This window comes from Pseudoalteromonas sp. NZS100_1 (assembly GCF_015864285.1).
GTDB lineage: Bacteria > Pseudomonadota > Gammaproteobacteria > Enterobacterales > Alteromonadaceae > Pseudoalteromonas > Pseudoalteromonas arctica.
In genome coordinates, this window is sequence record NZ_JADYXN010000026.1 from 1 (window position 1) to 57,671 (window position 57,671).

Annotated in this window: 55 protein-coding genes, 2 tRNA genes and 1 riboswitch (1 of these 58 running past the window's edge); of the genes, 18 read left to right on the forward strand and 39 right to left on the reverse strand. The window is 39.2% G+C overall.

Going from position 1 to position 57,671, the window contains the following annotated elements; genetic code table 11:
* Nucleotides 1-2: 2 nt before the first annotated feature.
* The 8 genes from I6F66_RS15650 to xerD all read right to left on the reverse strand — a co-directional run bounded on the left by I6F66_RS15650 (nucleotide 3) and on the right by xerD (nucleotide 7,174).
* A tRNA-Arg gene (locus I6F66_RS15650) sits at nucleotides 3-76 on the reverse strand.
* Nucleotides 77-114: 38 nt separating this feature from the next.
* Nucleotides 115-207: transfer RNA gene (locus I6F66_RS15655), tRNA-Ser, on the reverse strand.
* A gap of 128 nt (nucleotides 208-335) precedes the next feature.
* A complete protein-coding gene (locus I6F66_RS15660) occupies nucleotides 336-518 on the reverse strand; it encodes a hypothetical protein (RefSeq protein ID WP_165727226.1) in 183 nt (60 codons plus the stop codon).
* Nucleotides 519-848: 330 nt separating this feature from the next.
* Nucleotides 849-2,384 (reverse strand): lysine--tRNA ligase, encoded by a 1,536-nt coding sequence (lysS, locus tag I6F66_RS15665; RefSeq protein WP_165727225.1) that lies wholly within the window; start codon nucleotides 2,382-2,384, stop codon nucleotides 849-851.
* 26 nt (nucleotides 2,385-2,410) lie between these two features.
* A protein-coding gene (gene prfB, locus I6F66_RS15670; protein WP_165727224.1) for a peptide chain release factor 2 occupies nucleotides 2,411-3,509 on the reverse strand; the annotation gives its coding sequence in 2 pieces (ribosomal slippage) (nucleotides 2,411-3,433 and nucleotides 3,435-3,509; 1,098 coding nt in all).
* 143 nt (nucleotides 3,510-3,652) lie between these two features.
* Nucleotides 3,653-5,374 (reverse strand): single-stranded-DNA-specific exonuclease RecJ, encoded by a 1,722-nt coding sequence (gene recJ, locus I6F66_RS15675; RefSeq protein WP_007583770.1) that lies wholly within the window; start codon nucleotides 5,372-5,374, stop codon nucleotides 3,653-3,655.
* 81 nt (nucleotides 5,375-5,455) lie between these two features.
* The gene (dsbC, locus tag I6F66_RS15680) at nucleotides 5,456-6,184 is read right to left on the reverse strand and encodes a bifunctional protein-disulfide isomerase/oxidoreductase DsbC (RefSeq protein ID WP_007583768.1); all 729 of its coding nucleotides are present in this window, start codon (nucleotides 6,182-6,184) and stop codon (nucleotides 5,456-5,458) included.
* Nucleotides 6,185-6,247: 63 nt separating this feature from the next.
* The gene (gene xerD, locus I6F66_RS15685; RefSeq protein WP_197209472.1) at nucleotides 6,248-7,174 is read right to left on the reverse strand and encodes a site-specific tyrosine recombinase XerD; all 927 of its coding nucleotides are present in this window, start codon (nucleotides 7,172-7,174) and stop codon (nucleotides 6,248-6,250) included.
* A 94-nt stretch (nucleotides 7,175-7,268) separates the two neighbouring features.
* Between xerD and fldB the strand changes: the two genes are divergently transcribed.
* On the forward strand, nucleotides 7,269-7,790 hold the full coding sequence (gene fldB, locus I6F66_RS15690; RefSeq protein WP_007583764.1) for a flavodoxin FldB: 522 nt from the start codon (nucleotides 7,269-7,271) through the stop codon (nucleotides 7,788-7,790).
* Between the two features lie 350 nt (nucleotides 7,791-8,140).
* Here fldB and I6F66_RS15695 read toward each other — a convergent pair whose 3' ends face one another.
* The 4 genes from I6F66_RS15695 to I6F66_RS15710 all read right to left on the reverse strand — a co-directional run bounded on the left by I6F66_RS15695 (nucleotide 8,141) and on the right by I6F66_RS15710 (nucleotide 11,828).
* On the reverse strand, nucleotides 8,141-8,608 hold the full coding sequence (locus I6F66_RS15695; protein WP_197209473.1) for a YHS domain-containing (seleno)protein: 468 nt from the start codon (nucleotides 8,606-8,608) through the stop codon (nucleotides 8,141-8,143).
* 139 nt (nucleotides 8,609-8,747) lie between these two features.
* Nucleotides 8,748-9,194: a DUF2147 domain-containing protein gene (locus I6F66_RS15700; RefSeq protein ID WP_024596176.1), complete on the reverse strand. Its 447-nt coding sequence runs from the start codon at nucleotides 9,192-9,194 to the stop codon at nucleotides 8,748-8,750.
* Nucleotides 9,195-9,358: 164 nt separating this feature from the next.
* The gene (locus I6F66_RS15705; protein ID WP_197209474.1) at nucleotides 9,359-11,068 is read right to left on the reverse strand and encodes a DUF4153 domain-containing protein; all 1,710 of its coding nucleotides are present in this window, start codon (nucleotides 11,066-11,068) and stop codon (nucleotides 9,359-9,361) included.
* A 61-nt stretch (nucleotides 11,069-11,129) separates the two neighbouring features.
* Nucleotides 11,130-11,828, reverse strand: a complete 699-nt coding sequence (locus I6F66_RS15710; RefSeq protein ID WP_165727218.1) for a tRNA1(Val) (adenine(37)-N6)-methyltransferase — start codon at nucleotides 11,826-11,828, stop codon at nucleotides 11,130-11,132.
* Between the two features lie 75 nt (nucleotides 11,829-11,903).
* On the opposite strand from I6F66_RS15710, the gene srmB reads away from it, so the two are divergent.
* Together srmB and I6F66_RS15720 are read left to right on the forward strand one after the other, a co-directional pair.
* On the forward strand, nucleotides 11,904-13,130 hold the full coding sequence (gene srmB, locus I6F66_RS15715) for an ATP-dependent RNA helicase SrmB (protein WP_166376491.1): 1,227 nt from the start codon (nucleotides 11,904-11,906) through the stop codon (nucleotides 13,128-13,130).
* A 272-nt stretch (nucleotides 13,131-13,402) separates the two neighbouring features.
* Nucleotides 13,403-13,723, forward strand: coding sequence for a BON domain-containing protein (locus tag I6F66_RS15720; protein WP_010553266.1), 321 nt, complete (start codon nucleotides 13,403-13,405; stop codon nucleotides 13,721-13,723).
* 93 nt (nucleotides 13,724-13,816) lie between these two features.
* On the opposite strand, the gene I6F66_RS15725 is transcribed toward I6F66_RS15720, so the two are convergent.
* The 3 genes from I6F66_RS15725 to yaaA all read right to left on the reverse strand — a co-directional run bounded on the left by I6F66_RS15725 (nucleotide 13,817) and on the right by yaaA (nucleotide 16,598).
* Complete coding sequence (locus tag I6F66_RS15725; RefSeq protein WP_166376490.1) at nucleotides 13,817-14,500, reverse strand: hypothetical protein; 684 nt, start codon at nucleotides 14,498-14,500, stop codon at nucleotides 13,817-13,819.
* 240 nt (nucleotides 14,501-14,740) lie between these two features.
* Nucleotides 14,741-15,697 (reverse strand): mechanosensitive ion channel family protein, encoded by a 957-nt coding sequence (locus I6F66_RS15730; protein WP_165725197.1) that lies wholly within the window; start codon nucleotides 15,695-15,697, stop codon nucleotides 14,741-14,743.
* Between the two features lie 121 nt (nucleotides 15,698-15,818).
* A complete protein-coding gene (yaaA, locus tag I6F66_RS15735; protein ID WP_039488339.1) occupies nucleotides 15,819-16,598 on the reverse strand; it encodes a peroxide stress protein YaaA in 780 nt (259 codons plus the stop codon).
* A gap of 225 nt (nucleotides 16,599-16,823) precedes the next feature.
* Here yaaA and tal point away from each other — a divergent pair, with 225 nt between their 5' ends.
* Entirely contained in the window at nucleotides 16,824-17,774 is a 951-nt protein-coding gene (tal, locus tag I6F66_RS15740) for a transaldolase (protein ID WP_007376481.1), read from the forward strand.
* A 223-nt stretch (nucleotides 17,775-17,997) separates the two neighbouring features.
* Nucleotides 17,998-18,186, forward strand: coding sequence for a DUF3545 family protein (locus I6F66_RS15745; RefSeq protein ID WP_007583746.1), 189 nt, complete (start codon nucleotides 17,998-18,000; stop codon nucleotides 18,184-18,186).
* 107 nt (nucleotides 18,187-18,293) lie between these two features.
* On the opposite strand, the gene ung is transcribed toward I6F66_RS15745, so the two are convergent.
* The 8 genes from ung to I6F66_RS15785 all read right to left on the reverse strand — a co-directional run bounded on the left by ung (nucleotide 18,294) and on the right by I6F66_RS15785 (nucleotide 26,038).
* Nucleotides 18,294-18,956 carry a uracil-DNA glycosylase gene (ung, locus tag I6F66_RS15750; RefSeq protein WP_165727213.1) on the reverse strand — a complete coding sequence of 221 codons (663 nt, stop codon included), beginning with the start codon at nucleotides 18,954-18,956 and terminating at the stop codon, nucleotides 18,294-18,296.
* Entirely contained in the window at nucleotides 18,953-19,813 is an 861-nt protein-coding gene (locus I6F66_RS15755) for a cobalamin-binding protein (protein WP_165741362.1), read from the reverse strand. The genes ung and I6F66_RS15755 overlap by 4 nt, the downstream gene beginning before the upstream one ends.
* Complete coding sequence (gene cobO, locus I6F66_RS15760; RefSeq protein WP_165741361.1) at nucleotides 19,813-20,412, reverse strand: cob(I)yrinic acid a,c-diamide adenosyltransferase; 600 nt, start codon at nucleotides 20,410-20,412, stop codon at nucleotides 19,813-19,815. The genes I6F66_RS15755 and cobO overlap by 1 nt, the downstream gene beginning before the upstream one ends.
* Nucleotides 20,405-21,889: a cobyric acid synthase gene (locus I6F66_RS15765; RefSeq protein WP_165741360.1), complete on the reverse strand. Its 1,485-nt coding sequence runs from the start codon at nucleotides 21,887-21,889 to the stop codon at nucleotides 20,405-20,407. The genes cobO and I6F66_RS15765 overlap by 8 nt, the downstream gene beginning before the upstream one ends.
* A gap of 4 nt (nucleotides 21,890-21,893) precedes the next feature.
* Nucleotides 21,894-22,898, reverse strand: a complete 1,005-nt coding sequence (locus tag I6F66_RS15770) for an iron ABC transporter permease (protein WP_165727209.1) — start codon at nucleotides 22,896-22,898, stop codon at nucleotides 21,894-21,896.
* Between the two features lies 1 nt (nucleotide 22,899).
* Complete coding sequence (locus I6F66_RS15775) at nucleotides 22,900-23,712, reverse strand: ABC transporter ATP-binding protein (protein ID WP_165741358.1); 813 nt, start codon at nucleotides 23,710-23,712, stop codon at nucleotides 22,900-22,902.
* 162 nt (nucleotides 23,713-23,874) lie between these two features.
* A riboswitch (cobalamin riboswitch) is annotated at nucleotides 23,875-23,999 on the reverse strand.
* Nucleotides 24,000-24,066: 67 nt separating this feature from the next.
* Nucleotides 24,067-24,999: a porin gene (locus I6F66_RS15780; protein ID WP_197175914.1), complete on the reverse strand. Its 933-nt coding sequence runs from the start codon at nucleotides 24,997-24,999 to the stop codon at nucleotides 24,067-24,069.
* 166 nt (nucleotides 25,000-25,165) lie between these two features.
* Nucleotides 25,166-26,038: a LysR family transcriptional regulator gene (locus tag I6F66_RS15785; protein WP_010553277.1), complete on the reverse strand. Its 873-nt coding sequence runs from the start codon at nucleotides 26,036-26,038 to the stop codon at nucleotides 25,166-25,168.
* Nucleotides 26,039-26,129: 91 nt separating this feature from the next.
* Between I6F66_RS15785 and I6F66_RS15790 the strand changes: the two genes are divergently transcribed.
* Nucleotides 26,130-26,504, forward strand: a complete 375-nt coding sequence (locus I6F66_RS15790; protein WP_007583734.1) for a DUF413 domain-containing protein — start codon at nucleotides 26,130-26,132, stop codon at nucleotides 26,502-26,504.
* Between the two features lie 86 nt (nucleotides 26,505-26,590).
* Nucleotides 26,591-27,826 (forward strand): response regulator, encoded by a 1,236-nt coding sequence (locus tag I6F66_RS15795; RefSeq protein ID WP_024592846.1) that lies wholly within the window; start codon nucleotides 26,591-26,593, stop codon nucleotides 27,824-27,826.
* Between the two features lie 17 nt (nucleotides 27,827-27,843).
* Here the strand turns inward: I6F66_RS15795 and rarD are convergent, their stop codons facing one another.
* Nucleotides 27,844-28,761 carry an EamA family transporter RarD gene (gene rarD, locus I6F66_RS15800; protein ID WP_165740539.1) on the reverse strand — a complete coding sequence of 306 codons (918 nt, stop codon included), beginning with the start codon at nucleotides 28,759-28,761 and terminating at the stop codon, nucleotides 27,844-27,846.
* 51 nt (nucleotides 28,762-28,812) lie between these two features.
* Nucleotides 28,813-29,268, reverse strand: coding sequence for a thioesterase family protein (locus I6F66_RS15805; protein ID WP_197119790.1), 456 nt, complete (start codon nucleotides 29,266-29,268; stop codon nucleotides 28,813-28,815).
* A gap of 385 nt (nucleotides 29,269-29,653) precedes the next feature.
* On the opposite strand from I6F66_RS15805, the gene recQ reads away from it, so the two are divergent.
* From recQ to I6F66_RS15825, 4 genes are all read left to right on the forward strand, one after another.
* The gene (gene recQ, locus I6F66_RS15810; RefSeq protein ID WP_010553279.1) at nucleotides 29,654-31,477 is read left to right on the forward strand and encodes a DNA helicase RecQ; all 1,824 of its coding nucleotides are present in this window, start codon (nucleotides 29,654-29,656) and stop codon (nucleotides 31,475-31,477) included.
* A gap of 7 nt (nucleotides 31,478-31,484) precedes the next feature.
* Nucleotides 31,485-31,769 carry a DUF3630 family protein gene (locus tag I6F66_RS15815; RefSeq protein WP_007583724.1) on the forward strand — a complete coding sequence of 95 codons (285 nt, stop codon included), beginning with the start codon at nucleotides 31,485-31,487 and terminating at the stop codon, nucleotides 31,767-31,769.
* A 171-nt stretch (nucleotides 31,770-31,940) separates the two neighbouring features.
* Nucleotides 31,941-33,650, forward strand: coding sequence for a BamA/TamA family outer membrane protein (locus I6F66_RS15820; RefSeq protein ID WP_197119791.1), 1,710 nt, complete (start codon nucleotides 31,941-31,943; stop codon nucleotides 33,648-33,650).
* A gap of 69 nt (nucleotides 33,651-33,719) precedes the next feature.
* Nucleotides 33,720-34,295 (forward strand): mechanosensitive ion channel domain-containing protein, encoded by a 576-nt coding sequence (locus I6F66_RS15825; RefSeq protein ID WP_010553281.1) that lies wholly within the window; start codon nucleotides 33,720-33,722, stop codon nucleotides 34,293-34,295.
* Between the two features lie 353 nt (nucleotides 34,296-34,648).
* Here I6F66_RS15825 and I6F66_RS15830 read toward each other — a convergent pair whose 3' ends face one another.
* Genes I6F66_RS15830 through I6F66_RS15840 form a run of 3 tightly spaced genes read right to left on the reverse strand, consistent with a single transcriptional unit; the run spans nucleotide 34,649 to nucleotide 37,036 of the window.
* A complete protein-coding gene (locus I6F66_RS15830; protein WP_007585786.1) occupies nucleotides 34,649-35,707 on the reverse strand; it encodes a succinylglutamate desuccinylase/aspartoacylase family protein in 1,059 nt (352 codons plus the stop codon).
* Complete coding sequence (rimK, locus tag I6F66_RS15835; RefSeq protein WP_002961977.1) at nucleotides 35,694-36,599, reverse strand: 30S ribosomal protein S6--L-glutamate ligase; 906 nt, start codon at nucleotides 36,597-36,599, stop codon at nucleotides 35,694-35,696. The genes I6F66_RS15830 and rimK overlap by 14 nt, the downstream gene beginning before the upstream one ends.
* A 2-nt stretch (nucleotides 36,600-36,601) precedes the next feature.
* Nucleotides 36,602-37,036 carry an ATP-dependent zinc protease gene (locus I6F66_RS15840; protein ID WP_007585784.1) on the reverse strand — a complete coding sequence of 145 codons (435 nt, stop codon included), beginning with the start codon at nucleotides 37,034-37,036 and terminating at the stop codon, nucleotides 36,602-36,604.
* Nucleotides 37,037-37,321: 285 nt separating this feature from the next.
* Here I6F66_RS15840 and I6F66_RS15845 point away from each other — a divergent pair, with 285 nt between their 5' ends.
* Complete coding sequence (locus I6F66_RS15845; protein ID WP_165740541.1) at nucleotides 37,322-38,293, forward strand: zinc transporter ZntB; 972 nt, start codon at nucleotides 37,322-37,324, stop codon at nucleotides 38,291-38,293.
* Nucleotides 38,294-38,381: 88 nt separating this feature from the next.
* On the opposite strand, the gene I6F66_RS15850 is transcribed toward I6F66_RS15845, so the two are convergent.
* From I6F66_RS15850 to I6F66_RS15895, 10 genes are all read right to left on the reverse strand, one after another.
* Nucleotides 38,382-39,569: a polysaccharide lyase family 7 protein gene (locus I6F66_RS15850; RefSeq protein WP_165742187.1), complete on the reverse strand. Its 1,188-nt coding sequence runs from the start codon at nucleotides 39,567-39,569 to the stop codon at nucleotides 38,382-38,384.
* 1,115 nt (nucleotides 39,570-40,684) lie between these two features.
* Nucleotides 40,685-41,020: a ribonuclease E inhibitor RraB gene (rraB, locus tag I6F66_RS15855; protein ID WP_007585369.1), complete on the reverse strand. Its 336-nt coding sequence runs from the start codon at nucleotides 41,018-41,020 to the stop codon at nucleotides 40,685-40,687.
* Nucleotides 41,020-41,733, reverse strand: coding sequence for a 1-acylglycerol-3-phosphate O-acyltransferase (locus tag I6F66_RS15860; RefSeq protein WP_024590693.1), 714 nt, complete (start codon nucleotides 41,731-41,733; stop codon nucleotides 41,020-41,022). The genes rraB and I6F66_RS15860 overlap by 1 nt, the downstream gene beginning before the upstream one ends.
* Before the next feature lie 162 nt (nucleotides 41,734-41,895).
* Nucleotides 41,896-44,190 (reverse strand): DNA topoisomerase IV subunit A, encoded by a 2,295-nt coding sequence (gene parC / locus I6F66_RS15865; RefSeq protein ID WP_010553285.1) that lies wholly within the window; start codon nucleotides 44,188-44,190, stop codon nucleotides 41,896-41,898.
* Between the two features lie 10 nt (nucleotides 44,191-44,200).
* Nucleotides 44,201-45,295, reverse strand: coding sequence for a sorbosone dehydrogenase family protein (locus I6F66_RS15870; RefSeq protein WP_165727199.1), 1,095 nt, complete (start codon nucleotides 45,293-45,295; stop codon nucleotides 44,201-44,203).
* 29 nt (nucleotides 45,296-45,324) lie between these two features.
* The gene (gene parE, locus I6F66_RS15875; protein WP_024590690.1) at nucleotides 45,325-47,214 is read right to left on the reverse strand and encodes a DNA topoisomerase IV subunit B; all 1,890 of its coding nucleotides are present in this window, start codon (nucleotides 47,212-47,214) and stop codon (nucleotides 45,325-45,327) included.
* Between the two features lie 108 nt (nucleotides 47,215-47,322).
* On the reverse strand, nucleotides 47,323-47,883 hold the full coding sequence (locus tag I6F66_RS15880) for a YqiA/YcfP family alpha/beta fold hydrolase (protein ID WP_007585377.1): 561 nt from the start codon (nucleotides 47,881-47,883) through the stop codon (nucleotides 47,323-47,325).
* Entirely contained in the window at nucleotides 47,868-48,653 is a 786-nt protein-coding gene (locus tag I6F66_RS15885) for a metallophosphoesterase (RefSeq protein ID WP_197141982.1), read from the reverse strand. The genes I6F66_RS15880 and I6F66_RS15885 overlap by 16 nt, the downstream gene beginning before the upstream one ends.
* The gene (locus I6F66_RS15890) at nucleotides 48,640-49,098 is read right to left on the reverse strand and encodes a DUF1249 domain-containing protein (RefSeq protein ID WP_197141984.1); all 459 of its coding nucleotides are present in this window, start codon (nucleotides 49,096-49,098) and stop codon (nucleotides 48,640-48,642) included. Before I6F66_RS15890 ends, I6F66_RS15885 begins: the two co-directional genes overlap by 14 nt.
* A gap of 38 nt (nucleotides 49,099-49,136) precedes the next feature.
* Complete coding sequence (locus I6F66_RS15895) at nucleotides 49,137-49,763, reverse strand: NUDIX domain-containing protein (protein ID WP_197141986.1); 627 nt, start codon at nucleotides 49,761-49,763, stop codon at nucleotides 49,137-49,139.
* A 151-nt stretch (nucleotides 49,764-49,914) separates the two neighbouring features.
* Between I6F66_RS15895 and tolC the strand changes: the two genes are divergently transcribed.
* The 3 genes from tolC to I6F66_RS15910 all read left to right on the forward strand — a co-directional run bounded on the left by tolC (nucleotide 49,915) and on the right by I6F66_RS15910 (nucleotide 52,924).
* On the forward strand, nucleotides 49,915-51,270 hold the full coding sequence (gene tolC / locus I6F66_RS15900; protein ID WP_165735501.1) for an outer membrane channel protein TolC: 1,356 nt from the start codon (nucleotides 49,915-49,917) through the stop codon (nucleotides 51,268-51,270).
* Nucleotides 51,271-51,380: 110 nt separating this feature from the next.
* Nucleotides 51,381-52,310, forward strand: a complete 930-nt coding sequence (gene lpxL / locus I6F66_RS15905) for an LpxL/LpxP family Kdo(2)-lipid IV(A) lauroyl/palmitoleoyl acyltransferase (RefSeq protein ID WP_165727196.1) — start codon at nucleotides 51,381-51,383, stop codon at nucleotides 52,308-52,310.
* Nucleotides 52,311-52,351: 41 nt separating this feature from the next.
* On the forward strand, nucleotides 52,352-52,924 hold the full coding sequence (locus I6F66_RS15910; RefSeq protein ID WP_101163672.1) for a toxin co-regulated pilus biosynthesis Q family protein: 573 nt from the start codon (nucleotides 52,352-52,354) through the stop codon (nucleotides 52,922-52,924).
* A gap of 97 nt (nucleotides 52,925-53,021) precedes the next feature.
* On the opposite strand, the gene glnE is transcribed toward I6F66_RS15910, so the two are convergent.
* On the reverse strand, nucleotides 53,022-55,817 hold the full coding sequence (gene glnE, locus I6F66_RS15915; RefSeq protein ID WP_197141988.1) for a bifunctional [glutamate--ammonia ligase]-adenylyl-L-tyrosine phosphorylase/[glutamate--ammonia-ligase] adenylyltransferase: 2,796 nt from the start codon (nucleotides 55,815-55,817) through the stop codon (nucleotides 53,022-53,024).
* A 77-nt stretch (nucleotides 55,818-55,894) separates the two neighbouring features.
* On the opposite strand from glnE, the gene I6F66_RS15920 reads away from it, so the two are divergent.
* The 3 genes from I6F66_RS15920 to rsmE all read left to right on the forward strand — a co-directional run.
* Complete coding sequence (locus I6F66_RS15920; protein WP_007585393.1) at nucleotides 55,895-56,788, forward strand: hypothetical protein; 894 nt, start codon at nucleotides 55,895-55,897, stop codon at nucleotides 56,786-56,788.
* A gap of 62 nt (nucleotides 56,789-56,850) precedes the next feature.
* Nucleotides 56,851-57,351 carry a hypothetical protein gene (locus I6F66_RS15925; protein ID WP_165739977.1) on the forward strand — a complete coding sequence of 167 codons (501 nt, stop codon included), beginning with the start codon at nucleotides 56,851-56,853 and terminating at the stop codon, nucleotides 57,349-57,351.
* Between the two features lie 69 nt (nucleotides 57,352-57,420).
* Nucleotides 57,421-57,671 carry the start of a 16S rRNA (uracil(1498)-N(3))-methyltransferase gene (gene rsmE, locus I6F66_RS15930; RefSeq protein WP_197141990.1) on the forward strand. Its footprint extends 484 nt past the window's final position, so 251 of the gene's 735 nt are visible here — the first part of the coding sequence; its start codon is at nucleotides 57,421-57,423; the stop codon falls past the right edge of the window.

Genomic DNA, 57,671 nt, shown 5'->3' on the forward strand with positions numbered 1-57,671 from the left:
GGTGGGCGCAGGAGGATTCGAACCTCCGACCGCTCGGTTCGTAGCCGAGTACTCTATCCAGCTGAGCTATGCACCCATACTTTAAAACTTTACAAAACACGCCATTAAAAGAAATGGTGGAGAGGGAGGGATTCGAACCCTCGATAGAGCTACAAACTCTATACTCCCTTAGCAGGGGAGCTCCTTCGGCCACTCGGACACCTCTCCGTCTTGTGGGGCGTATAATAAAGATTTCAGAAAATATGTCAAACACTTTTCTACCAAAAACGACTATATGGTTACAGATTGCACATATGCTTGGTTTAAAAGTGTAATTAGTTTGAAATTTAAGCGGGTTACGTATTTTTATTTGAAGGATTAACACCTAGCACAGGAACTAAGTCATCCGTTAACTGAGCCAAATACTGTTCTTGGTAACCTAATTGTTGAAATTCGGCAATACAAGCACGGTAGTAAGCATCTCGTTCTTGCTCTGTTGTGCATTCTTCTGATAAATCATCTACTCGTTTATCTTTCATACTATTATTCTAAGTCCTTTAAGAATCTATATTAACTGCTAAATACTAAGCAGTTTAAATTTCGTGCGTATTTTAGCTAAAACCTTTACATTAATACAACATATGTTTAAAAAACAATCATACTAAAAAGTTATAGCACTGTTAGTTTTAATATTAAAACTGCCAATAACAATAAATTGGCGAAGCTGAATTGCACATTAACCAGCACTAATAACTACATTTAATTTTTAGTGTAGTACTTATTAACTAAAATAACAAAAGCCGATTTAAAAAACAAAAAAACGCCGCTATTAAGCGGCGTTTATTAACTTACTTTGTTCTACCAAAAGCTTAGTCAGCTTGCGGACGCATATGCGGGAACAAAATAACGTCTTTAATTGTTGATGAGTCAGTAAACAACATTACTAAACGGTCAATACCAATACCTTCACCTGCAGTTGGCGGTAAGCCGTACTCAAGTGCGCGTATGTAGTCTTCATCGTAATGCATTGCTTCATCATCGCCTGCGTCTTTCTCTTCAACTTGGCGAGTAAAGCGCTCAGCTTGATCTTGTGCATCGTTAAGCTCAGAGAAACCATTTGCAAGCTCACGACCGCCAACAAAAAATTCAAAACGGTCTGTAACAAATGCATTGTCGTCGTTACGGCGTGCAAGTGGCGATACTTCCCACGGGTAGCCAGTAATAAACGTAGGTTGAATAAGCATGTGCTCTGCTGTTTCTTCAAATATTTCACACAAGAACTTACCAGGCCCCCAAACGCAGTTTTCTGGAATTTTAACGTGCACTTGTTTAGCGTACGCTTTTAATTCGTCAAAGTGGTTTTCTGGGTCATTAAATACCGCAGCATCAAACTCAGGGTTATATTTTAAGATAGCGTCCGCCATGCTTAAACGTGTAAACGGTTGGCCAAAGTCGTACTCTACTGAGTCAATCACTTCGCCGTTTTCGTCTTTAGTTGTATTAACTACAACTGCACTACCAAGTACGTTTTCTGCAACTGTACGTAGCATGTCTTCGGTGATGTTCATCAGGTCGATGTAATCAGCGTATGCTTGGTAAAATTCAATCATTGTGAATTCTGGATTGTGACGCGTAGATAACCCTTCGTTACGGAAGTTACGGTTAATTTCGAATACACGGTCAAAACCACCTACCACTAAGCGCTTTAAGTAAAGCTCAGGCGCTATACGTAAGTACATGTCGATATCAAGCGCGTTATGGTGAGTTACAAACGGACGCGCAGATGCACCGCCAGGTATAACCTGTAGCATAGGTGTTTCTACTTCCATAAAGTCACGGTCTGCTAAAAAGCGACGAATGCCTTCAACTACTTGCGAGCGAATACGGAATGTTTCGCGCGTTGCTTCGTTGGTAATTAAATCAACGTAACGTTGGCGGTACTTTGTTTCTTGATCTGATAAGCCATGGAATTTTTCAGGCAACGGACGAAGTGACTTAGTTAATAATTGATACTCAGTCATTTCTACGTATAAATCGCCTTTACCCGATTTATTTAGCGCACCTTTAACACCAATAATATCGCCAGTGTCTAGTTGACCATATTTTTCTTTAAGATCTTTTTGAACATCTTTAGATGCATACGCTTGTACGCGACCTTTCATGTCTTGAATTACAAAAAACGGTCCACGCTTTGCTAAAATACGGCCAGCGATAGACACAACTTCTTGCATCTCTACTAATTCTTCTTTGCTCTTATCACCAAACTGGGCTTGCAAATCAGCCGTGTAATGCTCACGACGGAATTGGTTTGGATGACCGTTGGCTGGGCAATTTTCGCGTATAGCGTCTAACTTGCCGCGACGCTCAGCGATTAACTTGTTTTCGTCTTGGATTTTATCAGTCATTTTTTAGCTCTTTATTAGCTTGGTGGTTATAGGCCAGATTTAAGGCTGGCTTCAATAAATTTATCTAAGTTACCGTCAAGTACCGATTGGGTATTGCGGTTTTCAACGCCTGTACGTAAATCTTTAATGCGTGCGTCATCAAGTACGTATGAACGAATTTGACTACCCCAACCAATATCAGATTTCGCGTCTTCTTGCGTTTGTTTTTCAGCATTTTGCTGTTGTAGCTCAAGCTCAAATAATTTAGCTTTTAACTGCTTCATCGCTTGGGCTTTATTTTTATGCTGCGAACGCTCGTTTTGACACTGCACTACGGTATTTGTTGGTACGTGCGTAATACGAACCGCCGATTCGGTGGTGTTAACGTGCTGACCACCCGCGCCTGATGCACGGTAAACGTCTATACGTAGGTCTGACGGATTCATATCAATTTCAATATTATCGTCAACTTCTGGATATACAAACGCAGAAGCAAATGAGGTATGACGACGACCACTTGAGTCAAATGGGCTTTTACGCACTAAGCGATGCACGCCAGTTTCGGTACGTAACCAACCGTAAGCATATTCGCCAACAAAGCGAACTGTTGCGCCTTTAATACCGGCTACGTCGCCGTCGGTCGCTTCAACTAGCTCAACTTTAAAGCCTTTAGCTTCGCCCCAGCGTAAATACATACGAAGTAAAATATTACACCAGTCTTGAGCTTCAGTACCGCCAGAACCCGATTGTAAATCAAGATAAGCATCGTTTGAGTCGTGAGGACCGCTAAACATACGACGAAACTCTAAACCTTCTAACTGCTCGTTTAAATCAGCAAGTTCAGTTTGTGCTTCAACAAAGGTATCTTCGTCTTCAGCTTCTACTGCTAGCTCAAGTAAGCCTTCAACGTCGTCTGTACCGGCTACAAGGTTGTCGATTGTTTCAACAACCGCTTCCAATGCTGATTTTTCACGGCCAAGCGCTTGTGCGCGTTCAGGCTCATTCCATACGGCTGAATCTTCAAGCTCGGCGTTAACTTCTTCTAAGCGTTCTTGTTTAAGAGCGTAGTCAAAGGTACCCCCGAAGCAATTCAGTACGTTCGCGAATTTCCTTGATTTGATTAATCACAGGATTCACTTCAAACATGTACATCACTCCAAAATGGCTAGGTAATTGCGCCCCTTAAAATGGGATTTTCGCAATAAATTATCGTCAAATGATAAAAACGCCCGATTTTAACAAAAAACCGCGCGCTTTATTAGCATTTTATGCATGATATTACATATTTTTTAGTGCACTTTTTCAAGCTCTCTAACTATTAATTGCAGCGTAAATTTACCTCTAAACTCATTTATATCGAGCTGGTACGCTACTTTTACAAACTTCGCCTCAGTATCTGGCCATTCTTTTACATCAATACCAAAAGCAATGGCATCAACTAAACGACCTGATTGATGTTTTAACACGAGCTTTAAATGCTTTTCGCCTACTATGCGCTGCTGTATTACTTCAAAGGTATGCTCAAACACCGGCTCAGGGAATTGCTGACCCCACGGGCCCGATTGCTTTAATAGCTGGGCAAATTCCATCGTAAAGCAGTCGTTTGGCAGCTCACCGTCGGTAAATACAATACAGCGTTTACTTTCCTCGCTGAGTTGCGCGCTAACAGCAGCATCAAACGCTTTTTTAAAGTCGTTAAAGTGTTGCTCGTTAATACTTAAGCCGGCTGCCATGGCATGGCCACCAAATTTATTAATCAAGTGTGGGTCGGCTGTATTAAGCCCTTCGAGTAAATCGCGCATGTGTAGCCCTTCAATAGAGCGGCACGAGCCTTTAATTTCACCGTTTTCGCCACCAGCAAATATAACTGTTGGGCGGTGGTATTTTTCTTTTAAGCGACCAGCCAAAATTCCAATAACACCTTGATGCCAATCGTCTTGAAACAAACAAATTGCATCAGGGATGTTATCGTCGCTAAATGCGAGCCTATCAAGCACGGCTTGCGCCTCGGCTTGCATGCCTTGTTCTATTTCGCGCCTTGCAAAGTTTAAGCTATCGAGCTCGCCCGCAATACTACGCGCTTGGTTTATATCGGTGCTAAGCAAGCACGCTATACCCAAACTCATGTCGTCTAATCGCCCTGCTGCATTTAAACGCGGTGCAAGTGAAAAGCCAAAGTCGCTTGCACTTAAGCGGGCAGCATTGCGATTAGCCACTTCAATTAGCGCGGTAATGCCTGGGCGTGTTTTACCACTGCGAATACGTGCTAAACCTTGGTGTACTAAGGTACGGTTATTTGCATCAAGTGCCACTACATCAGCAACCGTACCAAGCGCTACAATGTCGAGCAAGTTAGCTAAATTAGGCGGCGGTTGCTGCTCAAAATAACCTAGATCTCGCATTACGCTTCTCAGCGCTATTAATAAGTAAAAAGCAACGCCAACGCCTGCAATAGATTTAGACGGAAAATCACATTCGTGCCTATTTGGATTTACGATTGCATCGGCATTTGGCAGCTGTTCACCTTGTAAGTGATGATCTGTTACCAGCACTTTTATGCCAACCGCTTTTAAAATATCAATACCAGCAATACACGATATGCCGTTATCTACGGTGATCACTAAATCAGGCTTAATTTGCACTATTTGCTCAGCAAGCGCGGGGCTTAAGCCATATCCTAAGCTAAACCTGTCAGGAATTAAGTAATCTAAATGCTTAAAGCCAAACATTTCAAGGCCTTGCATTAATGTTGCAGTGCTTGTTGCGCCATCGGCATCAAAGTCGCCAACTATTAATATTTGGCTTTGCGCTTTTAATGCTTCAATTAATAAGTCGCTGGCTTTGTCGATGTCTTTAAACAATTTGAAGTCGTGAAGCGTAGCTACGCTGTTATTTAGCTCTTCGGCATTGAATACATTGCGGTTAGCATAAATTTGTTTAATTACAGGGTGTAAATTACTCGGCAGATGCGAGTCGTCAACGTTTTCACGCGCAATGATTAGTTTTTTCATGCAGGGTTTTAACTTATTGAGTCGTATTAAAAAGACAAAAAAAGGCCATTAAGGCCTTTTTAATAATAACTAAGCGTTTAATTACGACGCTTTGTTCGCTTCTAATGCTGCTTTTAGTGCTGCTGCTGGCTGGTAACCAGGGATCATTGTACCATCTTCTAAAATAATAGCGGGTGTGCCGCTAATACCAAAGCTTTGACCTAATTGGTAATGCTCTGCAACCGGTGCGCTACAGCCTGCAACTACTTTAGTGCTTGTGCCCGATTTAGCTTCTGTTAGTGCTTCTTGCTGATCGCGTGCACACCATACGTTCATTAAATCTGCGTAACCTGAACCTTGTAAGCCACCACGTGGAAACGCTAAGTACTTAACGGTAATACCCGCATCAAGTAAATCGTCTAACTCGCGGTGTAATTTACGACAGTAACCACAGCTAATGTCGGTAAATACAGTAATGCTGTGTTTTTCGTTTGGCGCTTTGTACACAATCATCGACTCTTCGTATTCTTTAAGACCTTCAACACGCACGCCATTTAATGCTTGCTCTGTTAGGTTATTACGATTATTTAAATCAATTAACGTACCTTGCATTAAATATTGACCGTCTGGACTTGCGTAAAGCACGCCCTTGTTAGTAATCAATTCTTTTAAACCCGTTACTGGACTTGGGTTAATTTGCTTTACAGTTACACCAAGCTCGGCAAATTTAGTAATAATAGGATCATTAGCATCTGGTGTTACAGCAACGCCATTTGCAAATGCACTAATACTTGTGCACAACATGGCACCTGCTAACATTAATTTTTTCATAACTTCTCTCTATCCTAAAAATACTTAATATATTGACCGGCTTAATGATATTTACTTTCAAACTTACGCACGCGGATGATGCTCTGCATGTACCGACTTTAACCGTTCATTGGCAACATGGGTATAAATTTGCGTCGTTGATAAATCGCTATGGCCCAACATCATTTGTACCACACGTAAATCTGCCCCATGATTTAATAAGTGCGTAGCAAAAGCATGGCGCATAGTATGGGGCGATAATGGAGACTCAACTGCTGCCAAAATAGCATAGTGTTTAATTCTATGCCAAAAGGTTTGTCGCGTCATGCCTACTCCGCGTTTAGATGGGAACACAAAATCGGTGGCATGTTTTATCATTTGCGCACGCCCACCCTTTAAAAATTGCTCAAGCCAATACATGGCTTCTTCACCCAGTGGAACTAAGCGCTCTTTATTACCTTTACCTTTTACAAACACCACTGCTTGGCGCAAATTAATTTGCTCCATGCGCAGTCCAACAAGCTCACTTACACGCAAACCCGTTGCATAAAGTAGCTCTAGCATGGCTTTATCGCGCAGTCCCATCGCTTCTTCGGTATTAGGCGCATTTAATAATGCCTCAACTTCGGCCTCTGAGAGTGTTTTAGGTAACGATTGCCCTGCTTTTGGCTGAGAAATATTTAGCATGGGAGTATCACTAATTAGTTTTTCACGCACAAAGTACTGATAAAAACGCTTAAGCGCACTAATGCTGCGCGCAGTACTACGTGGTTTTAAACCTAAGTCAACTCGGTGAGCTAAGTACCCCTCTACATCAAGCCCGGTTACCGTCATTAAATTTTGCCCTTTTAAAAATAGGCAAAACTTATCTAAATCACTGCGATAAGCACTTAATGTGTTTTCGCTTACGCCTTGTTCTAAGTACAGGCTATCTAAAAAGGTTTCTAGGTAGTCGCTATTACTGCTCATACTGCTGTTATTTTCAAAAGAATCGTCAGATAGCGTTGTCACATTATGCTCTCATGCTTTGCTAAGGTATCAATTAAAAATACCTTACGGTAAACTTGAGCCTATCATATCAGGCAATTACACAGTGATAAATACGATGCAAATTGGTTTATTTTTTGGTTCTACTACGTGCTACACCGAAATGGCAGCAGAAAAGATTCGCGACATTATTGGTGCCGATATAGTTACCCTGCACAATATTAAAGACGAGCCACTAAAAAATGCAGAGCAGTATGACTTTATCATCTTTGGTATTTCAACATGGGATTTTGGTGAAATACAAGAAGACTGGGAGTCAAAGTGGGACGACATAGCCGACGTAAACCTAAATGGTAAAACCATTGCTTTATTTGGCATGGGCGATCAACAAGGTTACGGGCAGTGGTTTCAAGATGCGCTAGGCATGCTACACGACGAAATAAATACGCAAACATTTACTCAACTTGGTTTTTGGCCAAACGACAGTAGTTACGAGTTTGAAGCTTCAAAAGCATTAACGCCTGATGGCAAACAGTTTGTAGGACTCGCACTCGACGAAGACAGTCAATACGAGCTAAGCGACGACCGTATTGCAACGTGGGTTGAACAGGTAATGACTGAATACGGCGAAACGCTTTAATTTACTTATCAATACTGACAAATAAAAAGCAAAAAGCCCGCAACTAGTTTAGCTGCGGGCTTTTTAATTAGGGCGTGTTGATCTTTGGTGGGTGAATTTGCAGCAGTATGTTTGGTTTTTAGGCAAGGCAGAGCCTATGTAGTGTGGTTATTCCCCATAAATAGGCGATAACGCAGCATAAATGCCAAACATGCACTGCCCTCTGGGTTCTTTTTAGGGGCGATCAACTCTTTGTTGCTCGGTTTTTACTTAGCCCACTAGGTTACAAACCTCGCGCCGCGATTTAATCGCCCCTAGATTGAACAAATTTCAATCCACAAAGATCAACACGCCCTAGCAATATGAGTAATTTATTGAAACGTCATAACATTGGTTGTTTGTGGGTAGTACCCATCGGCCATAACAATGTACGGCAGTAAATTACTTAGCCATTTTTGCTGTACGCTTTGGCTGTAATTTAAGTAAAGCTTACCTTCGTGAATATAAAATGCTTCTGGGTCTATACCTACAGCGTTACCTTCATCAGCCATTGCATAAGCACACCAACCACCGTATTGCGGTGCATAACGCTTTGGGTTTTCTGCAAATGTCGTTTTGTTTTCTTCACTCGAAAAGTGCCAGTTGGCACCTAAATAACTAAACGTGTATTTGTCGCTGCCTTTAACGGCTTTATTTTGCGTAAAATAAGCAACGCTGTCGTACCCTTTAATAGCCGTGTTATTAAACCAACCCGTATTTACAGCATCATCCTTTGCATTTGCCCCACCGCTTATTAACAGTGCGCTAAGCATTATTAAAGCAACTATGTACTTAATCATCTTTTTTCCTTTATTATTTACTCAAAATTGAATGCCAATTAAATATAGCTGGCTTAGTGAGTAAGAAAGGCAAAGCGCAAAAATGATTTCAGTTAATACTTAATTATTTAACGCCCAGTGATTAAATAAGTAGTAAAACTTACTCTACTTTTAGCCAATATTGGTTTCGGTAAAAAAAGCCAATGTAGCCGCGTACCTCGAGCTTTTTACCTTCATCTTGCGGAGTTAGTTGTAAAGTGTAGGTTTTACCATTTGTTGGATCGAGTATTTCACCGTCTCCCCAAACACCATCATCTTGTGCTTTTACACCCGTGATTATAGTCATTCCTAAAATAGGCTGATCTTTTAACTCATCATCGCATTTACTACATATATCATTTTGTTTTGCCGGGTTAAGAATGGTTTCAACTTTGCCGCTTAATACACCGTTGGTTTGGGTAATACGTACATACGACTTAGCTTGGTTTGTATCCTCGTCAATCGTTTTCCAAAGCCCTACAGGCGTAATAGCAGCAAACACACCTTGGCTTGCAAAAATGGTGGCTGCTAACGTGCTAAGTAATGCTAATTTATTTAACTTTTTCATTGTGTTGCCTTTTAAATTAAGTGGCCAATGGCTAAATCATATCAGGTGATTTATAAACACACTATTAAAGCGCTGTACATAAAATAAAAAACTAAAAGAAAAAACCTAAACTAATAATCATTAGTTTAGGTTTAAGGGGCAGTAGCATAAAAAAAAGTAACGTATTACCTCACTTTAAAAACAACATCCCCTATTTTTAGATTTGAATATTCAGGCTCAACTAAAGATAATTCGTTATTATCAATCATGCTTTTAAGGTATCTAATCTCTTCAGGATTTTCGACATTCATATACCTTGAGCGCCACTTACCCATGTCGAATAACCAAAAATATGCGGTCGTATTTCCATTATTTTCGTCTATCACTATAAAATCTAGCTCATCATCATTGTTTAAATCCATGCCAATGAAATAGTAAGTATGTTCTTTTAAAGAGTTACGATCGTAAAAATGTTGTTCAGAAAATACTGCCTCTATTAAACCTTGAGGTATTAGCGCTTGTGATGGCCAAAATACACTGCGCTCAATAAAATCATCGACTGTGTGTTCAAGCGTTAAAGCAAACTCATTATTTACATACATCCTATCGACAATAGCGTATTGCTCTGGGTGACTCGTTTCAATTTTCTGTTTTAATAACTGCATAGCTAAATAACCTTGGCGACCTAAGCTGTGCTCAAAATAGTAATAGTCAAACTTTTCTATTGTTACTTTATCTGCATCTAAACGCGCTATTTGGCTGTTTGTAGATAAGCTTTGAAAATTTAATAAAGGAGAGTTAACAGCAAACATACTAACGAGCACCACCCACCCCATCACAATATTTATTTTGCTAAGCGGCTCTAGCCAATTGTCTCGCTTTGTTATAATTCCTACAAGATAACTAAACGAAAAACACGCCAATAAAAACCAAATCAAAATGCCCCAACAACGATCTACCGTTAGCCCATGCTGCTCTACCCGTAAGTAAATTCCATAGGCAGAAATAACACTATAAACTGGAAGTAACGCAACGCTTATAAAAACGAGTCGGTGCAAGAGCATGTGATAAGGACGAACTGATGAGTCATCTTTATAAACAGTGTTAACAAAAAACAACGTGAGCACCTGCAGCCACATTACTAATAAACTGCCACTTCCTGTCTCCCATAATTTATTGAGTCCGGTAAAAGGAAGTGTTGCTAAAAAACCAAGAGAAATAACTGATAAAACAGGCAATAAAAACTTAATTAAAGTTTGTAGTAAAAAAGCGATATTATCTTCAATGTTCAAAAGCTTTCTAAATATGACACTCGCAAAGGCAAATGCGAGCGTTAAAGTTGGGATCCAAAACCATTCATCTCTTAGTAGCTCAGAGAAAAATTTTATATCTAAAATATCAAATAAAGCCGCACCTAAATTTAGAATTCCCCAAAAAATAAGTACAAACAGCCAGCATTCTCCAAATATTATAAAATTACGCCAAGAGAGCTTAAACAAACGACTGTAACTAACATTTTCTGAGCTACCAAATTGTTGTATGTACATAAGGCCTTTAAAGCCAGCTATTAAACTAGTAAAAATAAAAACTGACATTAAAGTGTTATTACTTACGTACTCTTGAGGCTCTTGCTGAAAGCCAGCATACGCCCCCAATAAAGATAACAACAAGGAAAAAGGAAGGATTAAAAGCAACGACGTTTTTATATTATTTTTATTAACAGTCATTAGCATTAATAAAGGAAAGCTCATAGAAAATGTAATAAGTGAGACTAGCCATGTAGGGCTTGTTGCTGGCCACACATTGTTTTCTATACTGCTATATAAAAGAGTAAGAGCAATAGCCTGTAATACAGCAAGTGTAATTATAAAGGGTTTAGGTATCTGACTATCCATATCTGTTCTCAGCGATAAGTTTTAGTTAGTTTGCGTTATTCGTTCCTATTTTACAATTGCTTCACATTTTCAAATAAAATGCTTTGCACAGGGCTATATAATCAGCCGTGTAGGTATTATCTAAGTTTCTAATACACAGTGTTGATGATTCTATATCGCTTTTTACGTAGCTAAATGTCATTAAACTGCGGCTAATATCTTTATTTGGCGTGGCTTTCACTTGGCAATGAGTATTTAAATAAAGCCCATTTTGAGTAGCAAGCTCAATAAATAGCACGCCTTCAACTCTCGGGAGTATTAAGCTAAAGCGAGAGCTTCTATGGCTTAAACGTTTAAACGCATTAATTAACTCTTCAAAACTTAGGCCGTCGGTATGGCGTGCGGTATTACGCGCAACATTATCGCCTTTTAAACTGTGATTAAAATACGGTGGATTAGAGATAACCACGTCAAATTTAACTTCACTACTAAAGCTTTGAATAGTTTGGTGCGTAATACTTATAGTTGGCCACGGGCTATTAGCTACATTTTGTAATGCTTGGGTATAGGCGCTTTCGTCAATTTCTACCGCAGTTATATCAAGCTCATTACTGCGCTGCTTACACATTAGTGCTAGTAAGCCGGTGCCGGTGCCTATATCAAGTAATGACTTTGCACCGCTTAAATTAGCCCATGCGCCAAGCAAAATGCCATCGGTAGAAACTTTCATTGCACAGTGGTCGTGTTCAACTTTAAATTGTTTAAATACAAAACCAGACATTTTTTCACCTTTTCATTCACCAAGCGCAGCATAGCGCGTATAATCAGGGTAATTGTCCCTTATTTTAGACACTCTATGCAATTTTCTGAATTTGATCTTGATAACAAGCTACTCGATGCCATTAATAAAATGGGCTACGAGACGCCAACCAGCATTCAACAACAAGCTATTCCTGAAGCACTACAGGGGCGCGATATTTTAGCATCTGCGCCTACTGGTACAGGTAAAACAGCGGCATTTTTAATTCCGGCTATTCAGTACTTACTGGATTTCCCACGTCGTGACCCTGGTTTTGCGCGCGTACTCGTTATGACCCCGACTCGTGAGCTGGCTTATCAAATTCATGAACAATGTGAACTGCTAGCTAAACGCACACACCTAAAAATTGGTGTAGTAACAGGCGGTATTAACTACGGCACGCATAAAGAAATTTTTGAAAAAAATAATGATATTTTAATCGCCACACCAGGTCGATTAATGGAATACCTAGAAACCGAAAACTTTCATGCTGAACACGTAGAAATGCTTATTATTGATGAAGCAGATCGCATGTTAGATATGGGTTTCAAAAAAGAAATGAGCCGTATTTGTGACGAAGCTAAAAATCGTCGCCAATGTTTTTTATTCTCAGCAACACTTGAAGGTGACAGCGTAGAAAGGTTTGCTGAAAAAACATTAAGCGACCCAGCTCTATTAGAAGCCGAATCGTCACGTAAAGAAAAAGCTAAAATTCACCAATGGGTACATTTAGCCGACGATTATCATCACAAACTTGAATTATTAGTTAATACGCTAAAAAACCCTGACGTAACTAAAGCGATTGTGTTTGTTAAAACTCGCGAACGCTTAGAAACATTGATTGGCGAACTTACAACTAATGATGTAAAAGCGGCGTGGTTACGCGGCGAAATGCCACAAGACAAACGTATGAAAGCCATGGAAAACTTCCACAGTGGCAAAACAAGCATATTAGTTGCTACCGACGTAGCTGCACGTGGTATTGATGTATCTGACATCAGCCACGTTATTAACTTTGATATGCCGCGTACTGCCGACGTATATGTACACCGTATTGGTCGTACTGGCCGTGCTGGTAAAAAAGGGATAGCAATATCGCTAGTTGAAGCACACGATATTGGTATTTTATATAAAGTAGAGCGCTACGTTGAACAAAAATTAAAACGCCGTGTAATTAGAGGTGTCGAGCCACAGCATAAAGAAGCTAAGCCACCGGCTAAAAAACGTAAAGATCCAGTAAAAATGAAAGCCAAGAAAAAGGCTAAGGTTAAAAAGAAAAAGTAACCTAAAACATTTTTATACTAAGCCGACTTTTGTCGGCTTTTTAATGCAAGCCTTGCAGGCTCTGCTGTTTGTACCTGTTACATATGTAACCCAAGCATGTAACTCATACTCATTTAAATGTAATTTTTGCCCACCTGAATTCCCACTTAATAAAATCCCCTTATATTTCATAGCGTTAATATTGGCACCGAAATTGTAACTACAAAGATAACCTAGCCGATGGAATTTCCATATTGTGGCTGCACTATTCACCGTAATGTAAGGATTAAGTTATGAACCGCTTCAAGTTAACTATCGCTTTAGTATCATTTTGTTGTTTATTTTTATTAGCTTGCGCTACAAAAGTAAGTGCAGCAACCAACATGGCCGTAGTAAGCAGTGTAGCCACTCAACCTAACTTACAACAAGCTATCACCAACACCCTACGAACTAATCCTAACCTAGCGTTAAGTGATATTCGCGTGCAGGTAAAAAATGGTGAAGTAGATTTATACGGTGAAGCACAAACTGGTTTTCAGCGCGCACTGGCTCAAAAGTTTTTAGAAAATATGGATGGGGTTAAAATCATTCGTAACAAAATTAGCGTTATTTAATACGCACCACATAAACTTATTTGTATAACTAATTCATAAGCGCGGCTTGTTACTCCAACACAAGCTGCGCTTTTTTATGTTTATTTTTTGTAGTTATTTCAATTTATCTAGTTGTTGAATAACATCACTTAATTTAAAACTACTTTTTTGTGAATTAAAACTTTCAACAAAAACTTCTTTAAAACTGCTTACCGTAGAATCTTCATTTAGCTCAAAAGGAAAACCCTTAAGTTCCTTTGTTTTTGGGTTAAACTTATAAACAAAATTGTCACCACTTAAACCCGCTGAAAAAACGTAATGATGATTATCAACCCATCCTGCCGCGCCATGAAATAGAGCAATATTTATTTTATCGTTTTGAGTATGTACGCCGACTTTAACTACATTATTTTTATTGAATGCGGCTTTTGTTATCTCTTTACTGGGGATAAACCAAAACCCTTTTGTATTACCCACAAACACAGCTAAATATTCATTATCAGGTGACCAAGTGATAACGTTACTTTCATAACTTTTTCTAGGGCATAAAACATCATCTGAGCTACAAAACTCTCGTAACTTCTCTTTTTCAATATATGCCGCTTTATTTGGTAAGATTAATGTAGAGGTAAGGTTTTTGTTTTTATCGAGAAAAAGTATTTCAGCGGTATTGTTATCTATATTTAATTTATAACTCACATCATATTTAGCATTATATTCGTTACCTACTGAAATAAAGCTAATAACTAGGCTTGAAAATAAAATTATTTTTGTAAACCATTTAATCCTTAACTTCATTTGTTTGTAACCCTAATATCTAAAAAAAATACACCTTGTATAACCAATAATTGCATAATAAATAGATAAAAGGGAAACTTACCTTATAAAAAATACGTTACAAAATCTGCTGGAGAAAATAATTAATGAATAAAGAAAAGTGACTTGAACTAATTAAAAAGCGCATTTTTTACTCTGTAAAAATGCGCTGTTGGTAAGTAACTATTTCCCAATGCTTTTGCCTAATGAGCTTTAACTAAATTACTCACTTTGGTTAGAGTCAGTACCGTCGCTACTGTCTTTATTTGATGACTGCTGGCTTATTTTGTCGCTTATCATGGCATCGAGTTTTTCGCCGCCTTTAATACCAAAATCTAAAGTACGAATTGGGAATGGAATACTAATGTCAGCCTCATCGAGTGCCTGCTTAACGGCAACAACACCTTTGTGGCGTACCGTCATAAAGTCAGGCTCACCTGGGTATTTAATCCAAAACCACACCAGTAAGTTAATGCTGCTGTCGCCAAAACCTTCGGCGTATACAGCGGTTTCGTCTTTACGTATTACGAAGTCAAATTCATTTATTTTTTCGACGATGACGTCCTTTGCTTTTTCTATGTCGTCGCCGTACGAAATACCTACAGGTACTTCTATGCGCCTAACACCTAGCGTGGTGTAATTTTTTAGTACATTTCTAAATAATACTTTGTTTGGTACCAGTATTAACTGCCCATAAAAGCTCTCTATTAGCGTGTTACGTAGGTTTATAGAATGTATTGAACCAAACACGTCATCGGTTTCTATTACGTCGCCTGTTTTGAATGGTTTGCGTACACCCATAGCAATACCGGCTATTAAGTTTTCGGTCATATCCTGAAAAGCAAAACCAATTGCTAAACCAACAATACCCGCACCAGCAAGCAGTGAGGTAACAGTGCCTTTTAAGCCAACAAAATCGAGCGCTATAAATAAGCCTATACACAACACAATAACTTTAAAAATTGACGCCATTAAGTCGGCAATTTGTTTTGAGTCGAGTGAGCGGCGTAATACGTTTTTCATCAGCTTGCCAGCAAAGCGTGCCAATATTGAAAACACAATTGCGATCAGTATCGCAACTATAAAATTAGGGATATGACTTATTACAACATCAAACCACCCTCCGAGCTTTTCTTCTATTAGTTTTTCGGCTTCGTCAATTGACGGAATGCTGATCATTTTATTTGCACCTATTTAATTAGTGTTCTCATTAATATTAGATGAGATTGCAAATATAACGCCAACATCAAAAAAGCCATGCAATGCATGGCTTTTAAGTTTTTTATTTAAGCTTATAAACCTAATTTTGTTCGTCGCGCATAAATACCGGCTCAAGCTCTTTAACTGTTGCCTCTGGGCTAAAGTAATAACCTGCTACCGTAAACTCTTTAAGTTGGCTTAACTGCGTTACTTTATTTTCGATAATGTAGCGCGCCATCATGCCGCGTGCTTTTTTAGCGTAAAAGCTAATTACTTTGTATTGACCGTTTTTACAGTCTTTAAAGTGTGGGGTAATAATTTGTGCATTTAATGCTTTCTTATCTACCGCTTTAAAGTATTCGTTTGAAGCAAGGTTAACTAAGTATTGCGCGTCTTGTGCTTTTAATACTTCGTTTAATTTATTCGCTATTACGCTGCCCCAAAACTCGTATAAGTTTTTGCCACGCGAGTTTTCAAGCTTGGTGCCCATTTCTAGGCGGTAAGCTTGCATTAAATCAAGTGGTTTTAATAAGCCATATAAGCCAGAAAGGATACGTAAGTGGTTTTGTGCATAATCAAGCTCGCTAGCTTTAAGCGTGCTTGCATCTAAACCGCCGTATACATCGCCATTAAAGGCAAGCACTGCTTGTTTAGCATTACTTTGTGTAAACGGCTGCGCCCACTCGCTAAAGCGTGCTGCGTTAAGCCCAGATAGCTTGTCGCTAATTTTCATTAAACTGCCAATTTGCGCTGGTGTTAGTTCACGGCATACTTTCATGAGCTCTTCGCTGTGCTCTAGTAATTCAGGCTGAGTGAACTTGTCTGTTGCGGGTGGCGTTTCGTAATCAAGATTTTTTGCAGGTGAAATAACAGTGATCATAGTTAGCTATTGACTTGTAATTTATTTAGTGTCAATTTCAACATTAAATGAAACGAAAAGCACGTTTTGTTTAAATAAATCCTCTCTTAATAACCCATGCATTGCCGTTTTTTTATTGATCAGGACATAAGACCTATCAAGCATTGTCACACTGTTGCAGTATGGATTAGATATATTAAGAGTGATTAGATTTTTCTTTTAACTTGCTTGGAATGAGGAAAGCAAATGACTTCAGCTCTACAAAGGCTAAAACAACATTCATCTATCGTAGCCGACACTGGTGATATTGAAGCTATTAAAAAGCATCAACCAGAAGATGCAACTACAAACCCATCGCTTTTATTAAAAGCGAGCGAGATTGAAGCATATAAGCCTTACCTAGATAAAGCTTGGAGCTACGCAAAAGAAACCGAGCAAGAGCCAGCTAAACAACTTGAACTAGCATGTGATTACTTTGCCGTATTACTAGGTAAAGAAATTAGCGCTATTGTACCTGGTTATATTTCTACTGAAGTAGATGCACGCCTTTCGTTTAATACGCAAGCTACGATTGATAAAGCACATACCCTACTTAGCCTTTACGAAAAAGAAGGTGTAAGCAAAGACAAAATTTTAATTAAAGTAGCGTCTACATGGGAAGGTATTAAAGCCGCTGAGCAACTAGAAAAAGAAGGGACTAAATGTAACCTTACTTTATTATTTAGCGATGCCCAAGCTCGTGCGTGTGCCGATGCAAACGTATTTCTAATTTCGCCATTTGTTGGCCGTATTTTAGATTGGCACGTTGCTAACGGCATGGAAAAACCAACCGATCCGCTACAAGATCCAGGTGTTCAGTCTGTACGCAGCATTTTTGAATTTTACAAACGCCATGACTACAAAACAGTTGTGATGGGTGCAAGTTTCCGTAATACAGGCGAAATTATTGCACTTACAGGTTGTGACAAGCTAACTATTAGCCCTAATCTTTTAGAAGATTTAGGTAACCTTGAAGGCGCACAAGAATATTTGCTTGAAAGCGATGTTCCACAAGAGCCAAAACCAGAGCCTTTAACAGAAGCACAGTTCCGTTGGTTACATAACCAAGATGCTATGGCTACTGAAAAACTAGCTGAAGGTATTCGCTCTTTTGCTGATGCACAAGAACAACTAGAGGCGCGCTTTAAAGCAATGTAATTTGCTATAATCGTGTTTTAAAAACGTCGCAATAGCGGCGTTTTTTTATGCCTAAAATACGCTACCCCTCTATATAATCTTCATATCGACTTCATATAATCCTCGTATAAACCTTCATCAATTAATCACACTTATGTAACATAACTGTCACTTTTTTATTCTATTTTAACTAGGCCTGTGGTATAGGTATTCTTGAGGTCAATAAAATCAATAGGAGAAGTTCATGGATAGCCTAAACGATATATTAGAGATATTAGAAGGACCAGATACAACAAGGAAAACCTCTCAGAAAAATAAAAAAAGAAAATGGCGTGAAATAGAAGCAATAAAAGACAAACAGCGCCTACGTAAAGAACTACAAGAACTAGACTACTTTACAGACAGTATTGCAATTGAAGAGCTCGACTTTTAATTCAATACGCCCCAACTAAACAAAAAGGCTTCCGATATATGGAAGCCTTTTTTAATGCGCTGAAAATAGCTGCATGAGATAAATTTATTATTCAGAGCTCAGGTTATTTACACCTGCCAGTTAATCGGTTTTTCACCTTGGGCTTGTAATAGCTCATTCGTTTTTGAAAAATGCTGACAGCCAAAAAAGCCTCTATGCGCCGAAAGCGGTGATGGGTGCGGCCCTTTTAAAACATGATGGCGAGCGCTATCTATGCCTTTACCTTTTTTTTGTGCATGTGCACCCCATAAAATAAATACCACACCTTCGCAGTGTTTATTAATATGCGCTATTACATTATCGGTAAATTGCTCCCACCCTAAATGCTTATGAGAATGCGCTTGCCCTTGCTCAACGGTCAATACTGTATTGAGTAAAAACACGCCCTGATCTGCCCAGCTTTGCAGGTAACCATGCTCAGGAATAATAAACCCGCTGATATCGACAGCTAACTCTTTATATATATTTTTAAGCGACGGTGGCAGTTTTTTAACTTCAGGCAATACCGAAAAACATAAACCATGCGCTTGCCCTTCACCGTGGTAAGGGTCTTGCCCTAAAATTACAACGCGAATGTTATTAAGTGCTGTAGCATCAAAAGCGCTAAACACTTGAGGTTCAGGCGGATAAACAGCAACGCCTTCATTGCGGCGATTAGCCACATACTCTAACGTTTGTTGCATATAAGGTTGCTGTAATTCACTTTCTAAAAATGTAGCCCAATCGCTCATTGTGTACTCTTAATCTGTTTACGTGATGCGTCTATTTTATCACACATATCCGCCAGTCCATCTAGCATACGCGGGGTAAACCGATGTAATAAATCGGCATTTACGCTAATAAATTGATCATTTTTAACTGCTGGCACTTCTGGCCACTTTTGCCAATTAACAACCGGCTGTGGTGTTTTTGATTTTTCATCAGGGATAATAATAACTTGTGGCTTAGTAACAATGACATTTTCGATACTAATTTGCGGATAATCTGTAACGCTATCGGCAAATACATTACTTACATGGCATGTTTCAATCAGTTGGCTTATCCACGTATTTTTACTTACTGTCATCATAGGCTCAGCCCATAACTGATAAAATCCGGTAATATTTTTTTTATCTTGCTGGCTTTTAACAATCGCGTTTAGTTTTTGTGTAAATGCATTTGCCGCTTGCTGGCTTTGCTCAATATTCCCTGTAAATTCACCAAAAGTAAGTAACTCGTCGGCTACACCAGCGATTGTGGTCGGGTTACTTAAATATACTTTTATGCCCAGGCGCTCTATTTGGGCTAAATCTTCGCTTTGATTTCCGCTTTTCCACGCAATTACTAAGTCGGGTTTAAGCGCCAATACTTTTTCAAGCGAGATGCCGTAATAACCCCCTATGCGCTCAATACTTTGGGCCTCAGCAGGATAGTCGGCATAATCAACCGTGCCCACAATATTATCGCCCGCCCCTATGGCAAATAGGTTTTCAACTATATGTGGTGCAAGCGCGATTATTCGCAGTTTTTTAGAATCATTAGTCTGCTCTGCAAGTGCACTGCCCGATAAACTAAAAAGCAGCAGCCCAATAAAAAACGCTTTAAACATTAGTAATCAAACCCTTCAAGCGCTTTTATGCCTGAATCGAATGCATGTTTTACATTACGCACTTCGCTTACTGTGTCGGCAAGTTCGGTTAAAGTGCGGTGCGCTGCACGCCCTGTAATAATAACCGACTGCATTGGCGGGCGGTTATTAAGCGCTGTTACTACTTCATCTAAATCAACGTAACCGTAAGTCACCATGTAAGTAAGTTCATCGAGTAATACTAAATCAATACTGCTATCAGCAAGCATGCGTTTTGACTCTTGCCATGTTGCTTGGGCGGCTGCGGTATCAGCTTCTTTATTTTGCGTATCCCAGGTAAAACCGGTGTTCATTACAACAAACTCAACACCTGCACCTTGTAATAAATTACGCTCGCCACATTCCCAAGTACCTTTGATATACTGGCAAACGGCTGCTTTTTTACCATGACCTACGCAGCGTGCTACAACGCCAAAACCCGAGGTTGATTTACCTTTACCATTGCCGGTAATTACCTGAAAAATACCTTTAACATCTTGTGCGGCAGCAACACGTGCATCCACTTGCTCTTTTACTTTTTGTTGGCGTTGTTGGTGCTTATCGTTATTTTGTTCAGTCATTATTGTGCCCTTCATAAATCGAGATAATTTGCTGTATATTTAAATGCGTTTCGCACATGGTTGCTAAGCGCTCTAACTGCTGCTCGCGGTGATCGGTAATACTAATAGGATTAATGGTAGCGCTTGGTTTTACCCACTTTAAAATTTGCGATGTAGCATCGGCTTCATCAAATAAACCATGTAAATAGGTGCCTGCAATAGCATTATCATCACTAATAAAGCCATCAGTTTTAAAGCCATTTGGGTGGTTTTCGTCAAAGGTTAAAAACGGCTTATTAAGCGCTGCACCTTGGCTAATACCTGCATGTATTTCGTAACCACTACAGGGTGTTGATTGGTTATTTAAAAGTAGTGTAGCGGTTATTTTGGTTAATACTTTTTGTGTTGTCAGCGTGGTTTCAAAATCGCACAGAGCAAGCCCATTTACTTGCTTTAATGACGATTCAATACCATCGGGATCGTTGAGCGTATTGCCCAGCATTTGCATGCCGCCACAAATTCCAAGTACTTTGCCACCATAGCGTAAGTGGCGCTTAATTTGTAAATCCCAGCCTTCATTTTTCAAAAAGGTTAAATCCCCCAGCACGTTTTTACTGCCTGGTAGAATGATCAGATCAACTTCTGGGATCGTTTGCGTGTGGCGCACATAATTTATATTAATGTTTGGGTGCAAACGCAGTGCATCAAAATCGGTATGATTACTAATGTGTGGCACGAGCAGCACTGCAATATTAATTGTGGCATTGGTTACGTTATTATCAATTGCAACGGCGTCCTCAGCGTCAAGCGCTAGGTCGTGCAAATAAGGTAATACACCAAGTACGGGTTTGTTTGTGTATTCTTCAAGCCAATCTAGCCCGCCTTGCAGCAAACCTATATCGCCTCTAAAGCGGTTTATAACAAAGCCTTTTACGCGCGCTTGTTCTGACTCGCTTAACAACGCAAGCGTACCTACCAAATGTGCAAACACACCACCTTTATCAATATCGGCAATTATAATAACAGGGCAATCTACCTCTTCGGCGTAACCCATATTGGCAATATCGTTTTCACGCAGGTTTATTTCAGCAGGGCTCCCCGCTCCTTCAACAAGGAGTAATTCAAAGCGTTTAGCTAAGCGGTTATGTGAGGTAATTACTGCATCCATCGCGACTTTTTTATAGTCGTGATATTTGCCAGCTTCCATATTACTAATGGCTTTTCCGTGAATAATCACTTGTGCGCCCGTGTCGCTATTAGGCTTAAGTAATATAGGGTTAAAATCTATTTCGGGCTCTACTTTAGCTGCTATTGCTTGCAAAGCTTGCGCACGACCAATTTCGCCGCCATCTTTTGTTACTGCGCTATTAAGTGCCATATTTTGTGGTTTAAAAGGCGCAACCTTTACCCCTCGCTTAGCAAATACCCTGCAAAGGGCTGCAACTAAAGTGCTTTTACCTGCGTCGGAAGTAGTGCCTTGCACCATTAAGGTTTTCATGGAATTACACCCTTCGCTTTCTAAAAAACAATAAACTTAAAAAGAACACACTACCAATAGCAGCAGTAATAACGCCTACGGGCAATTCTTGGTTTTTTAGCAAGGAGCGCGAAAGTACATCAACCCACACCATAAATGTACCGCCCACTAAGCTGGTTACCAGTAAGCCAGCGATGGTGCCTTGGGATATAAAAAAGCGCACAATGTGCGGCACCATTAATCCTACAAACCCAATACCACCACACATAGCCACCAGCACAGCGGTAATTAATGAGCTCAAAACCAGCATAAGTATTCTAAAGCGCTGGACCCTAACACCTAATGTAATTGCGCTTTCATCGCCAAGTAACATAGCATTGAGTTGCCTTCTAAAGCTCAGCATTACAAACGTACACAATGTGATTACCAATAAAGGTAACCAAAGCGTAGCCCACTGCGCACGAGCAAAGCTGCCCAGTGTCCAAAATAAAATAGCGGCTACCGCCTGAGGGTCGCTCCAATAAAGCAACAAACTGGTAAATGCACTAAATAAAAATGACAGAGCAACACCAGCTAATAACATTGATTCTACCTGTGCACTTTGCTGCCTACCTGCAATAAGTATTAATAAACTCATAGCGAGTAAGCTGCCCAGCAGTGCTGCTGCCGATAGCATAAAGCCTGCGCTAATGCCTGCTAGCGCCATAAGTAACACCACGCCAAATGAGGCACCCGACGATATACCAAATAAGTAAGGATCGGCTAAAGGGTTGCGCGTTACCGTTTGTAAAATAAGCCCCGCAATTGCTAAGCCAGAGCCTGCTAAAAAGGCGAGTAATGTGCGTGGCATTCTTAGTTCAAAAATAATACGCGAATTAAAAGACGCATCATTTGAGAGTAAAAAGCTATTAAATACATCTTGAAGTGAGGTCTCTGCTGCGCCAAAACTAAGTGCTGCAAATAAGCTAAATAAAGCAGCTACAACACTTATAAATAGCGCAAATGATTGGCGAGTATTAACTGCGCTCATATTATTTGTAGCCATAAAAGTAAGTGATATGAGGGATGCTATTTCCCGACTTCGATATTTGCGGGTGGTTATTTACTTGGGCGCAAACACCAAAAACGTCGCCTAGCATGTTTTCGGTTAATACCTCACTTGGCGTGCCTGTATGTGTAATTTCACCGTTTTTAATAACCACTAGTTCATCGCACATTGCAGAGGCTAAGTTTAAATCGTGAAACGATGCAAATACCGTTACACCCAACGATTTAGCAAGCTCCATAACCTGTATTTGGTATTTAACATCTAAATGGCTGGTTGGTTCGTCCATAATTAATAGTTGAGGTTGCTGCACAATAGCACGAGCAATAAGCGCTCTTTGTTTTTCACCGCCTGAGAGCGATTCAAAACTTTGATCAATATGATCCACTAACCCTACGGTGTTGATAGCTTGGATGATTTTTTGTTTATCAATATTGGTTATTGAGCTAAATAGCGATTTATGAGGCGTTAGCCCAAGTGCAATAACATCAAATACGCTTAAGTTAAATTGCGAAGGGGTTTCTTGTAAAACAACCGCGACTTTTTTTGCGTACTCATCACTTTTTAGCTGCCAAATGTCGGTGTTGTTAAACTCTACAACGCCATCACTTGGTTTATTAAAACGATATAAACAACGCAATAAGCTCGATTTACCTGCGCCATTAGGTCCAATTAAACCAACAAATTTACCTGTGGTTATTTTAAGGTTTATTTTTTTGAGAATCGTTTTATTGCCAATACCCCATGATACGTTTTTAACGTTTAGTAAAGGCGTGTTTAGCGCTGATTTAGTGTGCAACAGTGAGTCCTTGGTAGGCGTGTACTCACTAACAATACAGCTAACAATAACTAGTGCATTAATAAAAATGAGTAAACCCGCTCGTTAAAAAATTATACCAATCTATTTAGATATAGAACCTATTAAGCGATAAATTTAATTCGTTAAATTGTTCAAATATTTATGCTGATTGGTATTGCTCATTTGTATCTGACTTAAAGCGTTGTACTAATTACAGTTACGGGAATAGTTGAGGATTTGCACCTCATTCCAAATGAGGGTCTATTATGGGCGGGTAAATAATTTAAAGCAAAAAAAACCGCGCTCAAAGGAGCGCGGTTAAAAAGGGAGTGTTCTAACTAATTAGACTAGTCGTTAAAACTTGTATTCCATACCTAAGCCTACGTAATCTTGGTCAACATTGTTGTCCATGTCAAAGCTTGAGTAAAAACCAAATACTTTAATGTTTTTATTTAATTTGTGATCAAGACCAACTGAAATTGCTGACTTATCGTCGCTGTCGTCAAAGTCCATATCTTGGTATTGCACTTTAAATGTGTTGCTACCCATGCTGTAAGCAGCATTTAGCAAGTAACCATCCGCTTCTGCGCTGCCATCTACTGCTTCTTGTGTTTGGTACATTGCACCCAATTTAAAGTTTTCGATTTTACCTTGGATTGATGCACGCACTACGTCGTAGCCATTTACTTCACTATCGGCTGCAATAGAGGCGTATACCGCGCTCTTTTTAAGAGCCACGTCACCGTATGTCACCGCCATTGAATAACCGTTATCAGCGTCTACATCGTCTTCAGCTACAAAAGTAGCAAGTACTTTAAAGCCTTCGTATGAGTTTGATGAGTAGCTAACTGTGTTTCCTAAGCGGTTTTCACCTTTAAATACATTTTTAATATCGCCTTCAAGGTCGTTAAATAAATCTAACTTACCTTGAGATTGCTTAAGCGCAGTATCGTTACGACCAATTACAACCTGACCAAACGCACCTTTTAAACCAACGTATTGGTTACGCGCAGAAATATTGTCGTCGTTATCGCCTTTTGAATCAGCATCAGACACATCAACTTGAAACTCAAACTTATATACCGCTTCTAAACTATCATTTATTTTTTCAGAACCTTTAATACCAAGACGAGATGCATTACTTTTTATCTCGGTAAAAGACCCTTCGCCATCATCAGATGATTGCACTGTTACATTCGCTTTACCGTAAATGTCTACGTCGGCAAGTGCATTAAAAGATAAACCACTTAATAGTGCTAAGCATAAGCTCGATTTTACAAATTTCATGTTATTTCCTTGGATAATCACAAAAGACTAATTTTCAAAACTGCTGCATTTTGTCATTCCTAAATGACAGTAATATTACAATAGAAATATTACTGTCTTTTTTTGTTAATAAAAATGCATTAAATATGAAATCAAAATAACATGAAAGCCTAGTAGATGGTCGTACTTACTTACCTTGCTTTAATGACAAGCTTGGCGTCATTTGCGAAAGTAAATTAACTAAGGTTTCTATTAGCTCTTTTTGCTCGTTGTCTCTGTGATACGCAATAAATACGTCTCTTGAGGTGTTTTCTACCCCTTTAACATGAAACAACTCACCTTTTTCTAAATGCCCTTCAACCAATACTTGAGGTATAAATGCACTACCACCACATTGCAGTATTAAATCAAGTGCAATACGTCCCGTGCTGGTTCTAAAGTAAGGTGGCGTTTTTCCTGTAAACTGACGCGCATGCCAAAGAGAAAAAGTAGTTCCCCAATCCACATACACATATTGATTATCAAAAAAGTTTTCGTTCGTTGCGGTGTCGTATCCGCTTACTGGAATGATTGGCAACTCACAAATACGCTCTACTACGAGTTCATCTACTTTTGGTGGATCAAATAATATTGCCAAATCGAGAGTACGCTCTAATAAAAGTCGAGTGCTCTCTTGTTGTGCTTTAACTTCTGCAACTAACGACACGCCCGGCATCGCCGATACAATATTTGTTATACCAAACTGTAAAAAAGCATCCCAAATATTAGGCGTTCCTGCTAAGCTAATTTGCTTATGCATATTGTCGGCAAGTGCAACATCGACTTTGGCCCGCTGCATGCCCGTAATAATCATTTGTGCGTGCGGTAATAAGCGCTCGCCAGGTGCTGTAAGTTGAATATTATTACGCTGGCGAATAAACAAATTAACACCAAGCCCTTGCTCTAATTGGCGAATTCTAAAGCTCACTGCAGACTGCGTAATATAAAGGTTTTCGGCCGCTTTACCAAAGTGACGCGTACGCACTACCTCAACGAATGTTTTTAATAAATCGATATCCAATTTTTTATCCTCACGATAAAAATAATTTGTTTAATAAATTGCCAAACTTGCATCATACTCCAGCTAATTAATAGGGTATGAGGATAAAGCTATGAGCAATAACATTTCATTACTACGCCAAGCATTTGTTAGCCAACGTCAATTTTATGATGATCAGAATTTTCCACGTGGTTTTAGCCGCAGCGGAAACTTCACCTTATTAGAAGCCAGTATATTAGAACAACACGGTGTTGTTTTAAGAGGCTTATACAGTAAAACAATTGAGCCGCAAAACGAACATCAAGAACAGTTTGTAGCAGTAGTCACTGGCTCACAAGAACCTACTAACCCAATCGAACGTGCTTGGGTAAAATACTTAAAGCTAACGACCTGTAAAACTAAGTTTCATACTTTATTTGGCCGCTCAAAAATGTCAGGACCGGCACCGATTAGCCAAGAGTATTATTCAGAAGCGGATAATCTGTAAGTACTTAAGTTATTTGCTTTTTTGCGTTTTAACAGTTACAACTTGTATAAGCAAATATTTTTGCAAAATATAAACAGGGTTGTTCCGTGACGCGAAAAATACTAATAGTTGAAGATACACCTGCAATGGCGCGAGTGCAAAAGCACATCGCGCTTAAAGCAGGCTATGAAGTTGATATAGCAGAGTCATTAGCACAAACAAAAGAGCTTATAAGTAAAAATAGCTACTTTTGCGCTGTAGTTGACTTTATATTACCTGATGCCCCATCAGGTGAAGCAGTACCCTGCACTGTTAATGCTGATATCCCAACTATTGTAATGACGGGTAATATTGATAAAAAAACCCGCGACACCGTCGAAAAATACCCAATCATCGATTACATCATTAAAGAAAACAAACAAGCTTACCAATACCTAGAAAAACAATTACACCGCTTACCTCGCAATGAAAATGTAAAAGTACTCGTTGTTGATGATTCTAAATCGACTCGACGATACATTTGCAGCTTGTTAGTTCGTCACAAATATCAAATTATTGAAGCACAAGACGGACAAGAAGCATTAAAAATGCTCGAAAGTTCACCCGACATTTCAGTCATCATTACTGATAACGAAATGCCAAACATGAATGGTGATGAGTTATGTAGCGAAATTCGCCGCTTATATAGCAATGACGAAAAAGCCATTATTGGTATTTCGGGCTCTGACTCTGTAGGGCTTTCTAGTTTATTTTTAAAAAATGGCGCAAACGATTATTTACATAAACCTTTTAATAGTGAAGAGTTTTACTGCAGGCTTAGCCAAAACGTCGATATGCTAGAACAAATAGCCACAATTAAACGCCAAGCCAACACCGATTACCTAACTAATCTACCTAATCGTCGTTACTTTTTTGAAGAAACAAACAAATCACTCAAAAAGATTAAAAATAAGCAAGGTTCAGGAGCGCTAGCCATGCTTGATATTGACCATTTTAAAATAATTAATGACACTCACGGGCATGATGTAGGCGACGAAGTATTAAAAGGGCTCTCCATTTGCTTTAGCAAATATTTTAAAAAGTATTTAGTGGCCCGCTTAGGTGGCGAAGAGTTTGCCGTTTACTTTGCAAATGCGGATAAACAAGAAGCGCTAAAAAGACTTGAAGGTTTTAGGTACTTTATAGAGGCGAATAGCCAAGAGTTTAGTAAAGAAAAAATCAAATTTACTATATCTATTGGTTTTGCAGATGGACCTGTTTATCAAATTGATGAATTATTAAAACAGGCCGATTTAAAGCTTTACGACGCTAAAGAATCTGGTCGTAATAAAGTAGTTAGCTAACAGCTCTATTAGGTTAATTATACTTCAGCGGCTGTAATAGCCGCTTTTTTACGTTTGCGTGATTGATTGTAAGAATCCCAACTAAAAATAGCTAGCGCACTCCAAATACATGCAAACGTTACTAATCTCTCAGCGTCAAACACTTCACCGTAAAACACCACTGCCAATATAAACATTAGGCTTGGCCCAATATACTGAAAAAAGCCTAATGTAGTGTATTGCAAACGCTTAGCGGCGCCGGTAAAACACAGCAATGGTAATGTAGTTACAATACCTGCACTAATCAGTAATGCATTAGTATGCCAATCGTTAGCTGGCAGGCTTGATGTTGTTGTAGGCACCATTAACCACCAATAAATGAGTGCAACAGGCAGTAATATAAGTGCTTCGAGTAAAATGCCAGGCAAGGCTTCAACGGGTAGTTTTTTACGTAACAACCCATAAAGTGCAAATGATATAGCTAATGAAAATGCCACTACCGGAAACGAGCCAAAACTAATTAGCTGCAGCACAACACCGGTAAAGGCCAGTGCCACTGCTACACCTTGAAACTTACGCAGGCGTTCACCTAAAAAGAGCATACCCAGTAATACATTTAAAAGAGGGTTTATGTAATAGCCCAAACTCGCATCAAGCATATGGTTATTATTTATAGCCCATATAAATAAACCCCAGTTAAACCCTAGTAATGTTGAGGTAATAACAAGCATAAGCAAAAGCTTAGGCTGAACAATAATGCGTTTAACTTTATCCCAATACTTTAAAACACTTACTACTAGTACTAAAAATACAACCGACCAAACAACCCGATGCATTAAAATTTCAAAGGCAGAAACATGCTGAATCAACTTAAAATATATTGGCGCAAGGCCCCACATAAAAAAAGCAAGACAAGCAAAAATAGCACCTTTACGCTGCTCAGTATCAATCGACATAATAAACACTTAGTGATTTAAAAGGCCGCTAGTTTACTTCCCATACACGTTTTATCCAACTAAATACGTGCCTGTCCCAAAAGCAATTTGAACAGACTGTTCATTATGTAATTCCATTCGACAAACACACACTTTATTACCTGAGCGAATAAGTGTGGCACTCGCTGTAAAGCTCTCTCCTTTACCAGGGCGCAAATAATCAGTGCGCAAGTCGATAGTCCCAAGCGTGGCTAATTTTGTTTGCACACTTCCTATATCTAAATCGGTGAGCTTATCAATCACGCTTGCTGCCGCGAGCATACCGCCTACATTATCAAGTACGGCTGAAATAACACCACCGTGCAGTATTTTTTGCGCAGGGTTACCAATGAGTACATCCTTCCACGGAAACGTAATTTTGGCCTGTTCAGGGCTCAACGACTCAACCGATATTTGTAAAAACTGGTTAAACGGCATGCCATTTACAAATAATGCACCCACTTGTTCAATTAACATTTCTTTATTCATTATTATTCTCCATGCTTAAACTGGTACGATGAGTAAAGCATAACTTAAGCAAAACTACGAGGTTCTAGTTAAATCATTTACTTAGCAACCTAACTTTAAGGAAGCAGATCTATCTTAATAAGCGGTTTCAACACTACCAGAGTTTAATTTACTTACAATAGAGTTGAGGTTAATACCAATTAGCTTAATTAAGTGATCTATCTGGAGGTAAGAAAATAGTGTCTATAACAAGGCAAAAAACTCGTTATTTAGTTGTTCTATATCAGAAATTTTTAACGCAGCGAGCGTCAGATTTGATCCCTCAAATTGATTAAGTAGTATTGCGGATTGGTATAAGTAACTCAGCTAAAGACATCTCACTAAAAAACCACTAAAATACCCGCCAATGAATACATCAACACCACCTTCTAGCACCCTTGTGCGTAAACCCGAAACTGTCCTCAAACAAGTGTTTGGCTACAGTGAATTTCGCGACGGCCAAAAAACAGTTATTGATGCTGCTATTAACGGCCAAGACTCGCTTGTATTGCTCCCTACTGGCGGCGGAAAATCGGTTTGCTATCAAATACCCGCTTTAGTGCTTGAAGGCGTCACTATTGTTATATCTCCGCTCATATCGCTAATGCAAGATCAGGTAAGTCAACTTCAAGCACTTGGGGTTAAAGCCGCTTACGTAAATAACAGCTTAGCGCGAGAAGAGCAGCAATTGGTGTATCAACAGCTTCATCAGGGGCAAATTAAGCTTTTATATGTGGCACCTGAAAAAGTATTACAACGCGAATTTTTAGAGCGTTTATCGCATTTAAATGTAAGCTTATTTGCCATTGACGAAGCGCATTGTGTGTCGCATTGGGGTCACGATTTTAGGCCTCATTACTTTCGCTTAAACGAATTAAAGCAACGTTTTGCACATGTACCCATGATGGCGCTCACTGCAACTGCCGATAAAGCCACCCGTTTTGATATAGTTGAGCAACTAAAACTACAACAGCCTTATATTCATACTGGCAGCTTTGATCGCCCCAATATTCGCTACACCATAGAAGAAAAATTTAAACCTATGGTGCAACTGCTTCGCTACTTAAAAGAGCAAAAAAGCCAAAGCGGTATTATTTATTGCACCAGCCGTAAACGCGTAGACGATATTGCTGAAAAAATTGCAGATGCAGGGCTAAACGCTGCCGCTTACCATGCAGGTATGAGTAACGAGCAACGACAATTTGTACAAACTGGTTTTGCCCGTGACGATATACAAATAGTGGTCGCAACCGTTGCTTTTGGTATGGGGATTAATAAACCCAATGTACGTTTTGTACTGCATTACGATATTCCAAAAAGTATCGAGTCGTACTATCAAGAAACGGGGCGTGCTGGGCGAGATGGACTTGCCGCAGAAGCCATAATGTATTTTGACCCAGCTGATATTGGCCGTGTAAGACGCTTTTTTGAAGACATAGACGACGAGCAACGCCGCCGTGTAGAAGAACAACGCTTTAACGCAATGGCAAGCTTTGCCGAAGCACAAACGTGTCGCCGCCAAATTTTGCTTAACTACTTTAGTGAATATCAACGCGAACCCTGCGGCAACTGCGATATTTGCTTAAATCCGCCAAAAAGCTTTGATGGTACATTGGTTGCCCAACAAGCGCTTTCTTGTGTGTATAGAGCTGACCAGCGCTTTGGTCTTGGGTACATTGTTGAATTACTACGTGGTGCAAATACTAGCCGCATACGCGATAACAATCATCATGAGCTAAGCACTTACGGCATAGGTAAAGATAAAAGCAGTGAATTTTGGCTTAGTATTTTACGCCAGCTTATTCATCAAGGCTTACTTAGCCAAGATATAACGCAAGGTGCGTCACTTAGGTTAACCGAAGCCGCGCGTGCAATTTTAAAAGGTGAGTACGCACTGCAATTAGCCGAGCCACGCCTGCAAGCCAAACACGTTTATCAAGATAAGTTAGCGCAATTTAATTACGACAAAAAACTGTTTGCTCGCCTGCGCGCACTACGTAAAGAACTTGCTGATGCCGATGATGTACCACCTTATGTGGTATTTAATGATAAAACGCTAGCAGAAATGGCGCAGCTTATGCCAACAAACGACAGCGAATTTTTAAAAGTGTCGGGTGTGGGTTTTACTAAGTTAAATAAATACGGCGGCGAATTTTTAACTGCAATTCGCAATTACCTAGCTACAAATTAAGAATGTTATGACCCAAATAGAATATGACCACGCCCATAAATACATTTTAATTACGCCAGTCGAGCCTCCACACGATGAGGACTTTGAACTGTGGAGCACACTCTTTTTACACTCGGACGATGTAACACTCAATGAGTATTCTGCAGGCGCCGATCGCCATCAAGTCCGCTTTACCTATAATCAGCAGACCTTTAATTTAAACTATGAGCATTACAGCCAAAGTATTTGGATTAATGCCGAAGGCCATGAAGCTGAGCACTTATTAGCCGCTTTAGCATTTTATTTAAGTTAGCTTTTAATACCCCGCCCACAGGCGGTTCTAAACCAGGTTGGTTATTAACATAAGTGAATATGAGTAACAATTAATTAGTTTCAAAATCCATACCTTTTACTTACATTATAATAACAATGATGTAAGCTGATATTACGATAGTCATTTGCTACGTAGCAGTAAAGAGGTTTAATGGTGAACAAGAAATGGATAGCACAATGTTGTATTAGCTTAACGGTTTTAAGCTTTTATGTGCCTAATGCATTCGCACAACAATCTTCAACGAAAACTGATAACTGCCTTGTAGAACAGACAGATTTAAGCACAAATAAAAACTTACGCCGAGAAGTTCAAGACAAAACAACCCTCACGCACAGTAATAGTAACGCTAAAATAGCCTCAATAAAGCTCAAGCAACTTAATGTATTTAATACTGAGCTTGAAGAGGAAAATAATGCCCTATTCCGATTTGCTAACCGCGCTCATATTCAAACAGAGCCCGATGTCATTAATAACCTTTTATTATTCTCCCCTGGTGACAAGTACGATGCTAAAAAGCTTGCCGAGTCTGAGCGCTTACTTCGTAAAGAAAGTTACTTATATGATGCACAAATTAGTGCAATCGAAAACTGCGACGGTGACGTTAATGTAGAAGTGGTTACCCGTGATTTATGGACACTTTTACCTGAAGTAAACTTTAGCCGTAGCGGTGGAGAAAATAAATCAAGTATAGGTTTTAGAGAATCAAACCTGCTTGGTTGGGGGAAGCGCCTTTCTTTGTCACGCACGACCGACAGCGATCGTAGCGGTTATTTATTTGTTTACGACGATCCTAATATTTTTTCTACTCGCTACCGCGGCCGTTTAGAGTACGCTGATAACAGCGATGGCAAGCGCCATTTACTTGAGCTAACCTATCCATTTTACGCGATAGACACCCCTTTTAGTTACGGTATTTTAAGCTATTCTGAGCAGCGCGAAGAGTCACTATATAAACGCGGCGAAGAGTTTAGCGAATTTGATCAAACTACTGATTTAAACCGTGCATTTATAGGACACTCTAAAGCGCTTAATAATAATTGGACCCAACGCTTAACCTTAGGTTATACCGACGAGCAGCATACCTTTGAAGCTATAGACACTACATTTGCACCACTTGCCGATGACAGAAGTTTAAGTTATCCCTTTATAAGCGGCCATTGGTTTGAAGATAACTACATAAAAGTACGCAATTTTGACAGTATATCTCGCACTGAGGATTTAAACTTAGGTTGGAATATTAAAAGCTTAATTGGCTATTCAGACGAATCATTAAGTAATGACGACAGCCGCGCGGTGTATTCTGTTAACTTTAAAAAAGCCCACTTTACTAACGATAATACCTTATGGCGTTTTAGTGCTGATATTGATGGCTATTGGAATAAAGAACAGAAAAAACTCGAAAACTTTATGGCCACTAGCCAAGTACAATATTATTTAAATACCAGTGAAGACCAATCTTGGTATGTTAAAGCCCGGGTACAATACGCAAAAAACCTTACTGCTGATCAACAACTTACTTTAGGCGGCGAAACAGGCCTGCGTGGTTACCCTATGGATTATCAACATGGCGACCGCAGCTTTTTAGTTAATCTAGAAAAGCGCTATTACTGGGAGTACGATTTACTACAACTATTTAAAGTGGGTGGCGCAGCTTTTGTAGATGTGGGCAGAGCATGGTTTAACGATAAAGATAATGGCGAAAACGCACATGTATTAAAAAATATAGGCGTGGGTCTTCGTTTAGCACCAAGTCGTGCAAACTCAGGAACCATGATCCACATTGATATTGCAGCCCCAGTTGATAGCTACGATGACGTAGACTCAGTACAGTGGTTAGTGAGCGTTAAAAACACTTTTTAAATAATACAAACGCGTTAAACTAATACCAATTGAATTAAATTAAATTGGTATTAAAGTTCAGGGCCTAATGTGGAAATAATAGAAGTTTTAGAATTGTTTGCATCACAATATAAGTTAATTGTAACTATAATCGCTATTTTGGTTTTCCCTCTGCTATTAAAAATAACCAAAAAATTACTCGAAAAAGCAATTAAGGGGAAAGTTGATTTACACCGAAAATATCGTGCAGAGCTCTTACTAAAAATTATACTCGCCTTTGTCGTGCTGTGTTTAGTTTTAGTATTTTGGGGTATAGAGCTGCGTGGCTTATTGGTTTTAGGCTCCTCTTTATTTGCTATGTTGGGCGTAGCACTCTTCGCTGCTTGGTCATTATTAAGTAATCTCACCGCATTTTTACTAATGTTTATTCAAAACGATTGCCGCGTTGGTTATTGGGTACGAATTATTGATGGTGCAAATCATATTGAAGGGCGCATTGTTGAAATGGGCTTAATGAATGTAGTACTTGAGCATATTGATGGGCACCGTGTAATTTACCCTAATAATTTATTTGTGACACGCCCTGTCATGGTTTTAAATAAAGAACCAAAGCCAACAAAAGCTCCCGTTATAAAACGTATTATTGGCCCTAAAAAACATAGTTAAAAAAGTAATAGTCACAAAAAAGCCGCAGTAAGTAATTAACTTCTGCGGCTTTTTAATGCTTTAACTAACCAAAATTAAGACTAGGGCGTGTTGATCTTTGATGGTTGAATTTGCAGCAGTATGTTTGGTTTTTAGGCAAGGCAGAGCCTATGAAGTGTGGTTACTCCCCATAAATAGGCGATAACGCAGCATAAATGCCAAACATGCGCTGCCCTTCGGGTTCTGCCTAGGGGCGATAAACTCTTTGTTACTCGGTTTTTACTTAGCCCACTAGGTTACAAACCTCGCGCCGCGATTTAATCGCCCCTAGATTGAACAAATTTCAATCCGAAAAGTTCAACACGCCCTAGCTATTAGTTATTTAGTTCAGCGGTTTTAAGCTCGTCATCTAAATCGTTTATCTCATCAATAAAGTTCTCTAGTTGCTGCTCTACTAAACTATTGTCATTTGCAAAGTAAGCAAGGTGGAATACCGCATCACCTTCATTTACCAATGGCATAGTTTGCTGACCAATAACAATACCGCCTTTAGGCGCTAAAAGCTCAAGCTCAGAGTCACCTAGTGGGCTACTAATATAAGCAAGTACTTGCCCTTTAGTTACATGCTCCCCTAGTGATACTTGTGCACGCACAATGCCATCAACTTCGGCACGTATCCAACTAGTTGAACCTGCAATAATAGGATCTGGTAACTTTTTAGGACGCTTGCCACGGATCATTTTTAAATGACGCATAACATAATCAACACCCTGTACACCGGCCGCAATTGCGATTGGATCAAAACGCAGTGCTTCACCAGCTTCATAGGTTATAACCGGGATACCTAGGTTTGCAGCTTCACTTCGTAATGAGCCATTACGCAATGATGCATCTATAACTGCTGGCGTGCCGAATGCTTTAGCCATTTCCGCGGTTGCTTCATCAGCTAAGTTAGCGCGAATTTGCGGTAAGTTAGTTCGATGAATAGCGCCAGTATGTAAATCAATAATGTGGGTACAATGTATAGCCACTTGATTAAAAAACATATAAGCCATACGCCCAGCAAGTGAGCCACGCTCAGAACCTGGGAAGCTACGATTCATATCGCGTCTGTCTGGTAAGTAACGCGATTTATGAATAAAGCCAAACACATTCACAATAGGCACAGCGATTATTGTACCGCGCAGTTGGCTTGGGTCTATTTTAGCAATTAATTGACGCACAACTTCTACGCCATTTAGCTCATCACCATGAATAGCCGCACACACCATAAGCACAGGACCTTCCATTACACCGTTAACCACTTCAATAGGAATATTAAGTGGTGAATGGGTATAAAGTTTAGCTGCCTCTAAGGCAAGTGTTTTACGCTCGCCTACGCCTACACTCTCTCCTAATAAGGAAAAAGGACGGTTAATTTTAACCTTTGCCACGTGTTGCTGTTCCTTTACTTGAAGCATTTTTTTCGATGAAATCAATCACCATGCCTGCAATGTCTTTACCTGTTGCTATTTCAATGCCCTCTAAACCTGGTGATGAGTTTACTTCCATCACAAGTGGTCCACGAGATGAGCGAAGTAAATCAACTCCCGCTACGTTCAAGCCCATTGATTTAGCCGCCGCTACTGCCGTTTTACGTTCTTCTGGAGTAATACGAACTAATGTAGCACTACCGCCACGGTGAAGATTAGAGCGGAACTCACCTTCTTGTGCTTGGCGCTTCATTGCTGCTATTACTTTATCGCCTAATACGAAACAACGTATATCGGCACCACCCGCTTCTTTAATGTATTCCTGAACCATAATATTAGCTTTTAAGCCCATAAATGCTTCAATAACGCTTTCTGCCGCTTTGCGTGTTTCAGCAAGTACAACACCAATGCCTTGTGTGCCTTCAAGTAATTTAATTACAACAGGTGCACCGCCTACCATTTCTAGTAAGTCTTTTACATCATCTGGTTTGCTAGCAAAACCTGTTACTGGCATACCAACGCCTTTGCGCGAAAGTAACTGAAGTGAGCGTAATTTATCGCGCGAACGAGAAATAGCGACTGATTCATTTACAGGGTAAACACCCATCATTTCAAACTGACGAAGTACCGAACAGCCATAAAATGTAACCGATGCACCAATACGCGGGACGATTGCGTCAAATTCTTTTAAGTTTTCACCGCGATAGTGAATTTCTGGTTGCTCAGAGTTTATATTCATATAACAGCGCAATGCATCAATCACTTTAACTTCGTGACCGCGTGCCTCTGCCGCCTCAATTAAGCGACGCGTTGAATATAATTTTCTGTTGCGAGATAAAATACCGATTTTCATAGTTAAACCTTACGACCTAATAGTTGAGATAAAGCCGGGTCAACGACTATACGATTTTCCATGGCTGTACGCCCTAATAACATTCTAAACTTCATTGTTGCACGGCTTGTTAAAGTAAGCTCGATAGGCCAGCTATGCTCGCCTGCATGCAATGTAGTTTCTATAAAGTAACGTAACTCTTTTTGCCCACTTGAGCTGGTTACGTACTTCATTTTTTTAACTTTTGCATTGCAAGTGACTTGCGTTTGTTCATCATCTTGCAGTGGCTGGGCCGTAAATTTAACCCATTTTTCTGAGTCAACTTCGTATTCTTCAATGTTAATTGCATGAATACATGAAGTGCGAGCGCCAGTATCAATTTTTGCTTTTATCTCGTTAATACCAAGCCCAGGTAAACTTAACCACTCACGCCAACCAACTGTGATCTTTGCTGTCATAAATGTGCCCTTAATAAAAAAGTGACTTATACGCTACAGGTAAAAAAACACCAACGAAATAAATTTATCTAGTCGATTAGTAAATTAAATTGATCTTTTTAAACAACTGGTCACACAATGCACGCCTTGCTGAATAGTACTTTATGCCACTTTACTCAGCCCAAAGGCTCTGCATATATTTTGCTATTTAAGCTTAACTTATTAAAAATAAAGGTAAGTTTAAAATACTTAAGTAGATACACTATAGTTAACGGTATTAAAAATACACTATTATGAGAAATAATTATGATTAATGGTTTACTACATGCACTTGTACTTGATGGACAAGGCGGCGCTCGCCCTATTGAAAGCACTAATGAGCTAAATAGCTGGCAACCAAGCCACGGAAAACTTTGGGTGCACATGGACTATAGCCAAAGCGAGGCTGTTGAATGGCTCAAGGCACAACCTCATTTAAACGACTACGAATTAGAGTCCTTAATTGCTGATGAAACACGCCCGCGTATTACATCAACGACTAACGGACATATGTTATTTTTACGTGGTGTAAATTTAAATCCAGCACAAAGCCCTGAAGACATGGTTTCAATTCGTTTATTTATTAGCGAAGACATTCTTATTACTACCCGCAAACGTCGTTTATTATCGGTGCAAGATACGATCGCTTGTTTAAATGAAAATAAAGGCCCATGCAATATTTCTGAGCTAGTATGCTCTATTACACAAAAACTAACTTCTCGCATGCAAAGCGTTATTGACTCACTAGATGAAACACTCGACGAGTTTGAAGAAGAAATAGATGAACCAAGTAAAAAGTTTGATAACCAAGGTTTATCACAGTTGCGCCGTCAAACAATTGCCTTAAAGCGTTATTTAAAACCGCAAAAAGAAGCCCTTAGCTCAATGGTAAATAATCACTACCCGTGGCTGTTAGATGACGATAAAGCAAAATTAAACGAAACAACAAACTTACTTATTCGTTATTTAGAGGAGCTTGATAGCTCTATTGAACGTGCGCAAATCATTCAGCAAACAATCACTAACCAAGTGTCTGAGCAATTAAATCAGCGTATGTATGTAATGTCGGTTGTAGCTGCATTGTTTTTACCTTTAGGCTTTTTAACCGGCCTGTTAGGCGTAAACGTAGGAGGTATTCCGGGTACCGAGAGCCCCTATGCGTTTAGTGCGTTTGTTATATTTTTGATTGTACTTACTGGCGGTATTGGTGTGTATTTTAAAAATAAAAAATGGTTATAGATTAAGTTTATACATTTAAAAAGCATTAAAAAAGCATTAAAAAAGCCACTCAGCTTTAAACTGAGTGGCTTTCTAAACTACTAAATAATTAGTTAGTTTTACGCGTATAACTAACGTCAGTCATTGTTACTTTAGCTTTTGTAATTCCTAAATCTTTAAAGCACTCTTTAAATGAATCTGAGTTTCCTGACTCGCCACACTCATCTAGTGTATATGGGTCTTGTGATTGTAAATAATTACCAAACTTAAAGTAAGATTCTGAATCATCTTCTACCGGAATACCAAAGGTAGTACCTAATGCAGTCACATCTACATCACCGTAATTATTAACTACTTTTAGATTGAATGAACCACCACTTCTAATAGTACCTAGTGCATGCTTTTCTTCTTTACCACTGGTGTTACGCAGGCGAACATAAACGTCAAAAATCCCGTTATCTGCTACGCTATCATCAAAACCTGATTCATCAGTATCTGAAACATATACTTTTGAAATCGTACCCGTATCGCTAGCATGGTGCTGAGAAATAATCGTTTTACCACCATCTGACATTTCAACTTTTACAGTTGCCTCAAAAACCTCATAGGTTTCAGTCATTGCAACACGTGCACTTTCTTTTACTTTATATTCATGACGCCAGCCATTCCCGTTTGGAGTGATATGACGCGCTTCTAGAGGAACAAACTCTAAAGTGTCGCTATTTACTAATGGATGAGGATCGTTACCTTCAAGGTCAAAAATACTACCGTTGGTGATATTGCTTGCTATGCCGGAACCACTACCAGTGTCGCCACCGCCAGTATCACCACCACCCGTGTCTCCGCCGCCAGAAGAACTTCCCTTAGTTAATGAAAAGCTGTCAAAGCGAACATCGTTTGAGCTATTGTCATGCTTAGCAAATACTTGCAATGAATTAGTGCTAGCTGTTGTGAAAGTTTTAGATACTTTTGTCCACGAAGAAACGTTAAATTTCTCACTTTTAAACAAACCATTAAGATCGTTAATGCCGATTTGTCCCTTGCCAAGTACGTACGCACTTAACGTGTACTGAGTATTTCGATCTACATCTACATTCTGGTAAACACGCCCTGGACTACCTTGAATTTTTAATGATTTAGAGCCCTTGTAAGCACTACCTGAAATAGCCGCTGGTTCTGTTTCATTCCAGTTATTCCAACCATCTTCAAATCCAGCATTATTAACAGTTGCCGCTTGTACAAAACTTGAGCTAGCAGTCATTGCTGCAAGCATAAATAGGGATTTTTGGTTAATCATTATCTTTATTTCTCCAAACCTGTACATGAAAAAATCTTACTACATGGCTATAAATGAGTATTTCACTTGAGCCTAGATCACCGCCTGCAAATAGGTTTTAACTTGTGTTTTTATGTGTAATTGGTAATAAGTTAAATGTAAAAAAACCGCTCCTGGTTTACAAATAAATATTACCAATGATTATTGCCAGCTGGGCTGAGACACAAGTTATATTGCTTGTAATAAATTTGCAACAATTTATTTAATAGGTAATAAGTATTGATTTCATTTAGATTCATTAAATCAACACATAATAAAAACAAATAAAAACAGAGACTTAAAATAAATCACCGTCAAAAAACAACAAAACCCAGATAAGGGAAAAATATAAAATAATGAAAAAGCATTAAATAAAACTTTAATTGGTAATTTATTAAAAATTCAAAAATCGCATTTCCTGTAATAACAAAATTGGTTTTCATTTTATTTTATGCAGTAAAGCTTACGTTCAGTTTAATTAACTAGAATACCACTGGTTAACCAATTAATTTAGACTGTTTATATAAAATAAAATTTAATAATGGCAGAACGAAATGCATTTGAAATAAGAATTTAAAGATGAAAGTATTATTATATTAGTGAAGGGTAGCTTAGAAAATTTAAGAGGTGTTTGAGCTCAGTGAAGGTGGATATTTTATTTTCTATAGATAATTTATTAATAATATTTGTACAAAACATACCAATAAGTTTTAAATAAACTATTGAAAACACCTAGAAGGTTGATTTGATTTAGTTCGAATTAAAAGTTTTAGCAGAACTCGGCATGTTGTCCTTTGCGGATTGAAATTAGTTTAATCTAGGGGGCGGTTAAATCGCGGCGCGGGGTTTGTAACCTAGCTGGCTCGGTAACTACTCCTGCGTTACGCTACTGGCTTACTTCCATGTGAAAATAAGTAAAAACCGAGCAAAGCTTCCGCGTCCTGTTCACGCCCCTTACCACATCCATTTAGGCAACAAAGAGTTAATCGTCCCTAGAAAAAAACCTAGGGGAAGCGCATGTTTGGTAGCACGCTTTTACAGGCATTAAAAAAGACGAGCACTTTGCAATGATCGTCTTTTTTATAACAGTCAGCTAATTACTCTTGAAAGTAAGTACCCCAACCATCGTACTCAACTTCGCACTCAACGGCTAGTTGCGCTAGCTTATCAACGTCTTCCATAATAACGTCTACGTCTAGCTCAGCTTCAACTACAATGTCAAAGCTCCAAATTTTGTTACCGTCTTCAAGCTCAAGCTCTGCTGGTTCTTCAACATCGTAACCCAATTTAAAAGCAGCAAGTGCAGCTTGCTCTAACTTAGGAAAGTCTTCACACACAAAGTGGTGCTCTACTTCATAAAGTATTTCAGGGTCTGACCCATCTTCAAGTAGTGAACTTACGATGTCTTCACTTATTTCACGCCAGTTTTCCATTATTTTTCTCTCACTTGAGCATCTAATTCAGTTATTTTAGCAGCCATAATGCTATGCACGCTTTTAGCATGCTCACGCGCGCTAATTTCTTTATCAAGCGGTATAGGCGCTAACATTTCGATGTGAATTGTACCATTATCCCAACGATTTAGCTTAATGGTTTTATGTGTTGTATTCATACATACCGGAATTATGGGTACATCTGCGCTCATTGCGGTGTGAAATGCACCCGTTTTGAATGGTAGTAACCCTCTTCCATAGCTTCGTGTGCCTTCTGGAAACATCCATACAGATAAGCCATTATTTTTAATTTTTTCGGCTGCTTTTGAGATAGTTCCTGCCGCTTTGGAGCGATTCGATCTGTCTATTAATATATTACCCGACAACCAATAAAGCTGACCAAAAAATGGGATCCACTTTAAGCTCTTTTTACCCAAACTTACGCAGTTTTTTGGCACCATTGCTGGCACTGTAAATAAGTCGTAGCTATTTTGATGATTAGCAACATAAACTGCAGGACCTGGATCAACGGCATCTTTATGACGTGTTAGAACTAGCTTAACGCCAACCATTTTAGCCATTGAGCCAAACCAACCCGCTATAATATGTACATTATTAGGGTGAAATGGTCTTACAATCGAAAGTAATAAACCAAAAATACAACTGAATAATATAAACAGCAGCATAATAAAAACGCGTATAACAGCTAGCAAATGGGCTTCTCCAAAAATGAATTATAATTATTATAGCGTTATTTTGTGACACAAACGAGTCAATAGCGCACAAGTGTACGCTGAAATATTTAAGCTCTTTATTTTAAAACAAAAACGGCCTGCAAATGCAGACCGTTTTTATTTATACAAAAAAGTAATTGGCTACTCTTCGCTAATAACGTCTATTGGTTCATCATCTTGAGGTGTTAGCTCAACAACAGCTTCGTCAACACGCTGTAAGCCACGCGGTAGTTTATTACCCCTACGTCCTCGCTCACCATGATAATGCTCTAAATCACTTGGTTTAAGTGTTAGTTTACGCTTACCAGCATGAAGCGTAACACTGCTACCTAGTGGTACAACAGCAAGCACTTTTACAAACTCTTCACGGGCTTGTACTTTAGCACCTGGTATAGAGATGATTTTATTACCTTTACCCTTACCTAATTTTGGTAAGTCTCGCAGCGGGAATAAAAGCATTCGACCTTCGTTAGAAATAGCCATACAGTAATCGCTAGCAACATCGTTCACTCTAATAGGAGAAAGTAATATTCCACCTTTAGGGACACTTACGAGCGCTTTACCGTTTTTATTTTTACTAACCAAGTCTTTGAAGTCGGTAATAAAGCCGTAACCTGCATCTGACGCCATAAGCAATACTTGCTCGTCTTCACTCATTACCACGTGCTCAAAATTAGCGCCTGGTGTTAAGTTAAAACGACCTGTCATTGGCTCCCCTTGGCTACGCGCCGAAGGTAGACTGTGCGCATCAGTTGCAAACGCCCGCCCTGCTGAATCTAAAAATACCGCAGGTTGATTACTCTTACCACGAGCAGAGGCTCTAAAGCCGTCACCTGAGCGATAATTTAAGCCTTGTACATCTAAGTCATGACCTTTACCAACGCGTGCCCAGCCTTTGTCTGATAGCACAACAGTAACTGACTCTGACGGAATTAAATCTTTTTCGTTAAGTGCTTTCGCTTCTGAGCGCTCAATCACTGGTGAGCGACGATCGTCACCGTACATTTCAGCGGCTTCTTGAATTTCTTTTTTAAGCAGTGTCGACATACGACGTTCTGAGCCCAAAATTTGCGCTAATTTATCACGTTCTTTAGCCAGTTCGTCTTGCTCACCACGAATTTTAAACTCTTCAAGTTTTGCTAAATGACGAAGTTTTAATTCTAGAATTGCTTCTGCCTGCGTATCAGTTAAATCAAAGCGCTCCATTAATACAGGCTTTGGTTTATCTTCGCTGCGAATGATTTCAATCACTTCATCAATATTTAAAAAGGCGGCTAGCAAACCCTCTAAAATATGTAGACGTGCTAATACTTTATCTAAACGATACTGCAAACGACGACGCACTGTTTCGCGTCTAAATATTAGCCACTCACTTAAAATACAGCGTAAGTCTTTAACTTGCGGGCGGCCATCTAGGCCTAGCATGTTTAAGTTTACGCGGTAATTTTTTTCAAGATCGGTGGTTGCAAATAAATGCGCCATTAATGGCTCAGCTTTAATGCGGTTTGAGCGCGGAATAATTACAATGCGTGTTGGATTTTCGTGATCTGACTCGTCACGTAAATCGGCAATCATTGGTAATTTTTTAGCGTTCATTTGCGCTGCAATTTGCTCAAGTACTTTACCACCAGAACATTGATGCGGCAGCGCTGTAATAACAATATCGCCATGCTCTTCGGTATAAACCGCACGCATTTTGATAGACCCACGACCGGTTTTATATATTTTATGAATATCGGCTTTTGGAGTAATTATTTCAGCATCTGTTGGGTAATCTGGTGCATGTACAAGCTCAAGTAATTCTTCAAGCTCTGTTTTTGGTTTATCAAGTAATAAACAACATGCACTAGCCACTTCACGTACGTTATGTGGCGGAATATCGGTTGCCATACCTACGGCAATACCCGTTATACCGTTTAGTAAAATATGCGGTAAACGAGAAGGCAGTACAACAGGCTCATCCATTGTACCATCAAAGTTTGGTGTCCAATCTACGGTGCCTTGGCCAAGCTCTTTTAATAGTACTTCTGAAAACTTAGATAAACGCGCTTCGGTATAACGCATTGCTGCAAACGATTTAGGGTCATCTGCCGCACCCCAGTTTCCTTGTCCATCTACCAAAGGGTAGCGGTAAGAAAACGGCTGCGCCATTAATACCATCGCTTCGTAACATGCACTGTCGCCGTGTGGATGGTACTTACCAAGCACGTCACCCACTGTACGGGCTGATTTTTTGTACTTAGCGTTAGCCGACAAACCCAGCTCGCTCATCGCATAAATAATACGACGCTGTACTGGTTTTAAACCATCACCTACATGCGGTAAGGCGCGGTCCATGATCACGTACATGGAATAATTTAAATAGGCGTCTTCGGTAAAACGCCCCATTGTTTGTTGCTCAATTCCTTGCATTAGCAAGGTATCTGTATCACTCATTAAAGCTTACCTAGTTTTTCTTATAGCTTACACGGTAGATTACATTGGCGTAATCATCGCTTACTAACAGACTGCCGTCACCTAATTCTGCAAATGCAACAGGGCGTCCAAATGTTGTTTCGTCTTTCATAAAGCCAGTAATAAATGGCGTATATTTAGTTACGCGACCTACTTCAATTGTTGCTAGCCCTATTTTATAACCTGACTTTTTAGAACGGTTCCATGAGCCATGTTCAGCAACAAATAATTGTTGCTTATAGCTTGCTGGAAATTGCTTACCGTTATAAAAATGAATACCCAGTGGCGCTACATGCGCAGCAAGTGCAAGAGCTGGCGACGTGTAATCGGCAATATTTTTACCTTCACCAAACTCAGGGTCAATAATTGCACCGGCATGAACATACGGAAAACCAAAATGCTCACCTTCTTGCGTTGCACGGTTTAACTCATCAGGCGGAATATCATCGCCCATCATGTCGCGACCGTTATCACTAAACCATAAAGCTTGAGTAGCTGGATGAAAATCAAAACCGACGGTGTTTCTAACGCCCTTGGCTATTGTTTTTATTTGTTTTGTTTCTACATTAAGCGCAAAAATACGACCAAAACGTTCATCCTCAGCACAAATATTACACGGTACACCCACCGGAATGATTAGCTCGCCCGTTGGTGCAAAACGTAAAAATTTCCAACCATGATGACGCTCGCTCGGTAATGCGTCATAAACCACATCAAATTTTGGATCTTTTAATTGGGTATCAATATTTTTAAAGCGAATAATACGATGCACTTCACCTACGTATAAATCGCCATCTTTAATTGCTATGCCAGAGGGCATGTTTAGGCCTTTAGCCACAACAATTTTTTTATCTGCTACGCCATCGCTATTATGATCAATAAGCGCATATACGTTGCCCGCTTTACGAGAGCCAACATACACAATACCTTTTTTTGAAACGGCTATTTGACGTGCATTTTCTACATCATTTGCAAATAAGCTTATTTCAAATCCCGGTGCTACGGTGAGCTTATCGAGTATATTTTTCGCCATTACAGGAGCGGTAGTCAGCCCAAGTAACAGCAAACTTCCTAGTAGTTTTTTCATTCGCCTCTCCTAGTGTTAAGCACAGGTAATTAAACGAGTGCCTTGTTACCATGATCTTCTAACCATTGACGACGATCAGGCGATCGTTTCTTAGCAAGCAGCATATCCATCATTTCCATGGTTTCTACTTCTTCATCAAGCGTAAGCTGCACTAAACGTCGTGTATTTGGATCCATCGTGGTTTCACGCAGTTGTAACGGGTTCATTTCACCCAGACCTTTGAATCGTTGTACGTTTACTTTTCCGCGTTTTTTCTCGGCTTCTATGCGCGCCAAAATAGCGGTTTTTTCTTGCTCATCAAGTGCGTAATAAACTTCTTTACCAATATCGATTCTAAATAATGGCGGCATTGCTACATACACATGCCCTGTTTTTACTAACTCTGGAAAATGGCGAACAAACAATGCACATAATAGTGTTGCGATGTGTAGTCCATCCGAGTCAGCATCGGCCAATATACAAATTTTATTGTAGCGTAATGCCGACATATCGGTTGATTCTGGATCAATACCCAGCGCCACTGAAATATCGTGTACTTCTTGTGATGCTAGTATTTGGCCTGACTCAACTTCCCAGGTATTCAAAATTTTACCACGTAGCGGCATGATAGCCTGAAACTCACGGTCTCTTGCTTGTTTAGCAGAGCCACCAGCAGAATCACCTTCCACTAAAAACAATTCGGTACGGTCGTTATCGGCCGCGCTACAATCGGTAAGTTTACCCGGTAAGGCAGGACCTGCAGTAACACGCTTACGCACTACTTTTTTAGCTGCACGCAAGCGAGTTTGCGCATTTGAAATACATAACTCAGCTAATAACTCTGCGGTATCTGTATGTTCATTTAACCATAAACTAAACGAGTCTTTTACAACCCCCGATACAAACGCAGAACACGAGCGTGATGATAGTTTTTCTTTTGTTTGACCGGCAAATTGAGGGTCTTGCATTTTAACCGATAACACGTAACTACAACGATCCCAAATGTCATCAGGAGTTAATTTCACACCACGAGGGAGTAAGTTTCTAAACTCACAAAATTCACGCATTGCTTCAAGCAAACCTTGGCGTAAACCATTTACATGCGTACCACCTTGCGCGGTAGGAATAAGGTTTACGTAGCTTTCAGCTATTGATTCACCACCTTCTGGTAGCCATACAACAGCCCAGTCAGCGCCTTCAATTGAACTTTTAAATTCGCCAACAAACGGGTCTTGCGGTAATGTTTCAAAACCTTTAATTGCTTCAACTAAATAGTCTTTTAAGCCTGTTTCATAAAACCATTCTTGGGTTTCTTTTGTTTGCTTATTAACAAACTTAATTCGCAGCCCTGGGCACAAAACTGCTTTGGCTTTTAATAAATGATTAAGTTTAGTAATTGAGTAGTTTGGTGAATCAAAGTAGCTAACATCAGCCCAAAAACGAACCGTAGTGCCGGTGTTACGTTTACCGACTGTACCAATTACGTTTAAGTCTTCTACTTTATCGCCGCTTTCAAATGCCATTCTGTATTGTTGAGCGTCGCGTCTTACTGTTACTTCTACACGCGTAGATAACGCATTTACTACCGAAATACCTACACCGTGTAAACCACCCGAAAATTGATAGTTTTTATTAGAAAACTTACCACCGGCGTGTAATTTAGTGAAGATCAATTCAACCCCAGGGATACCTTCTTCTGGGTGAATATCAATAGGCATACCACGCCCGTCATCACTTACTTCAAGCGAATTGTCTTCGTGGAGTATTACGTCGATACGAGTAGCATGACCCGCCATAGCTTCATCGACACTGTTATCGATAACCTCTTGGCCTAAATGATTGGGACGTGTTGTATCTGTGTACATCCCTGGGCGTCGTTTTACCGGATCTAATCCATTAAGTACTTCAATGGCTTCGGCGTTATAATTTTGATCACTCATAGTTTTTGTCTTTATATCCGCTAAGGCTCTAATACGTTTTACTAGTTTTATTGTTATATGCGCTAAAGCGTTAATATAGTAACTAACCTCAGTTCAGGCTAACTAGTTTTACGTGATTTTAAGAAAATCTACAATACTTGCAAAGGTGCGTTCAAATTCAACGTAGCTATGATCGCCACCAAATTCTATCAATTGCTTGCATTGCGAATAATATTTTACTGCGTGTTGAAAGTTCAACACTTCATCGCCTGTTTGCTGTAATAAGTACAGTAACTCAGGGTATGCTAATTTATCTACAGCGAGTAATTTAAGTGCCTCAATATGACTGTTATTTAAATCGTAATGATAATCTTGATACGGATTATAATTAGGTCCAAGTAACGACTGTAATAAATTATAGGGTGCGACCGCGGGATTAATAACCACTGCAGGAATTTGATAACGCTGCGATAAATACGTGGCAAAAAAACCACCTAACGAGCTACCTAATAAAACGGTATTTGGCGTTAGTAATTGTTCAAGCTCAATTATAGCTTGTAGGGGCTCGTGGTTTAAGTTCGGTACACAATAATCAACGTCATAGTTTGCCATAAGCTCACCAAAGCGCACAGCTTTATATGATTTTTGTGAACTATTAAAGCCATGAATATAAATTACGCGTTTAGCCATACTACTTCCGTTTTTACTTCTACTTTATCTTTTTTACTCTTTATATTTAGCGTTCTGTAAGCTGGTCCCGCATTTTTTTGCTCCCACTGTGAAGTGTGCTTTACAAACTGTATTGAGCTGGCTGGGGTCGCATATATGGGCAGCCCTCTAAAACTTTGTTCGTAATCATTGTGCACATGCCCATGAAAAAGCGCAGATACATTATTACTATTAACTAAGATATTTAAAAGCTGTGGGCCATTTTCTAATAAGTGTTTATCAAGGTAGCCGTTTATTGGCAGCGGATTATGATGACAAAATATAACTTTACTATTATTCGAGTTGACTAAAGCGTCCGTTACTTCATCTAAATGCGTGCCAGTAACCCATCCTGCGGGCGTGGGCCCTTTAGAATTAATAAGAAGTAGCTCAATCCCATTAGCAATAATATGTTTAGCCGAATTTATTTGCCCACCACTTATGCGATTAAGCATTGCTAGTTCATCATGATTACCTGGCACCCAAAATACAGGACAAGTAATGTCACTGGCATTTATAAGTTCACTAAATAATAAGTACGATTCAAAACTATGATCTTGTGTTAAATCGCCACCAAAAATAATGCAGTCTATTGATTGCTTAGCTATGTGTGCCAAGGCTTGTTCAAAATGATCTGCAGTATTTACATTAAAGTACTCACTGCTTTTGTCTGCAAATAAATGGCTGTCAGTAATATGAGCAATTTTTAAAGATGATTTATCAAATGTATATGTATCATCAAACCAAGCCATTATTTACATCCCAATTTAACGTCGCTTGTCCGTGCTCTACACAGGCCACTAACCAGTCGTATAAAAAAGCATTAAGTTGATACTTTTCATCTTTTTGATGCATTTTAGGGTTAGGGTATCCGTACGATGGTTTTATGCGTTGATGGTAATCGTGATGAACAATTTCAGCCACTTTTGCATCGTGATACAAACGCACCGTTAAATACAGCGGCGTAATCCCTTTAACCATTCCTGTTAGCTGCTTAATTGAAATATCCATAGTGTATTTTGCGCTGCCATCAATTTTTGTAGCAAATTCACTATTGCCAAGTTTTACTTCTCGAATGCTTCCTAAATTGCGCTCGTTCGGTAACAACTTTAATAGTCGCACATAGTTATGCTCACAAAGTGTTAAATACTTTGGGAGGCTTTGAATATATCGTTTTGTTGCTAATCGTGCTGTCAAAGTACCGCCATAGTTTTAGTAAGAATTTTAGTAAAAGTTTATGCCCATTTGTTTGCCATTTTTTCGCGATTAAGCGCAAGCCACTGCATACAAATAACCGTTGCCGCATTATCCATTTCACCGTTATTGAGGCGCACTAACGCATCATCAACTGATAGAATGTGAGTTTTTATATCCTCCCCTTCAGTTTCAAGACCATATACACCTGATTTTACTTGGCTTAAGTCAGTACGCGCTAAATATAAATGTAAGCGCTCAGTTGTACCACCAGGGCTTGATAGGTACGAAAGCATAAATTCAAGCTCAGTTAATTCAAGCCCTGCTTCTTCATACGCTTCTTTTTTTACAACTGATTCGTAGTCGGTACTGCCGTCTGTCATTCCGGCTATACACTCTAGTAGCCAAGGCGAATGCTTGCTTTTAATAGCGCCAATACGTATTTGCTCAATTAAAAGAACAGTATCTGAAATTGGGTCGTAAGGGAGTACTGCAATGGCATCGCCACGTTCTAATATTTCTCGGCTAATTACTTTAGATTTTCCACCTGCGAAAAGAGCATGTTCAAACTGGTATAAATCAACCTGAAAAAAACCTTTATAAAGGTTTTTTATTGGCTTTAAATCTACATCTTTATGTGTAAATTGAACGAGTTTTTTATCAACCATGTACCTACTTCCTACTTATCTAAAGCTTTAAAATGCGTTAATATATTCTGTTACACTTGAACATACTGTTTTACTAATTATTTTTTTTGTTATGGAGTAAAACAGGTTAACATGCTTTTAGTACAAAAATTGTCTAAGGACCGAACCCCACATGAAAAAGAACATTCTTGCGGCGCTAGTTAGTTTATCATGCGCACTAGGTGCAACAGCAGTGAAAGCTGAAGATTTACTACAAGTTTTTGAAATAGCAACAGCTAACGATCCTACTGTTTTAAAAGCCAAAGCCCAAGCTGATGCGCAGTCTTACCAAAGCGATTTGGCGATGAGTGCACTACTACCTCAAATTGGTTTAACTATGGGTTATACAAAAAGCGATGCAACGTCGTACCAAAGCGTTGGCGATTTATCTAACCAAGTAAAAGTTGAAAGTGACACAGACCAATTCTCTCGTGGTGTAAGTTTAAGCCAAACATTATTTGATTTAGGTGCCTGGAATACGTTAGATATTGCCGACAAGCAAGCGCTTCAAGCAAGCGGTCTATACGATGCAGCTAAACAAAACTTAATTGTACGCGTTGCTGAGGGTTATTTTAACGTATTAAGCGCCAGTGATAACCTTGAATTTGTTGAAGCTGAAAAACGTGCAATTGAACGTCAACTTGAGCAAACAAAACAACGTTATGCGGTAGGCTTAACAGCAATTACAGACGTACACGAAGCGCAAGCTCAGTTTGATAACTCGGTAGCGCAAGAAATTATTGCAGGTAATGCTGTAGAAACCGCTCGCGAGCAACTTCGTGAGATTACAGGTAAATACCACGAAAAATTAGACTTTTTAAATACAGATACTTTCTCAACAACTAAACCAACTAAGCGCTCAAGCGACTTTGTTAAAGTAGCTGAAGATAAAAATATCAACCTGCAAGTGTCTAAAGTAACGGTTGATATTGCAAAAGATCAAATTGAATTAGCTAAAGCGGGTCATTATCCAAAGCTAACACTAAGTGCTAGTTACGGCGATTCTCTTACAGACAATCAAATAAATGGCGCTAACTTTGATGATCAGCCACGTTCAGACTCAAGCTCTGTAGGGCTTAACTTTAGCGTACCTTTATATTCAGGTGGTGCAACAGTTGCTGCAACAAATCAAGCCCGTGCATTTTACGTAGGTGCTAGCCAAGACTATGAAACAAATTACCGTGCAGTAACTCGCACAGTGATTACATCTTATAATCAAGTTGTTTCAGATATTGCTACTTACAAAGCGCTAGAGCAAGCCGTTGTTTCAGCTCAAAGTGCCCTTAAAGCAACTGAAGCTGGTTTTGAAGTAGGTACTCGTACCATTGTTGACGTACTAGTAAGTACGCAAAACTTATACGATGCAAAGCGTAACCTTGCTGATGTACGTTACCGTTATGTGTTATCTACCCTTCGCTTAAAACAAGCGGCGGGTACACTAACAAGTGAAGATTTAGTTGCTATAAATCAAGGTTTAAAAGCCGCTTAAATATCATTACTCATGTAGTATGAACACATTGAAAGCCAGCTAAATGCTGGCTTTTTGTATTTTACAGCGCTTAGCGTTAAACTATCGTTTTTATTCTCAGAGATATTTTTGTGGTCACCTCATCTCCTTTTAAAGCAACTTTTTTGGGCCCTCGATACTGGTTAACGTGGATTGGCGTTCTATTTTTATATTTAATTTCTTGGTTACCGCAAAAACTACAATTGGCAATGGGTAAACAACTTGGCCGCTTAGTTCATAAATTTATGAAGCGCCGTCGCCATATTGCAGAAGTAAATATTAAGCTGTGTTTTCCTGATATGAGCGAAGCAGATCAAAAAGACCTTGTGCTCAAAAATATGGAAAACACCGGTATTGCAATGGTTGAGACTGGCATGGCCTGGTGGTGGCCGCAGTGGCGAGCACAAAAAGCATTAGGGTCTTTTAAAGGGCTTGAGCACTTTGAACGCGTACAAGCGTCTGGTAAAGGTGTTTTATTGCTTGTACCTCATATTCTGCATCTTGAAATGGCTAGCCGTATTATGGGCTTAGAGTGTCAGGGTGTTGGCTTTTATCGCCCTCATAACAACCCACTAATGGAATACTTTACGACTAATGGGCGCCTTCGCTCTAACGAATATTTAATCGGTCGAAAAGATGTAAAAGGTTTACTAAAAGCATTAAAAAATAAAAAGGTATGTTATTACTTACCCGATCAAGATTACGGTCGTAACCGCTGTGAATTTGTCCCATTTTACGCAGTACCTGACGCTGCAACTACAACGGGTACTCTTATGTTTGCAGGCAGTAAAAACTGCGAAACAATGAGTTTAATAACTCGCCGTGATGAAAATGGTAAATATCACTTAGAAATACTGCCAGAGCTTGAAAACTTCCCCAGTGGTGATAATAAGGCTGATGTAACACGTGTAAATCAACGCATGGAACAATCTGTTAATGCCGCACCCGAACAATATATGTGGCTACACCGTCGTTTTAAAACTCGACCTGATAAAAATGCCCCTTCTTTTTATAAAAAGTAATGGTATAACAATAATAGGAACAAATAAGGTGGGTAATAATCATGTGGTTTTGGATTAGGCATTTATCATTTGCAGCTGTACTAATAGCACTCGCCGTATACTTTTTGTTGAGTGATGGTTCTTTATTTGATATTAAAAAATCTAAAAATGCAGCTGCCGAAGGATTATCACGTTTTTACTCCTCTATTCGTAACCAAGTAAAAAGTAATAAAGAACGAGATCAATTTGTTTTAAAACTTAAAACACCAGAACAAACCTTGGATAGAGTATTAGCGGAACGTGCGCGAACAGTTGATCCAATGCCGACCACTTGGACTGGAGAAGTTGAACCTAGGCGCTTTGAAAATGGCACAACACTTAAAGACGTACTCTATCAATATGCTAAAAATGAAGGTATTGAGCTTTACTGGTATTTAAGTAAAGACTACGTAGTTAAAGATCATTTTAGAGTAGACAGCAACTTTACTTCAGCACTTTATCAAATTGGTCGTGCTATAAATGACGACTTTGAGCATGAGGTTTACACTTACTTTTGCCACAAACAAAGAGCAGCGGTTATTACAGAGTTACCATCAGAATTTGTGCGAACAAACTGTTTAAAGCTAAAGGTTTAAGGGTTTACACGTACAAAAAACCCAAGCAAGCGCTTGGGTTTTACAATTCAATTCAATTCAATTCAATTCAATTCAATTCAATTCAATTCAATTCAATTCAATTCAATTCAAAAATACTATTCCAAATATTCGTTACGTTAGTAATATCTTGTAAAAAAGCTTCTCGCGAGATCAATTTGCCTTTTTGATCCAAGCTCAGCACGTGATAACACGAGCGATAATCAATATACGCTTTGATCAACTGCTGTTTTTGCTCTTTAGTAATACAGCCTATATTTGCTGCATCCGTTAATATTCTTACGTTATCTGAATAAACGGTAAGCTGCTCAAACTCATTCGCGTGTTTAAGTACTAAATATTGCGTAATAAACTCAATATCAGCCATACCGCCAATATCTTGTTTTAAATCAAATTGTTCAGTATTTCCTTTCGCTAGATGGTCGCGCATTTTTTCGCGCATTTTTATTACATCGGCTTTTAACACGGTATCATCGCGCTGTTGGCAAAGAATACTTTTACGAATTTGTGAAAAACGCTCTATAAGATCGTCTTGGCCCAAAATTAACCGAGCCCGCACAAGTGCTTGATGTTCCCACGTCCATGCTTGAGTTTGCTGATAGTGATTAAAGCTCTCTAAATTGATAGCAAGTAAACCTGATGCACCTTCAGGGCGTAATCGCGTATCAAGCTCATACAAAATACCCGATGCAGTACGAGTATTAAATAAATGCATTAAGCGCTGAGCGAGTTTTAAATAAAACTGCCGAGAATCTATCGGTTTTTCACCATTTGTTTGGCTTGAGCCATCATGATTGTGTACAAATACTAAGTCTAAATCTGAGTCGTACCCTACTTCTAAGCCACCTGTTTTACCATATGCAATAACAGCAAAGCCTTTGTTTTCGTCATCAGTGCCAGGGGGCATGCCAAAACGCTTAACAGTATTATGCCATGCAATATTAACAGCTTGGTCAACTATCGCCTCAGCCAGTACAGTTAAGTGATCGCTTACTTTCATTACATCAAGAACACCGGTTGCATCGGCAGCAGCAATTCGTAATTGATGCGTTTGCTTAAATTGCCTAAGCGACTCCATTTGCAGTTCTAAATCGTCATGCTCTATTCGTAAAAAATACTGTCTTATTTCATCTTTATAAGCGGTTAATGGTGTCGGTTTATAAAGAACAGCCGGGTCTATTAGCTCATCTAGCAATATAGGGTAGCGAGAAATGTGCTCGCCTATCCATTTGCTATGACAACACAGTAAAACGAGTTGCTTTAATGCACCTTGGTTTTCGTACAGTAATTCTAAATAAGCAGTACGTGAAATTATTTTATTAAAAATTTGGCAAACCATTGTAAAAGCAGCTGCGCTGGCATTAAAGTCATTTAACTGACTTAATAAAACAGGCATTAATTTATCAAGAATGTCACGCCCTCGGTTACCTATGTTTACCTTAGACAACCTTAATTTAAAATCGTTAAGGGGTGTTTGCCACTCATCTCTAGCTTCTTTTAAAAAGCTCACATCGCCATGATCCCAAGCACTAATAAATGCGCCTTCACAAGTATCAAGTGGCGCGGTTTCCTCGCCAATAACAAGCGCAAACTCACCGTTAACTTGCTTCATCACCTTTTCAATAGTGCTTAAAGTGGCATCAAAATCGGCTTGTTCTAATAATAAATTTAAACGCTGTTGATTTAATTCATCATCGGGAAGTGTTTGCGTTTGCTGATCATCAAATATTTGTAAGTACTGCTCAACTTTTCGTAAATAAAGATAATTGCGCTTAAGTTCGCTTGCTTCTTGCTCATCAATAACTTGGTTGAGTGCCAACTCATTTAATGCTTTAAGTAGTGATTGAGTTTGTAAATTAGCCTCTCGCCCACCTCGTACCATTTGCAGGGCTTGCACTATAAACTCAACTTCACGTATGCCACCTGCACCGAGCTTTATATTATTAGTTAAGCGCTTTCGACGCACTTCTTGTGCAATCATTAGCTTCATTTTACGCAGTGATTCAATCACCGAAAAATCAATATACCGGCGATAAACAAACGGCTTTAAAAGCTTAATAAATTCATCCCAATATTTATTAGGCGTGCCAATTAAGCGCCCTTTTAACATTGCGTAGCGCTCCCAATCGCGACCTTGCTCTTGGTAGTAATCTTCAATAGCGTTAAAACTCATAACCAAAGGACCACTTTCGCCAAACGGGCGCAAGCGCATATCAACTCTAAATACTTGTCCGTCACCGGTGGCTTGGTTAAGTGATGCAATGAGCTTTTGTGCAACTTTGGTATAAAATACTTGGGCCTCAAGGCTTCTGCGGCCACCTTGGGTTTTTGTACTGCGCGGATATGCAAAAATGAGATCAATATCAGAGGAGTAGTTTAGCTCTTGTCCACCGAGCTTCCCCATCCCTAAAACCATTAATGGCATTGCTTGGTTTTGCTCATCAAGCGGCTCACCATTTACTTTAGCCACCTGTGCATGCGCCCATTGGTTAGCACTATTAATTAGCATATCAGCCAGTTGGCTTATGTAATTAATGCTATCGGCAATGGGGTTATTACAGCATAAATCTAAAAAGGCGACTTTAAGCCAGTACTTTTCACGATATTGGCGAAGTACTTTATGGCACTGCACTTCATCAATGTCAGCTAAATTAAGGTTTTTAAAAGGAGAATCTATTACTCTATTTTGTATTTCGTCTTTGCATAATAGCCAAGTCTTTAAATCAGGTTGTGATTCCAAACAACGCCAAGCAAAGTCGCTCAAGGCGAGTAATCGTATAACTTCGCTTTCATTACTTTGCTGTGGATATAATTGTTCGAAGCGCTCTAAGCCAAGTTTTTGTAATTGAATAGGAAGTTGCTTTACGTTACTCATCAATCCTCTCTTTTATATCATCAATAACCGTACTAGAATGATTAAAACCTAGAAAGGTTAACTTAATTAGGATCACCATGTCATATTTGTCTTTATCTAACACTAGTTTTATTGCGATTGCCATTAGTTTTGCGGTTATTTGCATAACTATTTTTTGTTTACGAGTTGTCACTCAAATCAAAGCAAAACAAGCGCTTAAAGATGAGCTAGCACAACACGACAACTTTGCCATGGGTATTAGTTTTGCATCTGAAATATCAGTTGTTATAGCCACTATGGCTTTCTTATTTGACGAAATAAGCATAAGTACCGCACAGTCAAACCCGTTAAAAGTGTTAATTATTATTATTCTTTTATTCACTTTTATAAAAGTGGGCCATTTAATTCATAGAAAATGGATACTCCACAGGTTTAATGAAGAAGCCGCCATATTAAAGCAAAATGTATGTGCTGCACTGGTAGATTCCGGCATGTTAATCGCCAACTGTATTATTGCACTTGGTTTATACACGTGGACACATACCCAAGGGTTTAGTAACTTACTTATTGCTTGCGTTAGCTTTTTTACACTTCAGGGAATGTTTGCACTTGATAGTAAAATACGAGAGCACCGTTTTGCAAAAGCAAATCAAGGTGCTTCACTGCAAAGTAACTTCAATCTAGAAAATACGTCTATTGGAATAAGGTACGCAGGTAAATCAATTGGTTTGGCACTGGCTGTGTACGCTGGTTTATCTAGTGCTGCATTTCAAAATGGTAAAATGGTAGAAAACATATTTACACTCGTTATGCATTGCGGTGTAATGTGGATACTGCTTTACAGCTTAACGTATGTGATAAAAGTTATCTCTTTACCAAATATTGATACGGCTCTTGAAATAGACCATCAAGATAATATTGGGGTAGCATGTATAGAGTTTGCTGTTTTTTGTGCTATAGGTTATTTACTTATTAGCATGTTTTCTCTTTAGACCTTTTTACTAAAATACAGCCATTAAAAGTCTGCATTTAAGTAATAATGGTAATTACTTAAATGCAACAAGGTCCTAGCTCTATGCCACTTGAAATAACGAATTACTTGTTAATTGACATAGACAACGAATTTAGCCGCGCATTTGCCGAATACTATGTAAATAATAATGGTAAAACAAAAGCGAGTACGCTTATTGCAGCAGGCAGTAATACCCGCCAGTTAGTAAAAATGATGTTTGACGAACTTATTAAAGACTATAGTTATTGCGACCTTGAAAACGAAATAAGCGTTTCTGAATTAATTAACTATCTAAAAGAGCATCACGATTTACACGGAGTCCTTTTTAATAGTACCGATTACTTACTAGCAAGCGATAAACAACGCTTTATTTATAACTCGTTACATGAAAAGCGCTTTTTAATAAGCTTTGATGATACAGGCTATACACTAAGCCTAGTTACTGACGAGACGTTAACAGAACCTTCGCAAAATCACCACGATATAGCGCACACACCACAAGATTTAATAGACCTTGCAGAGCAACTTAATAAAAATAAATAATTGCGCACAGCTCCCAGCTTACTTACCATAGCAGTACATATTTTTACGCTAAGTAATAAGTGACGCCCTATGCGAGTTCCTCATATTTATCAAACATCGAGTATTGCCCTAAACACTCCTGTAACTTTAGATGACGATGCTGCAGGGCATATTGGCAGAGTGCTGCGCATGAAAGTAGGCGAGCATGTATCTATTTTTAATGGCGAAGGCGGCGAATACCTTAGTGAAATAATTGAGGTAACAAAAAAAACAGTCGTCGTAATGCCATTAGAGCTTAATCCTCATGATGTAGAATCCCCGCTTAAAATTCATTTAGGCCA

Coding starts and splice junctions, on each gene's coding strand:
- rraB (WP_007585369.1), bottom strand. CDS start 41,020: ATGGAAAACTGGCGTGAAATAAGTGAAGACATCGTAAGTTCACTACTT.
- rimK (WP_002961977.1), bottom strand. CDS start 36,599: ATGAAAATCGGTATTTTATCTCGCAACAGAAAATTATATTCAACGCGT.
- I6F66_RS15920 (WP_007585393.1), top strand. CDS start 55,895: ATGTCATATTTGTCTTTATCTAACACTAGTTTTATTGCGATTGCCATT.
- I6F66_RS15910 (WP_101163672.1), top strand. CDS start 52,352: ATGTGGTTTTGGATTAGGCATTTATCATTTGCAGCTGTACTAATAGCA.
- parC (WP_010553285.1), bottom strand. CDS start 44,190: ATGAGTGATACAGATACCTTGCTAATGCAAGGAATTGAGCAACAAACA.
- I6F66_RS15695 (WP_197209473.1), bottom strand. CDS start 8,608: ATGATTAAGTACATAGTTGCTTTAATAATGCTTAGCGCACTGTTAATA.
- I6F66_RS15700 (WP_024596176.1), bottom strand. CDS start 9,194: ATGAAAAAGTTAAATAAATTAGCATTACTTAGCACGTTAGCAGCCACC.
- cobO (WP_165741361.1), bottom strand. CDS start 20,412: ATGACTGAACAAAATAACGATAAGCACCAACAACGCCAACAAAAAGTA.
- rarD (WP_165740539.1), bottom strand. CDS start 28,761: ATGTCGATTGATACTGAGCAGCGTAAAGGTGCTATTTTTGCTTGTCTT.
- I6F66_RS15840 (WP_007585784.1), bottom strand. CDS start 37,036: ATGACAGCAAAGATCACAGTTGGTTGGCGTGAGTGGTTAAGTTTACCT.
- I6F66_RS15720 (WP_010553266.1), top strand. CDS start 13,403: ATGAACCGCTTCAAGTTAACTATCGCTTTAGTATCATTTTGTTGTTTA.
- I6F66_RS15805 (WP_197119790.1), bottom strand. CDS start 29,268: ATGAATAAAGAAATGTTAATTGAACAAGTGGGTGCATTATTTGTAAAT.
- I6F66_RS15710 (WP_165727218.1), bottom strand. CDS start 11,828: ATGTCTGGTTTTGTATTTAAACAATTTAAAGTTGAACACGACCACTGT.
- I6F66_RS15725 (WP_166376490.1), bottom strand. CDS start 14,500: ATGAAGTTAAGGATTAAATGGTTTACAAAAATAATTTTATTTTCAAGC.
- ung (WP_165727213.1), bottom strand. CDS start 18,956: ATGAGCGATTGGGCTACATTTTTAGAAAGTGAATTACAGCAACCTTAT.
- lysS (WP_165727225.1), bottom strand. CDS start 2,384: ATGACTGATAAAATCCAAGACGAAAACAAGTTAATCGCTGAGCGTCGC.
- glnE (WP_197141988.1), bottom strand. CDS start 55,817: ATGAGTAACGTAAAGCAACTTCCTATTCAATTACAAAAACTTGGCTTA.
- I6F66_RS15765 (WP_165741360.1), bottom strand. CDS start 21,889: ATGAAAACCTTAATGGTGCAAGGCACTACTTCCGACGCAGGTAAAAGC.
- I6F66_RS15880 (WP_007585377.1), bottom strand. CDS start 47,883: ATGGCTAAACGCGTAATTTATATTCATGGCTTTAATAGTTCACAAAAA.
- I6F66_RS15730 (WP_165725197.1), bottom strand. CDS start 15,697: ATGATCAGCATTCCGTCAATTGACGAAGCCGAAAAACTAATAGAAGAA.
- tal (WP_007376481.1), top strand. CDS start 16,824: ATGACTTCAGCTCTACAAAGGCTAAAACAACATTCATCTATCGTAGCC.
- I6F66_RS15790 (WP_007583734.1), top strand. CDS start 26,130: ATGAGCAATAACATTTCATTACTACGCCAAGCATTTGTTAGCCAACGT.
- tolC (WP_165735501.1), top strand. CDS start 49,915: ATGAAAAAGAACATTCTTGCGGCGCTAGTTAGTTTATCATGCGCACTA.
- I6F66_RS15770 (WP_165727209.1), bottom strand. CDS start 22,898: ATGAGCGCAGTTAATACTCGCCAATCATTTGCGCTATTTATAAGTGTT.
- srmB (WP_166376491.1), top strand. CDS start 11,904: ATGCAATTTTCTGAATTTGATCTTGATAACAAGCTACTCGATGCCATT.
- parE (WP_024590690.1), bottom strand. CDS start 47,214: ATGAGTGATCAAAATTATAACGCCGAAGCCATTGAAGTACTTAATGGA.
- I6F66_RS15815 (WP_007583724.1), top strand. CDS start 31,485: ATGACCCAAATAGAATATGACCACGCCCATAAATACATTTTAATTACG.
- I6F66_RS15660 (WP_165727226.1), bottom strand. CDS start 518: ATGAAAGATAAACGAGTAGATGATTTATCAGAAGAATGCACAACAGAG.
- recJ (WP_007583770.1), bottom strand. CDS start 5,374: ATGAAAAAACTAATCATTGCGCGTGAAAACGTTGACGACTCGCATCTG.
- I6F66_RS15820 (WP_197119791.1), top strand. CDS start 31,941: ATGGTGAACAAGAAATGGATAGCACAATGTTGTATTAGCTTAACGGTT.
- I6F66_RS15755 (WP_165741362.1), bottom strand. CDS start 19,813: ATGTTTAAAGCGTTTTTTATTGGGCTGCTGCTTTTTAGTTTATCGGGC.
- recQ (WP_010553279.1), top strand. CDS start 29,654: ATGAATACATCAACACCACCTTCTAGCACCCTTGTGCGTAAACCCGAA.
- I6F66_RS15895 (WP_197141986.1), bottom strand. CDS start 49,763: ATGGTTGATAAAAAACTCGTTCAATTTACACATAAAGATGTAGATTTA.
- I6F66_RS15705 (WP_197209474.1), bottom strand. CDS start 11,068: ATGGATAGTCAGATACCTAAACCCTTTATAATTACACTTGCTGTATTA.
- I6F66_RS15745 (WP_007583746.1), top strand. CDS start 17,998: ATGGATAGCCTAAACGATATATTAGAGATATTAGAAGGACCAGATACA.
- I6F66_RS15850 (WP_165742187.1), bottom strand. CDS start 39,569: ATGATTAACCAAAAATCCCTATTTATGCTTGCAGCAATGACTGCTAGC.
- I6F66_RS15845 (WP_165740541.1), top strand. CDS start 37,322: ATGATTAATGGTTTACTACATGCACTTGTACTTGATGGACAAGGCGGC.
- I6F66_RS15870 (WP_165727199.1), bottom strand. CDS start 45,295: ATGAAAAAACTACTAGGAAGTTTGCTGTTACTTGGGCTGACTACCGCT.
- I6F66_RS15885 (WP_197141982.1), bottom strand. CDS start 48,653: ATGGCTTGGTTTGATGATACATATACATTTGATAAATCATCTTTAAAA.
- fldB (WP_007583764.1), top strand. CDS start 7,269: ATGCAAATTGGTTTATTTTTTGGTTCTACTACGTGCTACACCGAAATG.
- yaaA (WP_039488339.1), bottom strand. CDS start 16,598: ATGATCACTGTTATTTCACCTGCAAAAAATCTTGATTACGAAACGCCA.
- dsbC (WP_007583768.1), bottom strand. CDS start 6,184: ATGAAAAAATTAATGTTAGCAGGTGCCATGTTGTGCACAAGTATTAGT.
- I6F66_RS15780 (WP_197175914.1), bottom strand. CDS start 24,999: ATGAAATTTGTAAAATCGAGCTTATGCTTAGCACTATTAAGTGGTTTA.
- I6F66_RS15925 (WP_165739977.1), top strand. CDS start 56,851: ATGCAACAAGGTCCTAGCTCTATGCCACTTGAAATAACGAATTACTTG.